The 55,851-nt window shown below is 66.1% G+C and carries 52 protein-coding genes (2 of these 52 only partly in view); 26 read left to right on the forward strand and 26 right to left on the reverse strand.

The features are described 5' to 3' along the window. On the forward strand, positions 1–2,580 hold the 3' portion of the coding sequence (locus AC07TU_RS17455; protein WP_495189194.1) for a TonB-dependent receptor domain-containing protein. The gene continues 465 nt to the left of window position 1, outside the view; only the last 2,580 of its 3,045 coding nucleotides appear in the window; the start codon falls outside the window, past its left edge; the stop codon is at positions 2,578–2,580. Between the two features lie 92 nt (positions 2,581–2,672). Next, positions 2,673–4,139, forward strand: coding sequence for a 2OG-Fe(II) oxygenase family protein (locus tag AC07TU_RS17460; protein ID WP_495189195.1), 1,467 nt, complete (start codon positions 2,673–2,675; stop codon positions 4,137–4,139). Positions 4,140–4,148: 9 nt separating this feature from the next. Here AC07TU_RS17460 and clpB read toward each other — a convergent pair whose 3' ends face one another. Beyond that, complete coding sequence (gene clpB / locus AC07TU_RS17465) at positions 4,149–6,728, reverse strand: ATP-dependent chaperone ClpB (protein WP_495189196.1); 2,580 nt, start codon at positions 6,726–6,728, stop codon at positions 4,149–4,151. Between the two features lie 264 nt (positions 6,729–6,992). Between clpB and AC07TU_RS17470 the strand changes: the two genes are divergently transcribed. Continuing rightward, positions 6,993–9,308: a TonB-dependent receptor domain-containing protein gene (locus AC07TU_RS17470; RefSeq protein ID WP_495189197.1), complete on the forward strand. Its 2,316-nt coding sequence runs from the start codon at positions 6,993–6,995 to the stop codon at positions 9,306–9,308. 21 nt (positions 9,309–9,329) lie between these two features. Here the strand turns inward: AC07TU_RS17470 and AC07TU_RS17475 are convergent, their stop codons facing one another. Further along, positions 9,330–10,979 carry a M28 family metallopeptidase gene (locus tag AC07TU_RS17475; protein ID WP_495189198.1) on the reverse strand — a complete coding sequence of 550 codons (1,650 nt, stop codon included), beginning with the start codon at positions 10,977–10,979 and terminating at the stop codon, positions 9,330–9,332. A gap of 119 nt (positions 10,980–11,098) precedes the next feature. On the opposite strand from AC07TU_RS17475, the gene AC07TU_RS17480 reads away from it, so the two are divergent. After that, entirely contained in the window at positions 11,099–13,924 is a 2,826-nt protein-coding gene (locus AC07TU_RS17480; protein WP_495189199.1) for a M16 family metallopeptidase, read from the forward strand. A 46-nt stretch (positions 13,925–13,970) separates the two neighbouring features. Then, positions 13,971–14,267 carry a hypothetical protein gene (locus AC07TU_RS17485; RefSeq protein ID WP_495189200.1) on the forward strand — a complete coding sequence of 99 codons (297 nt, stop codon included), beginning with the start codon at positions 13,971–13,973 and terminating at the stop codon, positions 14,265–14,267. 67 nt (positions 14,268–14,334) lie between these two features. Here the strand turns inward: AC07TU_RS17485 and AC07TU_RS17490 are convergent, their stop codons facing one another. Beyond that, the gene (locus tag AC07TU_RS17490) at positions 14,335–15,048 is read right to left on the reverse strand and encodes an FMN-dependent NADH-azoreductase (protein ID WP_495189201.1); all 714 of its coding nucleotides are present in this window, start codon (positions 15,046–15,048) and stop codon (positions 14,335–14,337) included. A gap of 99 nt (positions 15,049–15,147) precedes the next feature. Here AC07TU_RS17490 and AC07TU_RS17495 point away from each other — a divergent pair, with 99 nt between their 5' ends. After that, entirely contained in the window at positions 15,148–16,029 is an 882-nt protein-coding gene (locus tag AC07TU_RS17495) for a LysR substrate-binding domain-containing protein (RefSeq protein WP_495189202.1), read from the forward strand. 7 nt (positions 16,030–16,036) lie between these two features. Here AC07TU_RS17495 and AC07TU_RS17500 read toward each other — a convergent pair whose 3' ends face one another. Both AC07TU_RS17500 and purE read right to left on the reverse strand, forming a co-directional pair. After that, positions 16,037–17,104: a 5-(carboxyamino)imidazole ribonucleotide synthase gene (locus AC07TU_RS17500; protein WP_495189203.1), complete on the reverse strand. Its 1,068-nt coding sequence runs from the start codon at positions 17,102–17,104 to the stop codon at positions 16,037–16,039. A gap of 26 nt (positions 17,105–17,130) precedes the next feature. After that, positions 17,131–17,616 (reverse strand): 5-(carboxyamino)imidazole ribonucleotide mutase, encoded by a 486-nt coding sequence (purE, locus tag AC07TU_RS17505; RefSeq protein ID WP_495189204.1) that lies wholly within the window; start codon positions 17,614–17,616, stop codon positions 17,131–17,133. Positions 17,617–17,733: 117 nt separating this feature from the next. On the opposite strand from purE, the gene ada reads away from it, so the two are divergent. Together ada and AC07TU_RS17515 are read left to right on the forward strand one after the other, a co-directional pair. Continuing rightward, positions 17,734–18,768, forward strand: coding sequence for a bifunctional DNA-binding transcriptional regulator/O6-methylguanine-DNA methyltransferase Ada (ada, locus tag AC07TU_RS17510; protein ID WP_495189205.1), 1,035 nt, complete (start codon positions 17,734–17,736; stop codon positions 18,766–18,768). After that, on the forward strand, positions 18,765–19,232 hold the full coding sequence (locus AC07TU_RS17515; RefSeq protein ID WP_495189206.1) for a DUF1203 domain-containing protein: 468 nt from the start codon (positions 18,765–18,767) through the stop codon (positions 19,230–19,232). Before ada ends, AC07TU_RS17515 begins: the two co-directional genes overlap by 4 nt. A gap of 4 nt (positions 19,233–19,236) precedes the next feature. On the opposite strand, the gene AC07TU_RS17520 is transcribed toward AC07TU_RS17515, so the two are convergent. The 3 genes from AC07TU_RS17520 to AC07TU_RS17530 form a co-directional block, all read right to left on the reverse strand. Next, on the reverse strand, positions 19,237–20,766 hold the full coding sequence (locus AC07TU_RS17520; protein WP_495189207.1) for a trypsin-like peptidase domain-containing protein: 1,530 nt from the start codon (positions 20,764–20,766) through the stop codon (positions 19,237–19,239). Positions 20,767–20,836: 70 nt separating this feature from the next. Then, positions 20,837–22,390, reverse strand: a complete 1,554-nt coding sequence (locus AC07TU_RS17525; protein ID WP_495189208.1) for a tetratricopeptide repeat protein — start codon at positions 22,388–22,390, stop codon at positions 20,837–20,839. Between the two features lie 59 nt (positions 22,391–22,449). Beyond that, positions 22,450–24,615, reverse strand: coding sequence for a primosomal protein N' (locus tag AC07TU_RS17530; protein ID WP_495189209.1), 2,166 nt, complete (start codon positions 24,613–24,615; stop codon positions 22,450–22,452). 68 nt (positions 24,616–24,683) lie between these two features. Here AC07TU_RS17530 and AC07TU_RS17535 point away from each other — a divergent pair, with 68 nt between their 5' ends. Then, on the forward strand, positions 24,684–25,130 hold the full coding sequence (locus AC07TU_RS17535) for a hypothetical protein (RefSeq protein WP_495189210.1): 447 nt from the start codon (positions 24,684–24,686) through the stop codon (positions 25,128–25,130). Between the two features lie 3 nt (positions 25,131–25,133). Here the strand turns inward: AC07TU_RS17535 and AC07TU_RS17540 are convergent, their stop codons facing one another. Further along, positions 25,134–25,748 carry a DUF2490 domain-containing protein gene (locus tag AC07TU_RS17540; RefSeq protein ID WP_495189211.1) on the reverse strand — a complete coding sequence of 205 codons (615 nt, stop codon included), beginning with the start codon at positions 25,746–25,748 and terminating at the stop codon, positions 25,134–25,136. Positions 25,749–25,913: 165 nt separating this feature from the next. On the opposite strand from AC07TU_RS17540, the gene fsa reads away from it, so the two are divergent. Then, positions 25,914–26,567, forward strand: a complete 654-nt coding sequence (gene fsa / locus AC07TU_RS17545) for a fructose-6-phosphate aldolase (RefSeq protein WP_495189212.1) — start codon at positions 25,914–25,916, stop codon at positions 26,565–26,567. Positions 26,568–26,630: 63 nt separating this feature from the next. Here the strand turns inward: fsa and AC07TU_RS17550 are convergent, their stop codons facing one another. The 3 genes from AC07TU_RS17550 to AC07TU_RS17560 form a co-directional block, all read right to left on the reverse strand. Next, on the reverse strand, positions 26,631–26,834 hold the full coding sequence (locus tag AC07TU_RS17550; RefSeq protein WP_343520504.1) for a helix-turn-helix transcriptional regulator: 204 nt from the start codon (positions 26,832–26,834) through the stop codon (positions 26,631–26,633). After that, entirely contained in the window at positions 26,831–27,247 is a 417-nt protein-coding gene (locus AC07TU_RS17555) for a hypothetical protein (RefSeq protein WP_495189213.1), read from the reverse strand. The genes AC07TU_RS17550 and AC07TU_RS17555 overlap by 4 nt, the downstream gene beginning before the upstream one ends. Before the next feature lie 67 nt (positions 27,248–27,314). Next, positions 27,315–28,712, reverse strand: coding sequence for a glutamate ligase domain-containing protein (locus AC07TU_RS17560; RefSeq protein ID WP_495189214.1), 1,398 nt, complete (start codon positions 28,710–28,712; stop codon positions 27,315–27,317). Positions 28,713–28,887: 175 nt separating this feature from the next. Between AC07TU_RS17560 and AC07TU_RS17565 the strand changes: the two genes are divergently transcribed. Beyond that, positions 28,888–29,703, forward strand: coding sequence for an LD-carboxypeptidase (locus AC07TU_RS17565; protein ID WP_495189331.1), 816 nt, complete (start codon positions 28,888–28,890; stop codon positions 29,701–29,703). A 41-nt stretch (positions 29,704–29,744) separates the two neighbouring features. Here the strand turns inward: AC07TU_RS17565 and AC07TU_RS17570 are convergent, their stop codons facing one another. The 3 genes from AC07TU_RS17570 to AC07TU_RS17580 all read right to left on the reverse strand — a co-directional run bounded on the left by AC07TU_RS17570 (position 29,745) and on the right by AC07TU_RS17580 (position 32,508). Then, positions 29,745–30,551 (reverse strand): Coq4 family protein, encoded by an 807-nt coding sequence (locus AC07TU_RS17570; protein ID WP_495189215.1) that lies wholly within the window; start codon positions 30,549–30,551, stop codon positions 29,745–29,747. 64 nt (positions 30,552–30,615) lie between these two features. Continuing rightward, positions 30,616–31,719: a DNA polymerase III subunit beta gene (dnaN, locus tag AC07TU_RS17575; RefSeq protein ID WP_331029126.1), complete on the reverse strand. Its 1,104-nt coding sequence runs from the start codon at positions 31,717–31,719 to the stop codon at positions 30,616–30,618. Positions 31,720–31,911: 192 nt separating this feature from the next. Beyond that, positions 31,912–32,508 (reverse strand): outer membrane protein, encoded by a 597-nt coding sequence (locus tag AC07TU_RS17580; RefSeq protein ID WP_495189216.1) that lies wholly within the window; start codon positions 32,506–32,508, stop codon positions 31,912–31,914. Between the two features lie 179 nt (positions 32,509–32,687). Here AC07TU_RS17580 and AC07TU_RS17585 point away from each other — a divergent pair, with 179 nt between their 5' ends. Both AC07TU_RS17585 and AC07TU_RS17590 read left to right on the forward strand, forming a co-directional pair. Further along, complete coding sequence (locus AC07TU_RS17585) at positions 32,688–33,317, forward strand: histidine phosphatase family protein (protein ID WP_495189217.1); 630 nt, start codon at positions 32,688–32,690, stop codon at positions 33,315–33,317. Then, on the forward strand, positions 33,314–33,775 hold the full coding sequence (locus AC07TU_RS17590; RefSeq protein WP_495189218.1) for a hypothetical protein: 462 nt from the start codon (positions 33,314–33,316) through the stop codon (positions 33,773–33,775). Before AC07TU_RS17585 ends, AC07TU_RS17590 begins: the two co-directional genes overlap by 4 nt. Before the next feature lie 27 nt (positions 33,776–33,802). On the opposite strand, the gene AC07TU_RS17595 is transcribed toward AC07TU_RS17590, so the two are convergent. Further along, positions 33,803–34,177, reverse strand: a complete 375-nt coding sequence (locus AC07TU_RS17595; protein WP_495189219.1) for a DUF4168 domain-containing protein — start codon at positions 34,175–34,177, stop codon at positions 33,803–33,805. Positions 34,178–34,327: 150 nt separating this feature from the next. Between AC07TU_RS17595 and rlmN the strand changes: the two genes are divergently transcribed. Together rlmN and AC07TU_RS17605 are read left to right on the forward strand one after the other, a co-directional pair. Beyond that, the gene (rlmN, locus tag AC07TU_RS17600) at positions 34,328–35,536 is read left to right on the forward strand and encodes a dual-specificity RNA methyltransferase RlmN (RefSeq protein ID WP_495189220.1); all 1,209 of its coding nucleotides are present in this window, start codon (positions 34,328–34,330) and stop codon (positions 35,534–35,536) included. Continuing rightward, positions 35,533–35,955 (forward strand): GNAT family N-acetyltransferase, encoded by a 423-nt coding sequence (locus tag AC07TU_RS17605; protein ID WP_495189221.1) that lies wholly within the window; start codon positions 35,533–35,535, stop codon positions 35,953–35,955. The genes rlmN and AC07TU_RS17605 overlap by 4 nt, the downstream gene beginning before the upstream one ends. 16 nt (positions 35,956–35,971) lie before the next feature. Here the strand turns inward: AC07TU_RS17605 and AC07TU_RS17610 are convergent, their stop codons facing one another. Beyond that, entirely contained in the window at positions 35,972–36,868 is an 897-nt protein-coding gene (locus AC07TU_RS17610) for an NAD(P)/FAD-dependent oxidoreductase (protein ID WP_495189222.1), read from the reverse strand. After that, entirely contained in the window at positions 36,858–37,322 is a 465-nt protein-coding gene (locus tag AC07TU_RS17615; protein ID WP_495189223.1) for an Rrf2 family transcriptional regulator, read from the reverse strand. Before AC07TU_RS17615 ends, AC07TU_RS17610 begins: the two co-directional genes overlap by 11 nt. A 75-nt stretch (positions 37,323–37,397) precedes the next feature. Between AC07TU_RS17615 and AC07TU_RS17620 the strand changes: the two genes are divergently transcribed. Together AC07TU_RS17620 and AC07TU_RS17625 are read left to right on the forward strand one after the other, a co-directional pair. Beyond that, positions 37,398–38,156, forward strand: a complete 759-nt coding sequence (locus AC07TU_RS17620) for a sulfite exporter TauE/SafE family protein (protein ID WP_495189224.1) — start codon at positions 37,398–37,400, stop codon at positions 38,154–38,156. A 203-nt stretch (positions 38,157–38,359) separates the two neighbouring features. Further along, a complete protein-coding gene (locus AC07TU_RS17625; protein WP_495189225.1) occupies positions 38,360–38,800 on the forward strand; it encodes a DUF6386 family protein in 441 nt (146 codons plus the stop codon). A 24-nt stretch (positions 38,801–38,824) separates the two neighbouring features. Here AC07TU_RS17625 and AC07TU_RS17630 read toward each other — a convergent pair whose 3' ends face one another. Continuing rightward, complete coding sequence (locus AC07TU_RS17630) at positions 38,825–39,163, reverse strand: winged helix-turn-helix transcriptional regulator (protein WP_495189226.1); 339 nt, start codon at positions 39,161–39,163, stop codon at positions 38,825–38,827. Positions 39,164–39,276: 113 nt separating this feature from the next. On the opposite strand from AC07TU_RS17630, the gene AC07TU_RS17635 reads away from it, so the two are divergent. From AC07TU_RS17635 to AC07TU_RS17650, 4 genes are all read left to right on the forward strand, one after another. Continuing rightward, entirely contained in the window at positions 39,277–39,978 is a 702-nt protein-coding gene (locus AC07TU_RS17635) for a glutathione S-transferase family protein (RefSeq protein WP_495189227.1), read from the forward strand. 80 nt (positions 39,979–40,058) lie between these two features. Beyond that, positions 40,059–40,739, forward strand: a complete 681-nt coding sequence (locus AC07TU_RS17640; RefSeq protein ID WP_495189228.1) for a cytochrome b/b6 domain-containing protein — start codon at positions 40,059–40,061, stop codon at positions 40,737–40,739. Continuing rightward, entirely contained in the window at positions 40,736–41,485 is a 750-nt protein-coding gene (locus AC07TU_RS17645; RefSeq protein ID WP_495189229.1) for a molybdopterin-dependent oxidoreductase, read from the forward strand. Before AC07TU_RS17640 ends, AC07TU_RS17645 begins: the two co-directional genes overlap by 4 nt. 68 nt (positions 41,486–41,553) lie before the next feature. Continuing rightward, positions 41,554–42,792, forward strand: coding sequence for a class I SAM-dependent methyltransferase (locus tag AC07TU_RS17650; RefSeq protein WP_495189230.1), 1,239 nt, complete (start codon positions 41,554–41,556; stop codon positions 42,790–42,792). 19 nt (positions 42,793–42,811) lie between these two features. On the opposite strand, the gene AC07TU_RS17655 is transcribed toward AC07TU_RS17650, so the two are convergent. The 3 genes from AC07TU_RS17655 to AC07TU_RS17665 are packed head-to-tail and all read right to left on the reverse strand — an operon-like array spanning position 42,812 to position 44,523. Beyond that, a complete protein-coding gene (locus AC07TU_RS17655; RefSeq protein ID WP_495189231.1) occupies positions 42,812–43,633 on the reverse strand; it encodes an energy transducer TonB in 822 nt (273 codons plus the stop codon). A gap of 49 nt (positions 43,634–43,682) precedes the next feature. After that, positions 43,683–44,060 (reverse strand): EF-hand domain-containing protein, encoded by a 378-nt coding sequence (locus AC07TU_RS17660; protein ID WP_495189232.1) that lies wholly within the window; start codon positions 44,058–44,060, stop codon positions 43,683–43,685. A gap of 43 nt (positions 44,061–44,103) precedes the next feature. Then, positions 44,104–44,523: a DUF1801 domain-containing protein gene (locus tag AC07TU_RS17665; protein ID WP_495189233.1), complete on the reverse strand. Its 420-nt coding sequence runs from the start codon at positions 44,521–44,523 to the stop codon at positions 44,104–44,106. A 49-nt stretch (positions 44,524–44,572) separates the two neighbouring features. Between AC07TU_RS17665 and AC07TU_RS17670 the strand changes: the two genes are divergently transcribed. The 4 genes from AC07TU_RS17670 (at position 44,573) to AC07TU_RS17685 (ending at position 50,710) form a co-directional block, all read left to right on the forward strand. Next, entirely contained in the window at positions 44,573–45,910 is a 1,338-nt protein-coding gene (locus AC07TU_RS17670; RefSeq protein ID WP_495189234.1) for an MATE family efflux transporter, read from the forward strand. Between the two features lie 38 nt (positions 45,911–45,948). Next, positions 45,949–47,166, forward strand: coding sequence for an argininosuccinate synthase (locus tag AC07TU_RS17675; protein ID WP_495189235.1), 1,218 nt, complete (start codon positions 45,949–45,951; stop codon positions 47,164–47,166). 30 nt (positions 47,167–47,196) lie between these two features. Next, the gene (locus tag AC07TU_RS17680; RefSeq protein WP_495189236.1) at positions 47,197–48,894 is read left to right on the forward strand and encodes a hypothetical protein; all 1,698 of its coding nucleotides are present in this window, start codon (positions 47,197–47,199) and stop codon (positions 48,892–48,894) included. A gap of 115 nt (positions 48,895–49,009) precedes the next feature. Further along, the gene (locus AC07TU_RS17685) at positions 49,010–50,710 is read left to right on the forward strand and encodes a hypothetical protein (protein ID WP_495189237.1); all 1,701 of its coding nucleotides are present in this window, start codon (positions 49,010–49,012) and stop codon (positions 50,708–50,710) included. 13 nt (positions 50,711–50,723) lie between these two features. Here AC07TU_RS17685 and AC07TU_RS17690 read toward each other — a convergent pair whose 3' ends face one another. Further along, positions 50,724–51,854, reverse strand: a complete 1,131-nt coding sequence (locus AC07TU_RS17690; protein WP_495189238.1) for a GNAT family N-acetyltransferase — start codon at positions 51,852–51,854, stop codon at positions 50,724–50,726. Between the two features lie 90 nt (positions 51,855–51,944). Between AC07TU_RS17690 and AC07TU_RS17695 the strand changes: the two genes are divergently transcribed. Then, on the forward strand, positions 51,945–52,985 hold the full coding sequence (locus AC07TU_RS17695; RefSeq protein ID WP_495189239.1) for a hypothetical protein: 1,041 nt from the start codon (positions 51,945–51,947) through the stop codon (positions 52,983–52,985). 6 nt (positions 52,986–52,991) lie between these two features. Here AC07TU_RS17695 and AC07TU_RS17700 read toward each other — a convergent pair whose 3' ends face one another. The 3 genes in view from AC07TU_RS17700 to sseA are tightly spaced (each overlapping or abutting the next) and all read right to left on the reverse strand, a layout consistent with a single transcriptional unit that may run on beyond the window. Then, positions 52,992–54,281, reverse strand: a complete 1,290-nt coding sequence (locus tag AC07TU_RS17700) for a mechanosensitive ion channel family protein (RefSeq protein ID WP_495189240.1) — start codon at positions 54,279–54,281, stop codon at positions 52,992–52,994. Then, a complete protein-coding gene (gene metC / locus AC07TU_RS17705) occupies positions 54,278–55,513 on the reverse strand; it encodes a cystathionine beta-lyase (protein ID WP_495189241.1) in 1,236 nt (411 codons plus the stop codon). The genes AC07TU_RS17700 and metC overlap by 4 nt, the downstream gene beginning before the upstream one ends. Further along, a protein-coding gene (gene sseA / locus AC07TU_RS17710) for a 3-mercaptopyruvate sulfurtransferase (protein ID WP_495189242.1) crosses the window boundary here: on the reverse strand, positions 55,468–55,851 show its 3' portion. Its footprint extends 453 nt past the window's final position; the window shows 384 of its 837 coding nt (coding positions 454–837); its start codon lies off the right edge, out of view; its stop codon occupies positions 55,468–55,470. The genes metC and sseA overlap by 46 nt, the downstream gene beginning before the upstream one ends.

Here is a 55,851-nt window from a genome sequence, read left to right on the forward strand (position 1 = left end):
GCTTCGACCGTGTACGGCGCCGATGCCGTTGCGGGCGCGGTGAACTTCGTCACCAAGCGCGACTTCCGCGGCATCGACGCCTCGGCCTCGTACCGCATCTCCGAGCGCGGTGACGGTGCCCAGTTCCGTGCGGACGTCGTGATCGGCGCCAGCTTCGACGACGACCGCGGCAACGTGGTGCTGGGCCTCGGCTACACCGATCGCCGGCCGGTCTTCTCGACCAACCGCGAAGTGGGCCGTTTCCCCCGCTCGATCGCCAACGGCAACTTCCAGGGCGCGACCGCCGCGGTGCCGACGATCCTGCAGGGCAACGACAACGCCGCAATGGGCCTTCCGGCCAGCACCTTCGGCGCGGTCTATGACCCGGCGCTCGGTGCGTTCCGCGCTGCGCTGCAGTCGGACACCTACAACACCAACGAGTTCCAGTATATCCAGGCGCCGCTCGAGCGCTTCAACGCCTATGCCAAGGCGCGCTACGAGATCACCGACGGCGTCGAAGCCTATATGTCGGGCATGTTCACCCGGAACTCGGCGCGCATCCAGCTCGCCTCGACCGGTACGTTCAGCAACCCGTTCGCGGTGCCGCTGAGCAACGCCTATCTGACCCCTGCGGCTCGCAACCAGCTCTGCATGCTCGACTGGAATGCGGGCGTTGCCGGCGTTCAGCCGCTCAGCGCGGCCGAGTGCACCGCCGCCGCGACCGCAACCTCGGTCAATGATCCGAACTATCGCGAGAAAATCCTCTCGCCCGGCCGCCGCATGGTCGAGTTCGGCGCGCGCGGTAACCAGGTCGACACCAACATGTTCCAGGTCGATTTCGGCCTGCGCGGCGAAGCTCTGCCGGGTCTGAAGTACAATGTGTTCGCCCAGTATGGCGAAACCACGCAGAACCAGACTCGCGAGAACTGGGGTTCGAACACCCGTCTGCAGCAGGCGATCCGGTCGCGCCGCGACGGCGCTGGCAACCCGGTCTGCTATGACACGAGCAACAACTGCGTTCCGATCAACCTGTTCGGCCCGATGGGCTCGATCACGCCCGCGATGCTGAACTTCATCGACCTCGACGCGCAGATCCGCCGTACGGTGAAGCTGAGCGTGGTCGGCGGAAACATCAGCGGGGACCTGTTCGGCCTCGCGAGCCCGTTCTCGGACAGCAAGATCGCCTTCTCGGCGGGTGTCGAGCGTCGCGTGCTTTCGGCGCAGAGCCAGCCCGACAACCCGTCGCAGATCCAGGGCGAGGTGCTGGGCACCGGTGCGCGCACGCCGCCGGATCGCGGCCGCATCGAGACCAAGGAGGTCTTCGGCGAACTGATCGTGCCGCTGGTGACGGACAAGCCGTTCTTCCGCAATCTGACTGTCGAAGGCGGCATCCGCTACTCGGACTACAAGAACGAGGGCGGCACGCCGACTCCTGTCAAGACCCAGTATGACGCGGTGACCTGGAAGGCCGGTGCGACCTGGGAGATGGTCGAAGGCATCAAGCTGCGCGGCATGTATCAGGTCGCGGTGCGCTCGCCGAACATCCAGGAGCTGTTCCAGGCGCCTGTCGTGGCGTTGAACAACCTGAACCCGGATCCGTGTCAGGGTACTACGCCGGTCGGCAACGCCAACCTGACCGCGCTTTGTATCCTGACGGGCGCACCGGCAGGCACGATCGGCAGCATTCCGACGCCGACGTCGGGTCAGATCAACGTCACCACCTCGGGCAACCCGAACCTGAACGTCGAGAAGGCGCACACCTACACGCTGGGTGCCGTCCTTCAGCCGCGGTTCGTTCCCGGCCTGGCGATCACGATCGATTACTTCAACATCGTGATCAAGGATGCGATCAGCAACGCGACCGTGCAGGACGTCCTGAACGGCTGCTACGGTTCGACCGCGGCCGCACCGAGCCCGCTGTGCTCGCTCATCAAGCGCAGCCCGAACAACGGCTCGCTCAACGGTGCAGCTGAAACCCCGGGCGTCATCCTGGCGGGTTCGAACCTCGGCAAGATCGAGACCGCTGGTATCGACCTTGGCGTGACCTATCGTCTGGATCTGGACCGGATCGGCCTGGGCGATGCGGGCTCGCTCCGCTTCTCGTTCAACGGCACCTGGCTGGACTATTATCACTTCCAGGCGTCGACGCTGCCGCCGGTCTCGATCAACCGCGACTGCACGGGTTACTACAGCACGAGCTGCACCAACCCGCGTCCGGAGTGGAAGTGGAACAGCCGCGTGACCTACTCGTCGGGTCCGTTCGACATCTCGCTGGCCTGGACGCACCTGTCGGCGGTCAAGCTGGAGCCGTTCCGCGCGACGCTGACGCCGGGTGCGACGCAGCCTGGTGGTCCGAACCCCGCGGGCATCTTCGACCCGTATGAGAAGATCCCGGCCTACAACTACTTCGATCTGGCGATCGCCACGCAGGTCAACGACAATCTGTCGCTGAACTTCTCGGTCGATAACCTGTTCGACAAGGATCCGCCCGTCGTGGGTGCGACGATCGGTGGTACCGCGTTCAACAACGCGAATACCTTCCCGTCGCTCTATGACTCGGTCGGCCGGACCTTCACGGTCGCTGCCCGCCTGAAGTTCTAAGGCGAGCAGATCGAAACGACAGACCTGGGGGGCGGACTTCGGTCCGCCCCCTTTTCTTTGCGCGCTCCGCCCGGGGCTGGCAGGAAGTCGCGATGATTTCGAACAATCCCGAGCTGGCGATCGACGCAGCGATCAGGGCGCGCGATGCGGGCCGCGCGGAGGATGGCTTGCCGGTTCTCACCGCGGCACTGGCGCAGCACCGCGGCTATGCACGGCTGTGGCACGTGCTGGGGCTGATGCACCGCGAGCTGGGCAACAGCGCCGAAGCGGCACATGCGTTCGGCGAGGCGGCGCGGCTCGCCCCCAATGATCTCAAGGCCGCGCACGGGGTGGCACAAGCCAGTCTCGAAGCCGGCTACCCGGCGTACGCGCTGTTCGAGAAGGCACGCCGCCTGTCCCCCGCCGACTCCGACCTGCTGATCGGGCGAGCGGCGGCGCAGCTCGCCGAAGGTCAGGGCGGCACCGCGACGGCCGAACTCGAGCTGATTCTCTCGAGCAATCCGCTCTGGATCGCGGGCCATGCCAGTTTCGCACGGATCGCGGCGATGCTCGGCGGTGAGCCGACGACCTCACTCGAAGCAGCCGTCTCCCGGGTTCCTCAGGAAGCGGCATTGTGGAGCGCGCTGCTCAACATCCTGATCGAAGCGTCGCGGTATGAGGAAGCAGACGCGGTCCTGAAGCGTGCGGAAGCGGCGACGCGGATCGGCTTCGAGCGGTTCGACGTGGTGATCGCGTCCGAACTTGGCGACGTGGAACGGGCCGACCGGTTGTTCGCCGCACTGGCAGGGGTCGAGGATACTGCCCACGCGGTGCGCCATGTCCGGCACCTGCTGCGCACCGGGCAGGCGCAGGCGGCGGTGACGCGGATCGAGCCGTTGCTGAACCGGCCGGACGCAGACCAGATCTGGCCCTACGCCGCACTGGCCTGGCGGATGACGCGTGACGCGCGCGCGGACTGGCTTGAGGGCGACGCGCGACTGGTCGGCGTTTATGATTTGGGTGACGCGGTGGGCGATCTCGATGCGCTGGCGGCGTGCTTGCGGACGCTGCACGGGATGCAGGCGCCGCCGCTCGGCCAGTCGGTCCGCGGCGGGACGCAGACCGACGGGCCGCTGTTCGCGCGCGCCGAACCCGAAATCCGCCAGCTCCGCGCCGCGATCCTGGATGCAGTCGCGACGCATGCCGCGCAGCTCCCGCCGCTGGACCCGCGGCACCCGACGCTCCGCTACCGGCCGGACCGGTTCCGCTTCGCGGGCGCGTGGTCAGTGCGGCTGACGGGCAGCGGCGGCGGGCGGCACAGCAATCATATCCACCCGCAAGGCTGGCTGAGCTCGGCCTTCTACGTCGCGGTCCCGCCCGAAGCCGAGCGCGGCGCGGCGCCGGCCGGCTGGCTGTCGCTGGGTGAGGCGCCGCACGAACTGGGCATCGACCTGCCGCCGCTGCGGCAGATCGAACCCAGGCCTGGCCGGCTGGTGCTGTTCCCTTCGCTCATGTGGCACGGCACGCTCCCGTTCGGTGCGGGCGAGCGCCTGACGGTCGCGTTCGACATCGCACGCTGATCCCGCGCGTTACGCGGGGGTCAGCACCAGCGCGCCATCGCCTTCGCCGACCCTGACCGTACTGCCGTCCTTGACGTCGCCGCGCAGGATTGCATCGGCGAGCGGATCCTGCAGATAGCGCTGGACCGCACGCTTGAGCGGCCGCGCGCCATAGACCGGATCATAGCCGACGCGGCCGAGCCAGTCGCGTGCCTCGGGTGTGAGGTCGAGCTTGATCTTGCGATCGGCGAGCAGCTTGCCGAGCCGGGCGACCTGGATGTCGACGATCGGCGCCATTTCGCTGCGGCCGAGGCGGTGGAACAGCACGATCTCGTCCAGCCGGTTGAGGAATTCGGGCCGGAAATGCGCGCGGACCACTTCCATCACCTGCGGTTCGACCGAGGCGACGTCCTGCCCCTCGTCGAGCTGGGTCAGGAACTGGCTGCCGAGGTTCGAGGTCAGCACGATGATCGTGTTGGTGAAGTCGACCGTGCGGCCCTGCCCGTCGGTCAGGCGGCCGTCGTCGAGCACCTGGAGCAGGATGTTGAAGACGTCGCCATGTGCCTTCTCCACCTCGTCGAACAACACGACCTGATAGGGGCGGCGGCGGACGGCTTCGGTGAGCACGCCGCCTTCCTCATAACCGACATAGCCGGGAGGCGCGCCGATCAGGCGGGCGACCGAGTGCTTCTCCATGAACTCGCTCATGTCGATGCGCACCATTGCGTGCGGATCGTCGAACAGGAATTCGGCGAGAGCCTTGGTCAGCTCGGTCTTGCCGACACCGGTCGGGCCGAGGAACAGGAAAGAGCCTAGCGGACGGTTGGGATCCTGAAGCCCGGCGCGTGAACGGCGCACCGCGGTGGAGACGGCCTTCACCGCCGCCTGCTGGCCGATCACGCGCTTGCCGAGCGTTTCCTCCATGGCGAGCAGCTTCTCGCGCTCCCCCTCGAGCATGCGGTCGACGGGGATGCCCGTCCACCGGCTGACCACTGCGGCGATATCGTCGGCGGTGACTTCCTCGCGCAGCATCGCCGGGCCGGTGGTCGCCTGCGCCTCTTCGAGCTGTTTGGTCAGCGCGGGAATGGTGCCGTAATTGAGCTCGGCCATCTTGGCGAGGTCGCCGCTACGCTGCGCCTGGTCGAGTTCGAGCTTGGCCTGCTCCAGCTGTTCCTTGATCTTCGCTTCGCCCGCGATCTTGTCCTTCTCGGCCTGCCAGCGCTGCGTCAGCTCGGCCGATTGCTGCTCGAGATTGGCGAGTTCGGCCTCGAGGGTGGCGAGCCGGTCCTTCGACGCCTGATCGCTCTCCTTGCGGAGGGCCTCGCGCTCGATCTGGAGCTGCATGATGCGGCGATCGAGGGTCTCGATCTCCTCGGGCTTGCTCTCCACCTCCATGCGGATGCGCGAGGCGGCTTCGTCCATCAGGTCGATCGCCTTGTCGGGCAGGAAGCGGTCGGTGATGTAGCGGTTGCTGAGCGTCGCGGCGGACACCAATGCGCCGTCGGTGATGCGCACGCCATGGTGCAGCTCATACTTCTCCTTGAGCCCGCGCAGGATCGAGATCGTGTCCTCGACCGTGGGCTCGCCGACGAAGACGGGCTGAAACCGCCGCTGGAGCGCGGGATCCTTCTCGACATGCTTGCGATACTCGTCGAGCGTGGTCGCGCCGATGCAATGCAGCTCGCCGCGGGCCAGCGCAGGCTTGAGCAGATTGCCGGCGTCCATCGCGCCTTCGCCCTTGCCCGCACCGATCAGCGTGTGCATCTCGTCGATGAACAGGATGATGTGGCCATCGGCGCCCTTCACCTCGTCGAGCACGCCCTTCAAGCGTTCCTCGAACTCGCCGCGATATTTGGCGCCGGCGATCAGGCTGCCCATGTCGAGCGACATCAGCGCACGGCCCTTTAGGGTGTCTGGCACATCGCCATTGGCGATGCGCAGCGCGAGACCCTCGGCGATCGCGGTCTTGCCGACGCCGGGGTCGCCGATCAGCACCGGATTGTTCTTGGTGCGGCGGGCGAGGATCTGGATGGTGCGGCGGATCTCCTCGTCGCGGCCGATGACGGGGTCGAGCTTGCCGTCCTTGGCAGCCTGGGTGAGATCGCGCGCGAATTTCTTGAGCGCGTCGTACCGGTCTTCCGCGCCCGCGGTATCGGCGGCGCGGCCGCCGGTGAGCTGGTTGATCGCGGCGTTGAGGGCGTCGGGCTTCACGCCCGCAGCGGCGAGTGCGCGTCCGGCATTGGTGGTGGTGGCGAGGAGCAGCGCCTGCAGCATGCGCTGCACGCTGACGAAGCTGTCGCCGGCCTTGGTTGCGATCTGCTCGGCGGAATCGAGCAGGCGGACGCTGTCATTGTCCAGCCCGGGCGCCTGCTGCGCGCCGCCGCCGGTGACGGCGGGGATGCGGGAGAGGGCGGCATCGATGTCGCTTGCGGCGCGCCTGGCGTCGCCGCCCGCGGCCTGGATAAGGCCCGCGGCCATGCCCTGCTCGTCCTCAAGCAGCGCCTTCAGAACATGTTCGGGTGTGATCCGCTGGTGGTTGTTGCGGATCGCGACGGTCTGCGCCGACTGGAGGAAGCCCTTGGCGCGATCGGTGAATTTCTCGAGGTTCATGCGTGTCCCTGTTCAGCGTGTCCAAGAGATGGTGTTGTATTTTTGTCACGCAAGGGGCGATTTCTCGCCGCATCGCACCTTAAGGGCGAGGCGGCCGGAATAGCAAACCCCCGGGCGCACTAGCGTTATCCGGCGCATGTCGTGGCGCTGCCACGGAAGCGACGCGGAACTGTCACCCGCGATACCCGATGCCGCAACGCATCCCGCCTAGCCGCACCGCCACATGGGCGCTGGGCCCATGCCGATCTTTCGGAGACATAGACGATGCGCGACATTGCAGCCCTGCTGTTGGCCGGCACCTCCATCCTCATGCCCGGTGCCGCCTTCGCGCGCGACGTGGCGCTGCCGGCGGAAACGCCCGCGGCCGAGACGCCCGCGGCCGATACCGGGGATCAGGGCGAGATCGTCGTGATCGGCCGGGGCGAGACGCGCCAGGTCCAGCAGATCGGCTTCGAGGATATCGGCGTACTCGCCGCAGGCACCAGCCCGCTCAAGGCGATCGAGAAGCTGCCCAGCGTCAACTTCCAGTCGGCGGACCCGTTCGGCAACTATGAATGGGCGCAGCGCATCGCGATCCGCGGGTTCAACCAGAACCAGCTCGGTTTCACGCTCGACGGCATTCCGCTGGGCGACGCCAGCTACGGCAACGTCAACGGCCTGCACATCAGCCGTGCGATCACCAGCGAGAATATCGGCGAGGTGCGCGTGTCGCAGGGCGCCGGGTCGCTCGGGACGCAGGCGACCAACAATCTGGGCGGGACGCTCGAATTCTTCTCGCGCGATCCTTCGAGCACGTTCGGCGTGCGCGGCGAGGGCACCTATGGCAGCGAGAACACGGTGCGCCTGTTCGGCCGGATCGACACCGGCGATCTGGGCGGCGGGGTCGCGGCCTATGTCTCCTATGTCTATTCGGACATGGACAAGTGGAAGGGGTGGGGCTCGCAGCGCACCAGCCAGGTCAATGCCAAGCTGGTCGCGCCGATCGGCGGCGTCCGCATCGCCGGTACGCTCAGCTATTCGGATCGCCGCGAGAACGACTATCAGGACCTGTCGCTCGGCATGATCAGCCGGCTCGGCTATGGCTGGGACAATATCTCGAACGACTATGCGCTGGCGGTGCGGATCGCGGATATCGCCAATAATCGCGGTGACACCGGCGCGCCGGTGAGCAATCCCGCGGCGGGTACCGTCTATCCGGCGCCGTTTGCCACCGTCGACGACGCCTATTTTGACGCGGCGGGCCTGCGCCGCGACTGGCTCGCCTCGCTCGGCATCGAGAGCGACGAGGGCAGCGCGGTGCGCTTCAGCCTCAAGGGCTATTACCACAACAACCACGGCCAGGGCCTTTGGTACACGCCGTATGTGCCGAGCCCCGGAGCGGGCAACTCGCCGATCTCGATCCGCACCACCGAATATGACATCGAGCGAAAGGGCGTGTTCGGCAATGTCGGCGCCAAGCTGGGCTTCAACGACCTCACCATCGGCTTCTGGTACGAGCGCAACGATTTCCAGCAGGCGCGCCGCTTCTACGCGCTGAGCGGCCGGACCACGCCGACCCGCAACAGCCGGGATTTCCAGTCGAACCCGTTCGCGACGCAGTGGGATTACGACTACACCACCGACACGATCCAATATCATGTCCAGGACCGGCTGACCTTTGGCGACCTGACGATCAATCTCGGCTGGAAGGGCTTCGACGTCCGCAATACCGCCGAGCCGAACGTCGCGGGCACGCTCGCCCGGGGCAAGATCAAGGTCACCGACTGGTTCCAGCCGAGCGCGGGCTTCAACTACCGGCTGGGCGCCGGCGCAGAACTGTTCGGCGGCTTCACCCAGGTGACGCGCGCCTTCACTTCCTCGGCCACCACTGGGCCGTTCGCGACGACGCAGGCGGGTTTCAACGCGCTGCTCTCCGGATCGACCAAGCTCAAGCCCGAACAGTCGGACACCTATGAGCTGGGCGGCCGCTTCCGTTCCGGGCCGTTCACCGGCTCGCTCGCGGGCTATTACGTCAATTTCCGCAACCGGCTGCTCGCGGTGACGACGGGTGCGGGCATTGTCGGCAACCCGCCGATCCTGCAGAATGTGGGCGACGTCCGCTCGGTCGGGTTCGAGGCGACCGGCGCGTTCAAGCTGCCCGCCGGTTTCGGGCTGTTCGCGTCGTACAGCTACAACGACTCCACCTATCGCGATAACGTGGTCAACGCAGCGGGCGCGCTGCTCGCTGCGACCAAGGGCAAGACCGTGGTCGATGCCCCCCGCCACCTGCTCAAGGCCGAAGCGACGTTCGAGCAGTCGGGCTTCTCGGCGCGGGTCGGTGCAAACTATATGAGCAAGCGCTACTTCACCTATACCAACGACCGCTCGGTCGACGGGCGCGTGGTGGTGGACGCGACGCTCGGCTACAAGTTCGACCTGGCCGGCCACAGCCTGGAAATCCAGGGCAACGCCACCAACCTGTTCGACAAGAAGTACGTCTCGACGATCGGCACTAACGGCTTCGGCAATTCGGGCGACAATCAGACGCTGATGGTCGGCGCGCCGCAGCAGTTCTTCGTGACGCTCAAGGCCGGGTTCTGAGGAAGGGACGGGCGCGCGGGGCTATTTCCGCGCGCCTGTGCCTGCCGGTTTCGGCGCCTTCTGCTGCTCCGGGGCGAAGGTGTCGCCGAAGAAATTGCCCGCATACCAGCGCGGCGCTTCCGCCCCGTCGGCAATCTCGCGCGCGATCAGATAGTTGATCCGCGCGAATTTGGCGCCGGCCTGCCAGTTGAAACCCTGGCTGAGATCGTCGTTGGGGCGGTGATAGGTCTTGCTGAGGAAGTTCATGAACTTCTCGCGCCCTTCGCCCGCAAAGCCGGTGGCGAGCATGATCGACGGCACACCCTCGACCACGAAGCTGTAATGGTCGGAGCGGGTGAAGATGCCCTGTTCGGGCATGGGGTCGGGGGCGACCTTGATCCCGGCCTTTGCCACCGCACGGTCGGCGATCGGGCCGAGCGTCGAATGTTCGCCGCCGAACGCGATCACGTCGCTGAAGTCGTAGGTCAGTACCGGCATGTCGAGATTGACCACGCCGGCAACGCGCCCGCCCGCAGGAACGATCGGATGCTTGGCAAGATATTGCGAGCCGAGCAGTCCGTCCTCCTCCGCGGTGACCGCCGCGAACATCACGGTGCGTTTCGGCTTGTCCTTGCCCTCGGCAAAGGCGCGCGCGACCTCCAGCATCGTCGCGATACCGGCGGCATTGTCCATCGCGCCATTGTAGATCTTGTCGCCTTCCGCCTTGGGATCGACGCCGTCATGGTCGAGATGTGCGGTGATCATCACCACTTGCTTCGCCAATTCCGGATCGGAACCCGGGATGACGCCGATGACGTTCGGGCTCGAGATTTTTTCGACGACGCTGTGGCGTTCGATGCGCACCGGCGCCTTGAGCGCGAAGCCACGCGGCATCGCACCCTTGCGGGCGGCGGCGTCGAGAACGCGCTTGAGGTTCATCCGCGCGCCCGCGAACAGCGCCTCCGCCGCTGGGCCATGGGCATAGGCAGTGGCGCGGATTTCGGGCGCCGCCGACCAGGGCTTGCCGTCCTTGCCGATCCACACATAGCGGGACGAGGCAGCATAGCCCGCCAGCCGTTTCCACGGCGTGCTGACGAGGAAAGCGCGGGTAGGGACGGTGACGACTCCGACCGCCCCCCGGCGTTCGGCCATGCGGGCCTTTTCCGAACTGAGATGCGCTGCGATTTCGCTCGACGTGCGGCCCTCGGGGACGCCTGAGAGCAGCACGACGATCTTTCCGCGCACGTCGATCCCCGAATAGTCGTCGAAGCCGTGCGCGGGGGAATCGAGGCCATAGCCGACGAACACGGTGTCGGCCACGAGCAGCTGATCCGGCTCACGCGCATTTGCGGTCATCATCACGTCGACGCCGTTCTTGAAGGCGGTACCGCCGATCGTGATCGTCGCGGGCGCATCCTTGCTGAACCTGGCACGCGCGAAGTCGATCGGCTGATACCAGCCCTTGGGTCCGCCGGGCTTCAACCCGAGCGCGTCGAAGCGGCTGGCGACGTAGAGCGCGGCGATGTCATAGCCGCGGGTGCCGGCATCGCGTCCCTCAAGCAGATCGTCGGCGAGAAACTCGACATGCGCACGCATCTGGTCGGGTGAGAAGGCAGGTTCGTCGGTGGCGGTCTGGGCGACAAGCGGCGAAGCAGCCGCGAGCAACGCGGCGGCGCAGAGTTTCCGGATCATATATTCCCCTATGATCGGGGCAGCCTAGCCGAAGCGGAACCGCTTACAAGTCCGTTGCGCGCAGGCAGGGTCCGGTTATGCTGTTTCTATCGTAACCAATTCCGGAAAGTCCGACGCCCATGAAGCCAGCCTTTGCAAGCCTGACCGCGGTCGCGGTCGTCCTCGGCGCGCCCGCTTATGCCCAGCAGGCGCCTGCCCCGGTCGCCGTCGCCGATCTCGTGAAGCGGGTGGACATCCCGTACGAGGAGTTCCGGCTGGCCAATGGCCTGCGCGTGGTCGTCCATACCGACCGCAAGGCGCCGGTGGTGGGCGTCGCGGTCTGGTACAATGTCGGATCGAAGCACGAGCCCAAGGGCAAGACCGGTTTTGCGCATCTGTTCGAGCATCTGATGTTCAACGGATCGGAAAACTCGCCGGGCGAGTTCTTCGAACCGCTCAAGGAAGTCGGTGCGACCGACTATAACGGCACCACCAACATGGACCGCACCAACTACTTCCAGACCGTGCCGCGCGCGGCGCTGGATCGTGCGCTGTTCCTCGAGAGCGACCGGATGGGATATCTGCTCGGTGCGGTGACGCAGGGCAAGCTCGACGAGCAGCGCGGCGTCGTCCAGAATGAGAAGCGCCAGGGCGACACCCAGCCCTACGGCCTGTTCCGCTACAAGATGCTCGAAGGGTTGTTCCCCGTGGGGCACCCCTATTACCATTCGACGATCGGATCGATGACCGATCTCGACGCCGCCAGCCTCGACGACGTCAAGAACTGGTTCCGCCAATATTATGGTCCGAACAATGCGGTGCTGGTGCTGGCAGGCGATATCGACGCGGCCACCGCCAAGCCGCTGGTCGAGAAATATTTCGGCGCGATTCCCAAGAGCGCCGAGATATCCGACCCGAAGGTCGACGTGCCGACGCTGGCCGCGGCCAAGGCGGAAGTGATGAAGGACCGCGTTGCCGTCACCCGCATCTATCGCTTGTGGGCGGTGCCGGGGATGCGCGACAAGGATTCGACCGTGCTCGACGTCGCGACCGGTGTGCTCGGCGGCCTTGCCAGCTCGCGGCTCGACAATGCACTGGTCAAGAAGGAGAAGCTCGCGGTCAGCGTCGGCGCGTCCAACCAGAGCATGGCGCAGGCAGGCATGGTGCTGATCTCCGCCGATGTGCGCCCCGGGGTCGATCCGGCGGTGGTCGAGAAGCGGCTCGACGAACTGATTGCCGACTATCTCAAGAACGGCCCGACCAACGAGGAGCTGGAGCGCTACAAGACCCGTACCGCGTCATCGCGCATCCGCGGGCTGGAATCGGTCGGCGGCTTTGGCGGCAAGGCGGTGACGCTGGCTTCGGGTGCGCTCTACATGAATGATCCGGGCTTCTATAAGAAGCAGCTCGCCGATCTGGCTGCGGTGACCCCGGCGCAGGCGCGCGCGGTTGCGGCCAAGTGGCTGTCGCGCCCCGCCTATACGCTGACGATCGAGCCGGGCGCGCGCGAGGCCTATGCCGAGGCGGCCGCGGTGCCGAAGAAGCCGGCGGTGGCCGAAGCTCCCTTCAAGGGCACGCGCGGCGCGCTGCCCGCGGTGGCCGAGGTCAAGGACATCGACTTCCCGGCGGTGACCCGCACCAGGCTCTCCAACGGGATCGAGCTGGTCTATGCCCAGCGCGACGCGGTGCCGGTGACCCAGGCGGTGATGAGCTTCGATGCGGGCGTCGCATCGGACGTTCCAACTGCGCTCGGCACCGAGAGCATGACGCTGGCGTTGCTGGAGGAAGGCACCGCGACCCGCGATTCGATCGCGCTCGCCGAGGCGCAGGAACGGCTGGGCGCGGGTGTGAGCTCGGGCAGCAGCGCCGACCGGGCCTATATCTCGTTGTTCACGCCGAGCCCCAATCTGGCCGGTTCGCTCGAACTGATGGCCGATATCGCCCGCAAGCCGGCTTTCCCGGCAGCGGAGATCGAACGGGTGCGCGGGCAGATGCTGGCCGGGATCAAGCAGATCAAGTCGAACCCGGCGGGTCTTGCGCAGATGGCCATGCCGCCTTTGCTCTATGGCAAGGATTCGCCCTACGCGAAGATGGCCGCGCTCGGCGGCGATGAGAATGCGGTCAGGAAGCTGACCCGCGACGATCTGGTCAACTATTACAAGGCATGGATCCGCCCGGAGAAGGCGAAGATCTTCGTGGTTTCCGACCGTCCGCTCGCCGAAGTGAAGGCGGCGTTCGAGAGCCGCTTCGGCGACTGGAAGGGCGAGGGGGCGCCGGGGACCAAGGTGTTCGCGGCCAAGGCGGCGCAGACTGCGCCCAAGATCCTGCTGATCGATCGTCCGGATTCGCCCCAGTCGTTGATCGTCGCCGCGCAGATGACGCCGGTCGATCCGTTCGCGGACGCGATCGCACTCGGCACCGCGAGCGAGGTGCTGGGCGGCGACTTCCTGTCGCGCATCAACATGAACCTTCGCGAGGACAAGAGCTGGTCCTATGGCGTGCGTGGCGCCATCGCGCGGATGGAGCACGCGGTACCCTTCACCATCTCTGCGCCCGTTCAGGCCGACAAGACCGGGCCGTCGATTGTCGAGATCCAGAAGGAGGTCGGCGATTATCTGGGCAGCAAGGGCATCACCAGCACCGAGTTCGACCGTTCGGTGATCAGCAGCGTGCGCAAGATGGCGGGTCAGTATGAGACCGCGGGTGCGGTGCTGGGGGCGATGCAGTCGAACGACTTCATGCGCCGTCCGGATGATTATCAGGACGGGCTCGCGAAAAAATATCGCGCGCTCACCATCCCGCAGGTTGACGCTGCGGCACGCGGGGCGATCGACCCCAAGCGCTTCATCTGGGTGGTCGTCGGCGACGCAGCGAAGGTTCGCGGGCAGCTTGACAGCCTTGGCCTGCCTGTTGAGGTGGTGAAGCCCGAGTCCGTCGGCGCTGCCGCCAAGGCCGCCGCGAACTAGGGCCGAACCTTTTTTTGACCCGACCCGAATGACAGGAGAGACGAGCATGGCGAATGTCGATGGCACCTGGGATACCGTCACCCACTCGCCGATGGGCGACCAGAAGGCGACGCTCGCGGTGGTGAGCGCGGGCGACACCTTTACCGGCACCTATTCGGGCGCGCTCGGCACCACCGCGGTGAGCGGCAAGGTCGATGGCGACAAGCTGAGCTGGACCGTCGACATCACCGTGCCGATGCCGATGACGCTGAGCATCGACGCGACCGTGAATGGCGACGCGCTGACCGGCACCGTCACCGCCGGCGCGTTCGGCAGCTTCCCGATGGAGGGCGTTCGCGCCTGACATCGCGGATGATCCGCTGAGAAGAAGAGGCCCGCTTCCCGGCTGGGAGGCGGGCCTTTTTCGTACCTCACGCGGCCCGGGCGGTGGTCGATATCGCTGCTGCGAGACGCGCGGCGAGCGCATCGGTCCGGGCTTCTGCTCCGGCAATCGATGCGGCCAGCCGCTCGTCGGCGAACTCGTCATATTCGATCGCGACACCCTCATGGCGATCGATCCCGATATAGCCCAGCGGAACGGTGAGACTTGCCTCGACCAGGTTGATGCCGGCGAGCCTGCCGCCCGGATCATAGCCATGGTCGCCGCGCGAGCTGAGGATCACGAGCTGCTTGCCGCCGGTCAGCATCGGCCAGTAAGGGACATCGCCGCGGGCGCGGTCGAAGCCGAAGGTCATGCCGACCCGGACGACATTGTCGATCCATGCCTTGAGTGGTGCCGGTACGCCGAAATTGTACATTGGCGCGCCGATCACGATGAGGTCGGCGGCGATGAGTTCGGTGACGAGCACGTCGCTTTCGGCCAGCGTCGCGTGCTGACCGGCGTCGCGGCGATCCGGCTTGGTGAAGGCCGCGGCGACCCAGTCTCCGGTAACCGGGGCGGGCGGATTGGCGCCGATGTCGCGGTAGACGATCGCATCCTGTGGTCGCGCAGCCTGCCAGCGCTCGACGAAGCGCGCGGTCAGCCTGCGCGTATGCGAGCCGCGCGGATCGGTGCCGGAGCGACCCGGTCGGGCGCTTGAATCGATCCACAAAAGGCTGCGCGGGGCGAAATCGGTCGGGTTCATGATACTATCCTGCTCATCTGATTGAGCTGGATAACTGGGGCTTGATCTACGGCGCGGCCAATGCGAATTGCTCAGCCTATGGATGAGCATGATTCATCTATGTTCAGGCCGCGGCGATTGCCGCCGCTCGCCGCGCTTCGTGCGTTCGAGGCAGCGGCGCGGCATCTGAGCTTTCGCGCGGCGGCGGCCGAGCTCGCGGTGACGCCGACTGCGATCAGTCATCAGATCCGTCTGCTCGAGGCAACGTTGGGGCTGCCGCTATTCGTCCGGCGCACGCGCCGGGTTGCGCTGACCGAGGCGGGGCAGCGGCTGTTTCCGACGGTGCGGGACGGGTTTGACGGGTTCGCGCGCGTGATCGGCGAGTTGAAGCCGAAACGGCAAAGCGTCACCCTCAGTGCGACCACCCAATTCACCTCCCGCCGCCTGCTGCCCGCGGTTCCGGCGTTCAACGCGCGATACCCCGATATCGATCTGCGCCTGAACGCAAACGAAGCACCGGTCGATATCGCCGCGGGGGCGGCGGATATTGCGGTGCGCTATGGCGGCGAGATCGGGGCCGGGCTGCAATCGGAGCCGCTGCTGGCCGAGCGGTTCGGTGTGTTGTGCAGCCCGATGCTTGGCCTGACCGCGCCTGACGATCTGCGCCGGGTTCCGTTGTTGCACACCGACTGGCTGCGCGACACCACGCCCGACTGGCGCCGCTGGGCGAAACAGGCGGGCGTCACCGGGCTGGCGGTCGATCGGGGCGCGCGGTTCACCAATGGCGACCATGCCATTCAGGCAGCGATCGCAGGACAGGGAGCAATCGTCGCCAGCCTGATTCTCGCCGAGGAAGAGATCCGCGCCGGATTGCTCGTCCAGCCGTTCGGGCCGGTGATCGAGGGCATCTACTATCAGCTCGTCACCCGAGCGCAGCCGCTTAGCCGGGAAGTGGCGGCCGTGATGACCTGGCTTCGCGACGAAGTCGCGCGGCCGCGTTGAATTCGCGCTAGCGCCGCACCCGCGTGACATGCCCCATCTTGCGGCCGGGGCGGGCTTCGTTCTTGCCGTAGAGATGGAGATGGGCGTCGCCCTCTGCGAGCAGTGCAGGCCAGGTGTCGGCTTCGTCGCCGATCAGGTTCTGCATTTCCACCGAGGCGCCGGTCAGCGCGGTCGAGCCGAGCGGCAGGCCGCAGATGGCGCGGATATGGTTCTCGAACTGCGAGGTGACCGCACCCTCGATCGTCCAATGGCCGCTATTGTGGACGCGCGGGGCCATTTCGTTGAACACCGGACCATCGGCGGTCGCGAAGAATTCGCAGGTCAGCACGCCGACATAGTCGAGGGCGTTGGCGAGCCTGATGGCAAGTGCCACCGCCGCGTCGACCTGTGCCTGTACCGCCTCCGGGGCGGGGGCGGTCGAGATGGCGAGGATGCCGTCGCGATGGACGTTGTGCGGTGCCGGATAATGGACCGTGGACCCGTCGATCCCGCGCACCAGCATGATCGAGAATTCATGCGTGAACGTGACGAAGCCTTCGAGGATCGAGGGCTGGCCGGCGACCGTCTCCCACGCCTCGGCCACGTCGCCGGAGGATTTCAGGCGCGCCTGACCCTTGCCGTCATAACCGAACATCGAGGTCTTGAGGATCGACGGTACGCCGACCTCGGCGACTGCCGCTTCCAGCTCGGCGAGGCTGGTCGCCTCGCGGAACGGCGCGGTGGTGCCACCCTGTTCGCGGACGAAGTTCTTCTCGTTCGGACGCGCGCGCGAGATATCGAGCGCGCGGCTCCCCGGACGGACCGGTGCGATCGGCGTCAGGTGCGCGATGCACTGCGGATCGACATTCTCGAACTCGTAGGTGATCACATCGACGGCGTCGGCGAAGCTGGTCAGCGCCACCGCGTCGTCATAGGCGCCTTGCGTGAACGCCGCTGCGACATCGCAGGCAGGGCCGCTTTCCGGTGCGTAGATGTGGCAGCGATAGCCGAGCTGCGCCGCCGCGACTGCGAGCATCCGGCCGAGCTGGCCGCTGCCGAGGATGCCGATGGTGCTGCCGGGTGGGATCGCGGTCATTGTGCCTTTGGTTGTTCGGGCCGGAATTATTCGGGTTCGTTGGCGACGTTGTCGGTCTGACGTGCGCGCCATGCCTTCAGGCGTTCGGCGAGCGCAGCGTCGGACGTCGCAAGGATCGCGGCGGCGAGCAGTCCTGCGTTGATCGCGCCTGCCTTGCCGATCGCGAGCGTGCCGACAGGGATGCCGCCAGGCATCTGGGCGATCGAGAGCAGGCTGTCCATGCCCTTGAGCGCCTTGGATTCGACGGGCACGCCGAGCACGGGAAGATGGGTCATCGATGCGGCCATGCCGGGCAGATGCGCCGCACCGCCGGCACCCGCGATCACGACCTTGAGCCCGCGGTCCGCCGCGCCGGTCGCGTAATCATAGAGCCGCTGCGGCGTACGGTGGGCGGAGACGACCTTCGTCTCATGCGGCACGCCGAGTTCGGTGAGAATGTCCGCAGCATGGCGCATCGTCTCCCAATCGGAGGTGCTGCCCATGATGATGCCGACCAGAGGTGTGTCCGCCATTCCTTGCCCCTGCGTTGCGGGAAAGCGTCCCCCTAAAGAGCCATATAGGTTTTGCCAATCATGTTTGGGCGCAAGTGCCGGGAAGCGAGGCTTGCGCGGCGGACCTATATCGGCACCATGAGCAAGATGATCTCCGACGAGGAAGCCTGGGAAGCGTTCCAGCGCCGCGACCGCGCCTATGACGGGCGGGTGATCGCCGGCGTGCTGACCACCGGTATCTATTGCAAGCCGAGCTGCGCGGCGCGGCATCCCAAACGCGAGAATGTGGTGTTCTTCCCCGATGTGGACGCCGCCCGCGCAACGGGCTTGCGCGCCTGCCTGCGCTGCAAGCCCGACGAGATCGGGCGCGAGCGGATCGCAGTCGCAAAGGCCGTAGCGCTGCTGGAATGCGCCGAGGATCCGGTGACGCTCGACGAGCTGGCGGTTCATGTCGGCTATGCGCCGCATCATTTCCAGCGGCTGTTCAAGCGTGCGACGGGGGTGACCCCCGCGGCCTATGCCCGGTCGCTTCGCGCCCGGCGTGCGGCCGATGCGCTGACCGCCGAGGACAATGTGACCAGCGCGATCTACGAGGCGGGCTATTCGGCGCCGAGCCGCTTCTACGAGACGAGCAACGCCCGGCTGGGGATGACGCCGAGCGCCTGGCGCAACGGCGGTGCGGGGGTGACCATCCGCTGGACGGTGGCGGATACCAGCCTTGGCGCGCTGCTGATCGCGGCGACCGACAAGGGGCTGTGCCGGGTCGCGTTCGACGAGGACAGCCTGAGCCTCGCCACGCGCTTCCCCCGGGCCGAGATCGTGCCGGGCGGGGCTGCGCTGGCGGCGCTTGCCGCGCAGGTCGTGGCCGAGGTCGAGCAGCCGGGCCGCCACGCAGATCTGCCGCTGGACGTGCGCGGCACCGCCTTTCAGGAGGCGGTGTGGCAGGCCCTGCGCGCCGTTCCCCCCGGTGAGACGGTGAGCTATGCCCAGCTCGCGGTCGCGGCGGGCAGCCCCGGTGCGGTGCGTGCGGCGGGCACGGCTTGCGGCGCCAACAATGTCGCGGTGGTCATCCCCTGTCACCGCGCCCAGCGCAGCGACGGGAGCATGGGCGGCTATGCCTATGGCGTCGATCGCAAGAAGGTGCTTCGCCGGCGCGAGGGGGTGGCGGAATGAGCTATGTCATTCGCGGCCTCGATCCGGCGCCGTTCGCCCATCTCTATGGTCTCTCCGACAGCGAGCTGGCGGCGCAGGGTGCGGTGCGAATGATCGCCGACGCCAAACCCGGCTATCCGTGCCGCGTGACGCTGGAGGATGTCGAGCCGGGCGCGGCAGTGCTGCTGGTCAATCACGAGCATCTGCCGGTCGATACGCCCTATCGCTCGCGCCATGCGATCTTCGTCGCGGAAGGTGCGGAAGCTCCGGTGCGCTATGAATCCGCGATTCCAGAGCAGCTGCGCGTACGCCTGCTGTCGGTTCGCGCATTCGATGCGGACGGCATGATGATCGATGCCGAGGTGCTCGACGGCACGGGACTGGAGGTCGAGATCGCGCGGATGTTCGCGGACCCCCGCACGGCCTATCTTCACGTCCATAATGCGCGCCGCGGCTGCTTCGCCGCGCGGGTCGATCGGTCCTGAGCCGTCAGCCCGCAGGCTTGCAGCTATAGACCAGCCGTTCGTTGAACACCTGCGGCAGCGCCGTGCGGACTGCCTGCTGCTTGGCGGCGAGGTCGGCGCGGCCCGCCGGGTCGGTCGAGCATGCCTTGATCTTCACGCCGGTCCGCAGCCGGCGCGCATCGGCCATCTGGCTGGCGGTGAGCAGGTAGCGCGTGGTGGAGTAGCTGCGCGTCGCCGGCGCATATTCGAGCACCGAAACGGTCTGCTCCTCGTCGGGCACCAGAATGCGCTGCCAGTTCTGCTGGCCGGTCTCGGCATATTGGGTGCGGCCGTTGACGCAGCCGTCGGAGTTGATGTCGATATTGATATCCTGCGTGCTCGACACGGTGACTCGTGAGCGGGCGGGATCGATCGTGCAGATCATCTTGCCGAGCCCGCCCGTCTGAACCACCGGTGGCGGGACGGTGACGCGCGCCGCACTCGCGATCGCCGAGGGGTCGAAAGCGGGGCGGACGAAGAAGAGGACGAACGCGGCCAGCACCAGCACGCCGCCGCCGCTGGCCGTCCAGATCGTCTCGCGCCGCTTGCCTTGCGTGTGGAAGAAGCCCGCCGCGCCCAGGCTCGTCACCCCCAGCACCAGCAGCAGGCCGGCACCCGCGATGAAGTTCTCGCGCATCGTGAAATTGGCGATCAGCGCCTTGTCGAGCGCGCTCTCGCGGTCGGCGGCGTTGCGCGCCGCATCCTCGCGCGCCTTTGCCTCGTCGGCGGCCTTGGCACGTTCGGCTTCGCTGCGATCCTGCGCCAGGCGGTCGGCGATGCTGGTGCAGGCGACGCCGTTTACCGGCATCTGCTGGCCCGCCGCGCGCAGGAAGGCCGCGACCTCGTCATTGCCAACCGCGAAGCCGAAGCTGGCGTCGCCCTCTTCGCTGCGGGTCACGGCGGCGTTGACGCCGAGCACGCGCCCGCATGGATCGAGCAGCGGCCCGCCCGAATTGCCGCGTGCGATCCCCGCGGTGTGGAGCAGCACGTTGACGCCCTGCAGATTGCGGCGGCCCGAAAACACGCCCTGCGATCGGATCGGCGAGAGTGGGGTGATGAAGTCCATTGCCGAGCGGGCGGTGGCGAGATCGACATTGCCCGGATAGCCGAGCGCGATCATCGCATCGCCTTCGCTCACCGGGCCGTTGTAGAAAGTGAGCGGGGGCAGACGGATGCCGCCGAACTCGACCAGCGCGAGATCGCGGTCGGAATCGATCGCGATCAGCCGGCCCTGATAGGATTTGTCGCCCTCCGAGGGGACGATGCCGATCATCACATTGCCGGGATAGCGTTCCGCAGCCTCGACGACATGGGCGTTGGTGAGCACGCGGTTGGGGGCGACCGCAAAGCCGCTGCCATGGCCGAAGCCGACCACTTCGCCCTCCGCCGTCGCGATGGTGACGATCCGCACCACCCCGCGCCCGGCAGCCGATATGTCATCCGCGCGTGCCGGGCCGGTGAGGCCCAGCATCATCAGCAGGCCGGTCAGGAACAGCAGCAAGCGGCCCGTGGTCACACAAATATCCTGTCGATCGGGTTACGGCCCCGGCTGTCGGGGAAAATCGCCGCGGGTTCAAGGCTGCGCGCTACTTCTTGTCGTCCTTGTCCTTCCCCTTGTCCCCGTCTTCCTCGTCGGCCGGCTGTCCTTCGAGCCGCTGGAGGGCTTCGGCAGCCTTGCCGGCATCGATCGCGGCGATCAGTTCGGCGGCGACCTTGGCCATGCCGCGGCTGTGCGGATCATAGGCCAGCGGCTTCAGCAGCTCCCGCGCCATCGGCCCGTTGCTCTCCTGAAGATAGGAAGCGGCGGCGTTCATCCGCAGCGAGCGGTCCTGCGGGGCGAGCTCGAATGCGCGATAGAGCCCCAGGCGCGCATTCTGGGTCGGCGCCTGACCGGACTCGGCAAAGCTGCGATAGAACAGCATCAGCGGTTCGGGGTCATTGGGGTCGAGGCGATTGGCGGTCGCGATGATCTTGCGGATCGCCGACCAGGTTTCCTTGCTCTGGTCGTTCGCCTTTGCGGCGACGGCCATCCGCGCCATCGCCTTGTAGACGAATGCATCGATCGCCTTGGGATCGGCTGCGATCGCGCGATCGGCTGCCGCTTCGGCCCCGGCATAATCGTCGGCGTCATAGGCCGTCTCGGCAAGCACGATCTGGGCGCCGGGATCGTTCGGGAAGGGGGCCGCCGCCTTCCTGGCATCGGCGTAGACGCCGGGCGCGGTCTTGTCGTTCACGCCGTTCTTGGAAACGATGCGGACGTCCATCGTTGCGGCCTCGCCCGGCGTAAGCTTGCGGATCCTGACCGGCCCGACGGTGAAGTAGCTCGCGGGAACAGTCCGCCCCTGGAACGTGCCATGCTTGTAGCGTTCGAGCTCGCGATCGAGCGTCTTGAGGTCGCCGAACGCTCCCGTTGCGGCTTCAAGCGGCGGCTTGCCGCTGTTGATCGCGTCCAGATAGGTCACGAGCTGCTTGGGGCGGTTGCCGCCAAAGGTCAGGAAATGGGTCAGCAACCACCCCCGCCCGTACAGACCGTCGCGCTGCTCATCGTTCAGCTTGCGGCCTTCGGCGGTCAGGAGCTGCGCGGCAGGAAGCGCATTGCCGGCGAGCAGACCGTAGCCGCGATATTGCGGGGCCAGTCCGAACGCCACCGCGCCATCCTTCTCGAACCGGGCGGTGGCATGAAATTCGGCATAGCCTTCGACGAACCAGCTCGGAAAGGCTGCGTGCGGCCAGAGGCTCAGCATCAGATGGTGCGTATATTCATGCAACAGGATCGCCTGCGCGCTGAGATCGAGTTCCCCTGATCCGGCGTAGCGCGGCACCACTGCCATCGATCCGCCCGCGCGGCCGCGATAGAAGCCCGCGACGTCGTCCTGTCCGGCGAGCCGGGCAACGGTACCCATCCTCGGGACGACATAGACGGTGACACGATTCGCTTCGCCGACGGGTTCGTCGGGCAGCCTGCGCATGGCCCGGAGCGCCTTGTCGAACCGTTCGAGCTGGGTCGCGAACTTCTCCAGCCGTTCGGGACTGTCGTCCGAATAGACGACGAAGTGGTCGGTGCTGGCTTCATGCCAGTCGGCATGGGCCGCGCCCGGCGCCAGCAATGCGAGTGCCGACAGGACAATGCGTCGAATCATCGTGAAACCCCCGTTTCAGAGAAGCGAAGCTAAACGGACGATGACCAAGGTTTCAAGGTTTACAGGAAGTTATACGGGTCCACATCGACCACCACGCGCACCTTGGCGGACCATTCGGCGGCGCCCAGCCAGTCGCGGATCACGTCCTGCACATCGAGCGCGCGGCGGGCATGGACGAGCAGGCGGAAGCGGTGGCGGCCGCGCAGCATCGCGAGCGGGGCAGGGGCGGGACCGAACACCTGCATCGCCTCGACCTGCGGCGCGGTGCGGCCGATCAGCCTGGCGGTTTCGAGCGCGGCGTCCTTGTCCTCGCTCGACACGATGATTGCGGCGAAACGGCCGAAGGGCGGCGCGCCCGCCTCGCGCCGGGCCTCGGTCTCGGCGGCATAGAAGCTTTCGGCGTCGCCGCTCACCAGCGCGCGCATCACCGGTGCCTTGGGGCTGTGGGTCTGGATGAGGACGGTGCCCGGCTTCTCGCCGCGTCCAGCGCGCCCGGCGACCTGCATGATCTGCTGGAAGCTGCGCTCGGCCGCGCGGAGGTCGCCGCCCTCGAGGCCCAGATCGGCATCGACCACGCCGACGAGCGTCAGGTTGGGGAAGTGATAGCCCTTGGTCACCAGCTGGGTGCCGACGACGATGTCGATATCGCCCGCCTCCATCCGGTTGACGAACTCCGCGGCCTTGGCGGGGGACCAGATGGTGTCGGAGGTGACGATCGCGGTCTTGGCATCGGGGAACAGCGCCGCGACCTCGTCCGCGATGCGCTCGACGCCGGGGCCGCAGGCGACCAGGCTGTCCTCGGTATCGCATTCGGGACAGGCGCGCGGGGTCGGGATGGTGTGGCCGCAATGATGGCAGGCGAGGCGGCTGATCAGCCGGTGCTCGACCATCCAGGCGGTGCAATTGGGGCATTGGAAGCGATGCCCGCAGGTGCGGCACAGGGTGAGCGGCGCATAGCCGCGGCGGTTGAGGAACAGCAAGGCCTGTTCCTTGCGCTCCAGCGCTGCGTCGATCGCCTGGACCAGGCGAGGGGCGAGCCAGCGGCCCCGGGGCGGCTGTTCGGCGAGCAGGTCGATCGCCTCGATATCGGGCATTTCCGCGGCGCCGTAGCGGCCGGGGAGCTTGACCTCGGCATAGCGGCCGAGCGCGACCTGCTGGCGCGTCTCGATCGCCGGGGTGGCACTGGCGAGGACGACCGGGCAGCGCTCGAAATGCCCGCGCATCACCGCGACGTCGCGCGCGTGATAATGGACCCCCTCTTCCTGCTTGAAGCTGGTTTCGTGCGCCTCGTCCACGACGATCACGCCGAGATTGGGATAGGGCAGGAACAGCGAGGATCGCGCACCCACCGTCACCAATGCCTCGCCGCTGGCGATCGCACGCCAGGCGCGGCGGCGCTGCGACTGGCGCAGACCCGAGTGCCACGCGACCGGCTCGACCCCGAAACGGGCGTGGAAGCGCTTGAGGAAGGGTTCGGTCAGCGCGATTTCGGGAAGGAGGACAAGGCTCTGCTTGCCCGCCTCGATCGCGGCGGCAACGGCTTCGAAATAGACTTCGGTCTTGCCCGAGCCCGTCACGCCGTCGAGCAGGAAGGGCTGGAATGCCTCCGCGGTGATCGCCCCGCGCAACGTGGCCGCGGCCTCCGCCTGCTCGGCGGACAGCGCGGGCGGGGCGAAATCGGGATCGGGCATCGGGTAGGGCGTGTCGAGATCGACCGTGACCCCTTCGATCGCGCCGATCTTTACGAGGCCGCGGATCACGCCTTCGGACACATCGGCGATGGTCGCGAGCTCGCGGATCAGTCCCTGACGGTCGCCGATCCGCTCAAGCGCCTGTTCGCGTTGCGCGGTCATCCGCTCGGGTATCTCGCCGGTCGCGCGATATTCGATGATCGTCCGGCCGCCCTCGAGTGCCGAAGTGGAGCTGAGCGCCATCCGCAGCACCGAGGCGAGCGGGGCGAGATAATAGTCGGCGGTCCATTCGATCAGCCGCCGCAGCGGCGCGGGCACGGGCGGGGCGTCGGCGACCGCGATCAGGTTGCGCAGGCGGTTGTCGCTGATCTCCTCGACCGGGAGCCGTTCGGCCTCCCACACCACGCCGACCAGCTGACGCGGGCCGAGCGGCGCGACGACGATCGACCCCGGCTCGATCGCCATGCCGTGCGGCACGCGATAGTCGAGGGGGCCGAGCGCGGAGTTGAGAACGATGACGCGAGCGCGGGACATTGATGGTCATATCGTCATTCCGGCGCAGGTAGGAAAGCGCTATCGAACGACACGAAGGAGACTCGCCGATGCTGCTCGCCGCCCTGTTGCTGCTTCAGGCCGCGCCCGCCGCGCCTCAATGCCCCGCCGCCGATGTGGTGCTGCCCAGCACGCTTTCCGGCTGGGGTGTGCCCGGAGCCGAATTCGGGGTGAACAAGGCGGTGATCTTGCAGGCAGGCGATCTCGCGAAGCTGGCGGATGTTCCGGCAGGCACCAAGCCCGGCGGGGCGGTGATGATCGGGTTCAGGATCGACAAGGCCGGCCGTTACGGCATCGCACTCGATCAGCGCGGCTGGATCGACGTGGTGCCGGGTGTCGCAGGGGGCGAGGCGCTCAAGTCGGTGGTGCACGGCCACGGCCCGCAATGCTCGACGATCCGCAAGATCGTGCGCTTCGACCTTCAGCCCGGCACCTATCGTCTCTACCTCACCGGCCTCGACAAGCCGGCGGCGAAGACGATGCTAGTCGCGGAGTGACGGCTAGAAGTTCATCCCGAGGCTGAACGTCAGCGCGTGATCCATCACGTCCCGCCGGATATCGCGGCCGAAATTATACTGGTTGAGGTAGCCTGCCTCGACCGCGACGGTCTTGTTGAGCTTCCACGAGACGCCTGCGAAGTTGCGCATCCGCTCATAGCCCGCGATCTGGCCCCAGTCGGTGTCGTTGAGCAGGATGAAGCTTTCATGGTGGCCGACCAGGCTGAACGGGCCGCCGACCGGAAGCACTGCCTTGATCTGGGGCCGCAGGCGGAAGCCTTCGTCGTCGCCGTCCGAACGCATCCGGTATTCGAGCCGCACCCGGCCCGACAGCTTCACCTTGCCGAGCGCCCCCGCCATGCCGACTTGCGCGCGCAGCCGGTCTTCGGTGCGGGTGACGTTGCCATGTGAATAGCTGATCGCACGGGTATAGCCGCCGCCGACGGAGAAGCCGTCACCGACCTCCTGCAGGAGCATGGCGTTGATCTCGACCTCGTACAGCCCGCCCGGATCGTTGCCGAAGCGTGCGACGACATCGCCCTCAAACTTCGACTTTTCCGCCAGCTTGATCGTTGCGGCGGTGGTCAGCCAGAGTTCCTGATCTTCCTCCTGCGCCATCGCGGCGGCAGGTAGAAGCAACGGGAAAACACAAATCAGAAGGCGTGACATCAGTGCATCCAGGCTATGCGTTGGCCGCCTTCCGGTGATAGAGGCAGCGCGAACGGGCGCGCGCCTAGCACGCCGTCACACGACTGTCACACATTTGAACAGAAGGCTGCCGTCATGAAGTTTTTTGCCGATACCGCCGATACCAACGACATTCGCGAGCTGGCGGATGCGGGGCTGCTTGACGGCGTCACCACCAACCCGTCGCTGATCCACAAGGCGGGCCGTGACTTTCTCGAGGTGGTTGCCGAAATCTGCAAGATCGTCGACGGCCCGGTCTCGGCCGAGGTCGTCGCGCTCGACCATGAAGGCATGATGCGCGAAGCCGAAGTGGTGCGGAAGATCGCCGACAATGTCGCGGTCAAGGTGCCGCTGACGATCGACGGCCTCAAGACGTGCAAGGCGCTGACCGACGACGGCACGATGGTCAATGTCACGCTCTGCTTCTCCGCCAATCAGGCGCTGCTCGCCGCCAAGGCCGGTGCGACCTTCGTCTCGCCCTTCGTCGGCCGCCATGACGATGTCGGCTTCGACGGCATGCAGCTGATCAGCGATATCCGCCTGATCTATGACAATTACGACTTCGGGACCGAGATCCTCGTCGCATCGGTGCGTCACCCCATCCACATTCTGGAGTCCGCCAAGCTCGGCGCCGATGTCATGACCGCGCCGCCGGCGGTGATCCGCCAGCTGGTCAAGCATCCGCTGACCGACAAGGGGATCGAGGGCTTCCTCGCCGACTGGGCGAAGACCGGCCAGAAGATCGGCTGATCGGGCGAAAAAGAAGGCCATCCCGGCCGCAACCGGGATGGCCTGTCCTGCGGGCCGTAGGGGTCAGCCCGCGGTGGATGGGTTTTCAAAGACTTCCTCGATCACCAGGCCGAACAGGTCGGCGATCTTGAAGGCGAGCGGCAGCGAGGGGTCGTAGCGGCCGGTCTCGATCGCATTGACGCTTTGGCGCGAGACCTGGAGCCGTTCGGCCAGGTCCTGCTGGCTCCAGCCGCGCTCGGCGCGCAACACACGCAGGCGGTTCTTCACGCTGCGTCCCCCGCCCGGCGATGGTCGCGAATCGCCATTGAGCATTGGGTAATGCTCCACAGCACGCACCAGGCGGGAAAGACCCAGAGCAGATCGACGGTGCCGATCAGGTTGCGCTGCTGCAAAAATCCGAGCGCAGTCGACAGCGTGAGCAGGATGCCGATGCTGACCAGCATCGCCACGGCCTGACGCCTGCGCACATATTCGTCGGTTTCCTCGACCAGATACAGGCCGATGACGATCAGTGAGGCGGCAATCGCGATCGCCGGCAGGATCGACAGCGCGATGAGCCCGGCCGGGGACGGATCGAAGTTCCTCGCCACCCAGGTCGCGCCGGTGATCAGCACGCCGTAGACGAGCGTCGCGCCGATGAAGCGCCACAGGAAACGCACCGAAGCGGGGGAGATTTCCATGTCAAGCTTCCTTTCTAACTAGACAAGGAGGCTTTACGTCAATGACGCTTTACATGTCAAGTATGCTTTACTTGTCCTGCAACTGCGCGATCATCTCCCGCGCGAGCAGGCTGAGCGTGTCGTCACGGGCGCCCATGATGACGATGCGGTCGCCGCGCCGTGCTTCGGCCACGAGATGCGCGGCGGCGGCGGCGCGGTCGGGGATATGGCGCGCGTCGCGGCCGGTGGCTGCAATGTCCGCGATGATATCCGCGCTCGTCACTTCGCGGGTGACGGTACCGCCCTGGTAGACGGGGTCGGGAAGGACGAGCTGGTCGCCGGGAGCGAGCCTGTTGACGAACATTTCGACCAGTTCGCGCCGCATCACCTTGAGCGGACCGTAGCCGTGCGGCTGGAACAGCGCGAGGACGCGGCCGGGAAAGGCGTGCAGCGTGTCGAGCGTGGCGGCGATCTTGTCGGGGTTGTGCCCGAAATCGTCGATCACCGCGACGCCCTTCGCCTCACCGACCAGCTCGAACCGGCGGCGCAGGCCGGTAAAGCCTTCGATCGCGCGCACTGCGTCCGACAGTGCAATCCCCGCGGCTGCCGCGGCACCGATCGCGGCAAGCGCGTTGGCGACATTATGGCGGCCCGGCACGGCTAGGCGGACGGGCAGGGCGGCATCCCTAGTCACCAGATCGAAACGGACCGCAAAGGCCTCAAGCACAAGGTTGCGGGCCGACAGGTCGGCATCGCCCTCGACCGCGAAGGTCGTCGTGCGCCCGCGGTCGAGCGCCATCGCGAGGGCTGCGCTTTCGGCATCGCCGACATTGACGATCGTGGTGCGCGCCTTGGCGGCGAAGTCGCCGAACAGCGCGCGCAGTTCCTCGAGCGACTTGTGGTCGAGGCTGACATTGTTCAGCACCGCGATGTGCGGCGTGTAGAGCGCGATCGATCCGTCGCTCTCATCGACCTCGCTAACGTAGAAATCGGCGCTGCCGACCAGCGCGCTGGCGAAGGGCGTGTCGGGACGGACGAAATTCTTCATCACCGCGCCGTTCATCACCGTCGGGTCGCGGCCGAGCATATGCAGGATCCACGCGATCATGCCGGTGACGGTCGACTTGCCGCTGGTGCCCGCGACGCCGATCGAGGTGCCGGCGGCGTTGAACAGGGCGGCGTTGAGCTCGGCGCGGGTCATGCGCGGACAGCCCAGCTCGGTCGCGCGGATCATGTCGGGGACATTGTCCTCGACCGCCGCGGAGGCGATCACCGTCTGCTCAGCGGAGACGATACCGCTGCCATCCTGCGGGAACAGATCGATGCCGAGCGCGCGCAACGCGTCGAACTTGGCGGGCAGGCGCCCGGAATCGAGGCTGCGGTCCGAACCGGCGATCTTCGCGCCTTGCCCGGCCAGGATCATCGCCAGCGGCATCATGCCGCTGCCCCCGATCCCGACGAAAAAACAGGATTTGCCGTTATGCATTGCGGAGGGCTATCGCTGGTTCCGAGGAGTGGGGCAAGGCGTAGCCAGCCCCCTCCCGTCATCCTGAACTTGTTTCAGGATCCATCTCTCCACGGGCGACTGAGTCGCTTGTGGCACGGTGGATGCTGAAACAAGTTCAGCATGACGGCGGTAATTTATGGGGACCTCTTCGAGTATGCGGATCGGCGTCGTCGCACCGGCACGGACAGTTACCGAGGAATCGGCGGTGCGGATGAAGGCGTTCATGGCGCTGACCTATCCCCGGCACGAGATCGTGTTCCACCCGCAATGCTTCGTGACCGAAGGCCATTTCGCCGGACCGGACGAATATCGCGCCGCGGCGTTTCTGGAATTCGCCAACGACCCTGCGTTCGACGCGATCTGGTTCGCGCGCGGCGGCTATGGATCGAACCGCATTCTCCACAGCATGATGCCGCAACTCGGCCCGGCGGCGCGCAACAAGACCTATATCGGCTATTCCGACATGGGGTTCATGCTCGGCGCGCTCTATGCCCGGCGGATCGGCCGGCAGGCGCATGGGTCGATGGCGAGCGCCATGGGCCGCGACGACAAGGGCGTGGATGCGGGCTGGGTGCTCGGCTGGCTGATCGACGGCGACCGCCGCGGGCTCGAGCCGACGCTCGACGGCCGGCCGGCGGCGGCGTTCAACCTTGCGATCCTGACCGCGATGATCGGCACGCCCTGGCTGCCCGACCTGACCGATCATGTGCTGCACATCGAAGAGGTGGGCGAGCCGATGTACCGGATCGACCGGATGCTGTTTCAGATGGCGCATTCGACCCAGCTTCAGGGCATTGCCGGGGTGCGGCTGGGTGCGGTGACCGATGTGGTCGACAATGACGTACCGTTCGGCGAATCGATCGAGCAGATGATCGTGCGTTGGTGCCGCGAGATGGGCGTGCCCTATCTCGGGCGATCGGGCATCGGGCACATCGCGCTCAACCGCGTCGTGCCGTTCGGGGTGGCGTAGGAGACGCGCCTGATCCTCCCCGCCGGGGAGGATGGTCGCGGCTAGAGCCCGACCAGCCCCGCAGCCTGCAACTCGGCCTGTGCCTGGCGGTAGATCTGCGGCTCGGCGATCCCCAGTCGCTTGCGGGCCGCGTCGAGTGGCTCGTACATCAGCGCCTCATAGTCCTCGCCCGACAGCCATTTGGCGCGCTTGCCGTGGCGGCGGCCTTCCAGCACGGCCTTGGCGAAGGCACGCTTGCCGGTGATCTTGAGGCTCTTGAGCGCCGCGCCTGCACCGATGAACGCCCAGCCGAGCCCGCCGGTCTGTGCATAGGAAAAGGCGACGAGGCACGCTTCGCCCAGCGGTTCGTCGGCCTGGTAGCCGGTCAGGATATGCCAGATATCATGGATGTCGCGCTCGCGCCGGCCGAACCAGGCGTGCGGATGCTCGACGTTGCGCTCGACCTCGGCATCGGCATAGCTCACGTCCGCAAGGCCCTGGGCCGAATAGCCGGTACGATCGAGGAAGTCGCGATAGGCGCTGCCGACGCTGCCTTCGGGCAGCGAATCGATCCAGGCGCGATCCGAGAGGCGCTCCGACAGTTCGATGCGCTGATAGGCGAGGCGGCCGCCCTGCTGAGTCGTCAGCAGCTTGCGATAATTCTTCGCTGCGGTGTCGCCGTTGAGCGCACGCATGATGCGGAACACCTGTACCGTATCGTCCGCATTGCCGAGCAGCTTGATCAGCGCGCGCAGCGCCGTGCCCCATTCGCGCCTGCGCGGCTGGCTCCAGTCGATCGCCTGCGGCGCAGGCGCCTGCGAAACGGGTGCCTGCTTGGAGGACGGCTGCATCTGCGCTTGCGTGGCCATGATCGCTTATCCTTACTGACAAGCGTGTTAATAAGCCATTATTGCGCGCTGTTCAAGACCCCGGTCAGACTCGCATCGGCATCAGGACGTACAGTGCCGGCGACTTGTCGTTTTCGCGGATCAGCGTCGGCGCGGCGGCGTCGGCCAGATGCACCTCGACCAGATCGCCTTCGACCTGTCCGAGAATGTCCATCAGATAGCGCGAGTTGAAGCCGATCTCGAACGGCTGGGCGGCATAGTCGCCGGGCACGTCCTCGGCCGCGGTGCCGTTGTCGGGGCTGGTGACCGACAGGGTGATCCGGTCGCGGTCGAGCGCCATCTTCACTGCGCGAGTCTTTTCGGTCGCGATGGTCGAGACGCGGTCGACGCCTTCCATGAAGCTCTTGGGATCGATCTTCAGGATCTTGTCGTTGCCGGTCGGGATCACGCGGCTGTAGTCGGGGAAGGTGCCGTCGATCAGCTTCGAGGTCAGGATCGCGGCGCCGAGGTCAAAGCGGATCTTCGAGCCTGAGAGCGACACACCGACCGAACCGTCGACCTCGTCGAGCAGCTTGCGCAGCTCGGCGACGCACTTCCGGGGGACGATCACGTCGGGCATCGATTCGGCGCCGTCGGGACGTGCCACGGTGACGCGGGCGAGGCGGTGGCCGTCGGTGGCCGCGGCCTTCAGCGTATCGTCGGCGACATGCAGGAAGATGCCGTTGAGATAATAGCGCGTCTCTTCGGTCGAGATCGCGAAGCGGGTCTTGTCGATGATCTGCTTGAGGATCTCGGCCGACAGCTCGAACACCGTCGGCAGCTCACCTTCGGCAATCACCGGGAAATCATCGCGCGGCAGCGTGCCAAGCTCGAACTTGGCGCGGCCGGCGTTGATCTTGATCTTGCCCTCTGCTGCGGTCAGCTCGACCTGCGAGCCTTCGGGCAGCTTGCGGGCGATGTCGAACAGCGTGTGCGCGGACACCGTGGTGGCGCCGGCCTGATCGACCGCAGCGGGCACGGTCTCGTCGATCTGCAGGTCGAGATCGGTTGCCATCAACCGCAGCGATCCTTCGGCCGAAGCCTCGATCAGCACGTTGGACAGGATCGGAATCGTGTTGCGCCGCTCCACGACCGACTGGACGTGGCTCAGGCCCCTCAACAGCGTTGCGCGTTCGATCGTCGCTTTCATGTGTATTCAAACCCCCGGCCGGGCGGCCTCAAGAACTGTCGCCTGTCAGACGGCGCACGGATAGCCGTCGGAAGTTCGAGATATCCTTAACGTGAAAAAGGGCCGGAGCAAGCGCCCCGGCCCTTCGTATCGCATCATTTTGGGCATCATCTGTGGACGATGCCGAGTCGTGTCCGTTCGAAGGCGGCTGCCTTAGAAGCGGATACCGACGCCAGCGACCACCTGATGACGGTCGATGTCGATGTCGTAGCCGTCGATCTTGCCGTAGTTCGAGTAGCGATACTCGCCCTTCAGATACATGTTGCTCGACAGCTTGAACTCGGCACCGGCGCCAATCCGGAAGCCTTCCATGTTGTCGCTGATCTCGGTTTTGGTGTTGCCGGTCGTATAGGTCGTGTTGACCTTGGCGTTGGTGTAGCCGCCCTTGGCATAGAGCAGGGTGGTCGGGGTGATGGCGACGCCGGCGCGTGCGCCGACATAGATGTCGCGGCCCATGTCGGCCACCAGACGGTCGCCCGCGACGAGCAGGCTGTCGGCACGCGTGTCGACGCTCGAACCGGTCAGCTCGGCTTCGGCGCCGATCACCGCGCCGCCGATCTGGAAATCATAGCCGATCGCGCCGCCATAGGTGACGCCGTCGCTCGAGCCGGCGTCCTGACCGGTGCCGTCCTTGGCGGTGTCATAGCCGACCAGCGCCTCGATACGGGGGCCGGTGAAGGTCGCGTCCTGCGCGAATGCCGGGGTCGCCATTGCGCTCGCAGCCAGGGCGGCCAGAACCAGTTTACGCATAAATACTCCTGTACAAATACACACCCGCTTGGGCAGGTTCCGGCTCAATGCGCCAAATCATGCTGCGTTGCATGAACGCCCGATAAACGCGGAAAACCGTTGCTTTTTGGCCACAGCGGGCCTTAGATTCGCTTTGTAGAACGCGACCGCAGCATCGGCGCGACGGGGAGGCGGTGCAGATGGCGAGACTCGGCCGCGACTTCATCGCCCGACATGGCGAGACGGTGTTCAACGCCGCGCGCAGGCTGCAGGGCGAGCATGCGCATACCCCGCTTACGCGTGCGGGATTCGCACAAGCCGAAGAGATGGGGCGGACCTTGCGCGCGCATCTGGGCGTGGAGCCGAAACTCACCCTTTGGGCCTCGAACACCGGCCGCGCACTCCAAACGCTGGCGGTGATCGCCGAGCATCTGGAACTCGACTGGCATGGCGCGCGGCAGGATCCGCGGCTGACCGAGATCGGCATGGGTCTGTGGGGCGGGCGCTACTATGCCGAGCTGACCTTTGAATATGGCGAACTGGTCGCCCCCGGCGGGTTGTTGCGGGTCGCGCCGGAGGGCGAATCCTATCCGGCAATCGCCGACCGAGTCGGCGCATGGCTCGCCGAAACCGATGACGATCCGGGGGACCGGCTGGTGATCATGCACGGCATCTCAAGCCGCGTGCTGCGCGGGGTGATGACCGGGCTGCCGCCGCATTCCGAGTTCGAGGCGCCGGTCGCAACGGTGCTACCGCAAGGGTCGATGGTGATGATCGAGGGCGGGGTCGAGACGGTGATCCACACCGGCACCGGGCACGCCCCGGCATGATCGCCGCGCTGATGGTCCTCGCCGCCTTGCAAGCCCAAGGCCGCGAATCGCTCGGCGTGTTCGACAGCTGGGGCGCGTTCCGCGACTCGGCGCCTCAGCGTTGCTATGCGATCAGCCGGCCGCCGCAGAATGCGCGGGACGCGTTCGCGAGCGTGGCCAACTGGCCGCGAGCCGGTGCACGCAACCAGCTGCACATCCGGTTGAGCCGCTCGCGCGATCCGCGTGCGAAGGTGACCTTGTCGGTAGGGGAGCGCCGCTTCGAGCTGATGGCTGGTCCCGACGATGCATGGGCGCCCGATTCGCGCACCGATGCAGCGATCGTCTCGGCGATGCGGTCGAGCCGCAGCATGAGTGTGGAAAGCATGGCGAGAGGCGGCGGCGCCTTCGCCGATACCTACGCCCTCAAGGGTGCAGCCACCGCGATCGACGCCGCCGCCATGGGCTGCGCGCGGCGTTAGCCGGTCCGCGCAACCCAGGGGGGACGATTACTGAGTCGGAGTCGCCTGCTGTTCGGCGACGATTGCCGCCTGAACCTTCTGCTGCAGCGCCGGATCGGCCTGCGAAGCCTGGGCGATCTCATTGAACCGCGCCGGCGGCAGGCCACTTCCGGAAACGGCTTCGGCCATCTTCTTCTGCTTGTCGGCGGCGGGGACGGCGGCGTCCTTGCTTACCTTGTCGACCGCGAGCGCGGCCTTGGCGAACTGCTTGAGCTCGGCATCGCTCACGGGCGCGGGAGCGGCGGTCGAGGCCGGCGGGGCGGCCTCCTGTGCCGGAGCGGCGGGTGCGGCGGTGTCCTGAGCCAATGCAGGGGTCGCGATCAGCGTGGCGCCGGCCAGCATCAGGGCGTGACGAAACTTCATAACAAACTCTCCAGTTGCAAAACTCGGGTTTCCCCGTGCCAATGGTTTCAGGGCGAAACGGGTTGCCGCAACCACGCTTCGACACGGCGAGCCGTGGGCGCGGCGAGGCGGGGAGTGGATTTTCGGCCAATTTTCTCCTATGTGCGCCGGATGCAGACAGCCTCGGCCGCCCCCATGCCCATCCCCGGGCACATCGATCCCGTGCCCGTTCCGCGTGCGCTGAAGCCGCGCGCCGACGGGCGAATCGACCTGCTCGGCCTGTCCAAGCACGATTTGCGCATGGCGCTCGAGACCTCGCAGCTTGAGCCGAAGCAGGCCAAATTGCGCGCCAAGCAGCTGTGGCACTGGATCTACAATCGCGGCGTCACCGACTTTTCGCTGATGACCGACATCTCGAAGACGATGCAGCCCTGGCTGGCACAGCGCTTCGTGATCTCGCGCCCCGAAGTGATCGAGGCGCAGGTCTCGACCGACGGCACGCGCAAATGGCTGCTCCGCTCGGATGACGGCCAGGATTACGAGATGGTGTTCATCCCCGACGCCGATCGTGGAACCCTGTGCGTGTCGAGCCAGGTCGGCTGCACGCTCAACTGCCGCTTCTGCCATACCGGCACGATGCGCCTCGTCCGCAACCTTGAGCCCGGCGAGATCGTCGGCCAGGTGATGCTGGCGCGCGACGCGCTCGGCGAATGGCCGAGCCAGCCCGACGGGCGCATGCTCACCAACATCGTGATGATGGGCATGGGCGAGCCGCTCTACAATTTCGACAATGTCCGTGACGCGCTCAGGATCGTGATGGACGGCGACGGCCTTGCGCTTTCCAAGCGCCGCATCACGCTCTCCACCAGCGGCGTGGTGCCGATGATGGAGCGCGCCGGCGAAGAGATCGGGGTCAACCTCGCAGTCTCGCTTCATGCGGTTACGAAGGAAGTGCGCGACGAGATCGTGCCCTTGAACCGCAAGTTCGGCATCGAGGAATTGCTGCAAGCCTGCGCCGACTATCCCGGCGCGAACAACGCGCGGCGCATCACCTTCGAATATGTGATGCTCAAGGACAAGAACGACAGCGACGACGATGCGCGCGAGCTGGTCCGGCTGATCAAGCAGTACAAGCTGCCCGCGAAGGTCAATCTGATTCCGTTCAATCCCTGGCCCGGCGCGCCCTATGAATGCTCCACGCCCGAGCGCATCCGCGCGTTCCAGGAGATCGTGTTCGGCGCCGGCATCTCGGCGCCCGCGCGCACCCCGCGCGGCCGCGATATCGACGCCGCCTGCGGTCAGCTCAAGACCGCGGCGGAGAAGAAGTCGCGCGCCGAGCTCGACCGGTTGGCCGAAGAGAAGCAGGCCGCGCTCGGTTGAGCTCCGGCGTCCTGATCGAACGGGTCGCGACGCTCGATCCGGTGATGGTCGCGCATTGCGATTTCAGCTTCGATCCGACGGGCGGCGCCTATCCGTTCGACAGCGCGCTCGTCGTTCCCCGGTCGGGACGGATGATCGCGGTCGCGCGCGCCGATGGGCGTGTCGCGGGCTATATCGCCTGCCTGTCCGATGGCGCTTCGGCGGAGGTGCGCCGCATCGAGATCGATCGTGGTTATCGGGGGCAGGGGCTTGGGCGGCGCCTGATCGACGAAGCAACGGACTGGGCCCGCGTGACGGGTCTGCCCGTGCTTCGGCTCGAGACGCTGGCGGATAATCCGGCCGCGGGGCGCTTCTTCGCCCGATACGGCTTTGCCCCGGACGGCGAGGGCGACGTGCTGCACTGGAGGATGCCGCTCTGAATCCCGGCAGGGGACTTCAGCCGAACACGAGCGCCCGGTGCGCGGCGGTGCCTGCGGTGACACCGTCCGCAACCGCCCAGCTCACGCTGTGCGGCATCCGCGCGACATCACCCGCGGCATAGACGCCGGGCACGCTGGTCAGCTTCATCGCGTCGGTGCGGATGACATGGCCCGCCGGGGTCTGTTCGAGCGCGCAGCCGAGCTGGTGCGCGAGCGGGCTGCCGAACTCCATCTCCGGCGCGACATAGAACGCCTCGATCGCGACCTGCCGGCCATCGGCGAGCGCGACATGGCTGAGTGACTTGCCCGGACCTGCCAGCGCGGCGACCGGCGCCGGCTCGAGCGCGATGCCGTGCGCGGCGAGTTCTGCCGAGCCCTCGGGATCGGGCATAGGGGCGCCGTTGAGGAATAGCGTGACCGGCCCCCATTCGGCGATCAGCGGCGCATGGTGGAACGACATGGGGGACGAATAGAGAATGCCGAGCGGTCGGTCGGCAAACTCATAGCCATGGCAATAGGGGCAGTGGATCACGCTGTGCCCCCAGCGTTCGGCGAGCCCGTCGATCAATGGCAGCCGGTCGCGGATGCCAAAGGCGAGGATCAGCTTTTGCGCGGTGCGCTCGCTCCCGTCCGCCAGCGTGACCGCAAAGCCGTCGCCCTCACGGCGTGCCTGCGCGACGCGGCCCTGAGTCAGGCTTGCGCTGGGATAGGCGGCGAGCTGTGTGCGGGCGCTGGCCAGGATCGCGCGCGGATCGCTGCCGTCATGGCCCAGAAAGCCGTGCGAGGCGGCGGCGAAGCGGTTGCGCGGCTCGTCCGCATCGATCACCGCGACGTCGCGGCGGGCGCGGGCGAGATAGGTTGCCGCGGCAAGGCCTGCGAAGCTGCCGCCGATCACGATCACGTCATGCTGCATGGGCATCCTCCAGCCGGTGCGGACCGCGATGCGCGGCGAGGCGTTCATGGAAATCGGCGCTGAGCGTGGCGAGAGTGACGTCGCCGAGCCGCGCGAGCAGCAGCGCCTCGGCCTCGCCGAACGCCTGTTCGAGGGCGGCATTGACCGCCTGTTCGACCAGGCAGCCCGGGGATTCGGTGCGGTTGCCGAGCGCGAACAGGCCGGGCGCGCCGAGCGCGTCATAGATGTTGCGCAGGGTGAGCGTCTCGAGATCGCGGGCGATGGTCCAGCCGCCGCCATGCCCCTTCTCGGCACGGACATAGCCCTGATCGCGCAGACCCGCCATGATCCGCCGGATGACGACCGGGTTGGTCTGCATCGCGCGCGCGAGTGCTTCGGAGGTCACCGGACCGTCCATCTCGGCCATGTGCAACAGGACGTGGAGCACGCCCGACAAGCGACTGTCTCTTTTCATGTAACATTACATGTTGCGTGTTAGCGGGCGTGTCAAGGCTCGACTTTGGCGGCGGCTTGGGCTCTAGCCCCGGCCATGGTCGATCTCGCCTCCTTCGCGCTTGCCGCTGCTGCGGGTGTTGTCGGTGGCGCGATGAACGGGCTGGCGGGTGGCGGATCGTTCGCGACCCTGCCCGCGCTGATTGCGCTGGGCCTGCCCGCAAACATCGCGAACGCGACCTCCAACGTCGCGCTGCTGCCCGGTGCGGCTGCGAGCGCCTGGGGGTTTCGCGACGAATTGGGGCCGGTGGCGGGCCTGTCGGTGGTGGTGCTGGCCACGATCACCTTCATCGGCGGGATCGCGGGCAGCCTGTTGCTGGTGCTGACGCCGAGCGACACGTTCGACATCATCGTCCCGTGGCTGCTGCTGTTCGCCTTCGTCGTGATGTTGTTCGGGCGGAGCGCGGCGGACTGGCTGCATGCGCGCGTCACGATCGGCAGGCCGACACTGGTCGGCGCGCAATCGGTGCTGGGCGTCTATGGCGGCTATTTCGGCGGCGGGGTCGGGCTGATCACTACCGCGGTCTATGGCCTGCTCGCCAATATCCAGCCGCGCGAGCTGTTCGCGATCCGCACGCTGATGCTGTCGGTCGCCAACCTCGCCGCCGCGATCGTGTTCACCGTCTTCGCGATGGTGTGGTGGTGGGCGTGCCTGCCGATGCTGTTGGGATCGATCGTCGGGGGCTGGGCCGGCGCGGCAATCGGCAAGAAGCTGTCGGCGCGCGCGGTGCGGGTGTGGACGCTGCTGGTGACGGCATCGACGACGGTGATCTTCTTCGTGCGGGCGTACGGCTAGGGTGCGGGCGTAGCCGTCATCCCGGCCTTGTGCCGGGATCCACGATGCCCAGAACGATACGATAGCGCCTCTTGCTCCCCGCCTGCCTCCCGGTGGATCCCGGCACAAGGCCGGGATGACGGTAACGAGCTAACGACCCGATTGCGGACATTGAGAGCTGGCAGAGATCGAGCTACCGTTCTTCCTTAGACGGAGGAGGGAAGATGGCCGACGATGCGATGGCGATAGCCACAGACACAGCGACCATCTGCATTTTCGACACGGCAGCGATGACCCATCGCAAAGATGATGTAGGTGACTGGTGGTCGATCCCGGCAAACGAATTGGCGGAGGCTAGGAGCGCGAACGCGCTGTTTCTCAATTTAGCAGAGGACGGAGACTACGCCGTTGAAGTTTCTTGCCTAATTGATCCAGCAATGCCCGGTTATTGTCTTAAATCTCCCACTGGCAGAGTATTTGTCGGCCCTGGTGAAGAGATGTCCGGCGGCGGCTTCGAGCCGACAGGGGCGTGGGGCGGCTTTTTCGTGACGGTGCCGCAAGGGTATCAGAAAGTGAGCGTAGTTCGTGCGGAGCGCGCGCTTACAATCAATTTCCAGCCAACCGAGCCGTTCGTGAACGATCTGGCAGATTTGATACGACTATGAGAACGACTGACAGCAGCTCATACCTTATGCCGCGTCCCTGCATTCCCTCCGGCGCGGGAAGGAGACCGCCCACCAATCGCCGAGCGCGTCGATCAGCGGCATCAGCTCGGCGCCCGGTGCGCTGAGGCTGTATTCGACGCGGAGGGGAAAGCCCTCATAGGCGGTGCGCGCGACCAGGCCGGCATCCTCGAGCTTGCGCAGCTCCAGTGTCAGGATGCGGTGCGAAATGCTGGGATTGTCGCGCTGGAGCTCGCTGAAGCGCTTGGGGCCGTCCTTGAGATAGTAGAGCAGCAACGTCGCCCAGCGGCCGCTCAGCACGCGCATCGCATCCTCGATCGGGCAGTTCGACACCACGTCCTGCATTTTTTCGGCTCCACTCCAGAAGTGACATTTTTGTGCGTAATTTACTTGGGCGCGCGCGTCCCTAAATGCCAGTCACACCGCGCGGTGATCCCCCAAAGATCACGGAGACTATCATGGAACCGACCCTGCTTTATGGCTTCCCGCTGGGGAGCTCGATGGGGCTTGTCGCCTCGCTCGAATGGCTCGGCCAGCCCTATCGGCTGTCCCGCGTCGACATGCTGAGCGAGATGAAGGCGCCCGAATATCTGCGCCTCAACCCGCGCGGCGAGACCCCGGTGTTCATCACGCCGGATGGCCGCGTGGTGACCGAGACGATGGCGATCGCCCATTGGATCGAAGCGCGCGACCATGAGCGCCGCGTCAGCTTCGACCCCGGCACGGCGGAAGCCGACCGGATGCACCAGCTGATCGGCTTCATCAACACGGGCTTCACCGGGTCCTTCATGCCCTATTGGGTGACGCTTGAGATGGAAGGCGGCGATCCGGACTATAAGGCGGCGCTGCGCCAGTTCGCGCGCGGGCTGGTCAACGACCGGCATGCACGGCTGGAGGAGCTGATCGGCGACGGGCCCTATCTGCTCGGCGATCGTCCGACCTTGGCCGATGGCGTGTTCATCGGCGTGGCCCGCTGGGGTGAATTCCACCAGGCGGTCGAGCCCGGCGCCTATCCGAAGATCGAGGCGCTGATCGCGCGGCTGATGGTCGATCCCGTGGTTGCCTTTGCCCAGGCGCGGGAGATCGGCGAAACCCCGCCGGGAAGCGGTGCGATGCTGGGCGAGATCCCGCTCGCCGAGATCCTGCGCACGCATGCCTGATTCCCTTGCCGCTGGCGCTTCCCCGGCGCCGGCGGCATAAGGTGTAAGTGGCCAGTGAACCGACAGTCTATCGCCACCGCTTGCCGACCCGGCTCTGGCACTGGGTGACGGCGGTCAGCGTGATCGTGCTGCTCGGCAGCGGCCTGATGATCCTCAATGCGCATGGCCAGCTCTACTGGGGCCAGTACGGCGCGAACTACGACCAGCCCTGGTTCCGCGTGGCGTGGGTCTTCGAGGGCGGGCGCGTGCCGGGCTGGCTGACCATCCCTTCGGCCTATAATCTCGCATTGGCGCGGCGCTGGCACCTGTTCTTCGCGCTGGTGCTCGCCTTCGCGCTGCTCGGGTTCATGGTCGTGAGCCTGCTCAATCGCCATTTCCAGCGCGACCTGCGCGTGCGGGCGAAGGAACTGACCCCCGCGCATCTTGCCGCCGAGGTGAAGGCGCATGCTGCGCTCCGCTTCCACGATCCCGAAAATCCGCGCGCCTATAACGGGCTGCAGAAGCTCAGTTATGTCGCGGTGATCTTCGTGCTGCTGCCGCTGGTGATCTTCACAGGGCTGGCGATGTCGCCGGGGATGAACGCGGCTTGGCCGTGGCTGGTCGACATCTTCGGCGGGCGGCAAAGCGCGCGGTCGATCCATTTCATCGTCGCGATGCTGCTGGCGGGATTCATCATCGTCCACCTCGCGCTGGTCATCCTGGCGGGGGCGTGGAACGAAATTCGGTCGATGATCACCGGCTGGTGGAAGCTGCCCGAATGAGCCTGATCACGCGCCGTTCGCTGCTGATCGCCGGGGCCGGGGGACTGGTTGCCGGATGCGACGCCGTCGGCAAGAGCGAGGCGGGCCGCGACCTGTTGTTCAAGGCAGAGGCGGTGCACAAGAGCCTGCAGCGCGCGATCACCGACCGAAACGCACTGGCCCGCGAGTTTTCGGAGGCGGACATGTCGCCGCGTTTCCGTGCCAATGGATCGCTGTTCCCGGCCGACCCGGCCTATCGCGCGCTGATGCGGGGCAATTTCGGCGACTGGCGGTTGCGCGTGGACGGGCTGGTGGCGCGGCCACTCAGCCTGTCGCTCGCCGATATCCGGTCGCTGCCGCAGCGCGTGCAGATCACGCGGCACGATTGCGTCGAGGGGTGGAGCGCGATCGGGAAATGGCATGGGCCGAAGCTCTCAACGGTCCTTGACCTTGCCGGTCTGAAAGACAGCGCGCGGTTCCTGGTCTTCCACTGCGCCGATACGCTCTATGGCCGGCCCTATTATGAATCGATCGACCTGATCGACGCGTTCCACCCGCAGACGATCCTCGCCTGGGCGATGAACAACCGCACGCTTCCGGTCGAACATGGCGCCCCGCTGCGCCTGCGGGTCGAACGGCAACTGGGCTACAAGCACGCCAAATATGTGATGCGGATCGAGGCGGTGGCATCGATCGATGCCATTCATGGCGGCAAGGGCGGGCTATGGGAGGATATCGCTGACTATGAATGGTATGCGGGGATCTGAAGGCAATTATTTCAGACGCCTGTGTTTTCCGCACTTGCGAACAGGGTTTGGCCCGCTAGCCTAGCGCCATGGCCCTGATCGACCATTTCTTCGCCCGCGCCATCAAGCGCGGGGAGTTCACCGTGATCCATGCCGACGGAACGGCGCGCAGCTTCGGCGCACCCGACCCCGAGATCACACCCGTCACCATCCGCTTCACCGACCCGTCCGTGCCGCGGCGGATCCTGACCGACCCGTCGCTCGGCGCTGCCGAGGCGTTCATGGACGGATCGCTGGTGATCGAGCAGGGCGACATCCTCGCGCTGCTCAACCTGTTCACCGCCAACAACAAATGGGAAGCGGGAACCAGCAACCTCAATCCCGGGCCGTTGAAGCGCGGCTTCGACAATGTCCGCTTCCGGCTCGACCGGATCAACATGGCGCGGCGGTCGAAGCGCAACGTCGCGCATCACTATGACCTGTCGGCGACGCTCTACGACCATTTCCTCGACGCCGACCGCCAATATTCGATGGCCTATTACACCGATCCGTCGAACAGCCTGGAACAGGCGCAGGCGGACAAGAAGGCGCATATCGCCGCCAAGCTCGCGATTCAGCCCGGCATGAAGGTGCTCGACATCGGCTGCGGCTGGGGCGGCATGGCGCTCTACCTGCACGCCAAGACCGGGGCCGAGGTGCTGGGCGTCACCTTGTCCGAAGAGCAGCTCAAGATCGCGCGCGAGCGGGCGGAGAAGGCCGGCGTCGCGGACAAGGTGAAGTTCGAGCTGATCGATTATCGCCACGTGACGCCTGAAAAATTCGGGGGTCAGTTCGACCGCATCGTGTCGGTCGGCATGTTCGAGCATGTCGGGACGGCGCACTACCGCACCTTCTTCCGCAAGTGCCGCGAGCTGCTGAATGAGGAGGGCGTGATGCTGCTCCACACGATCGGCCGCGCGGGCGGACCGGGCGTGACCGACGCGTTCACCGCAAAGTACATCTTCCCCGGCGGCTATATCCCGGCGCTGTCGGAGATCGTGCGCGGGCATGAGGGAATGCGGCTGTTCCTCACCGATGTCGAAGTGCTGCGGCTGCACTACGCCTATACGCTTCAGGCCTGGTACGATCGTGCGACCGCGGCGAAGGCAGAGATCGTCGCGCTGTATGACGAGAGCTTCTTCCGCATGTGGACCTTCTACCTCGCCGGATCGCTGTGCGCGTTCCGCAATGGCGGGCTGGTCAACTACCAGCTGCAATATTCGCGCTCGCGCACGGCGCTGCCGATCACGCGAGATTATATGGCGGAGGCGGAAGCGACGCTGCGGTAGGGCGCCCGGTGAGGCGCCCTTATTCCCAAGTGTCCCATGCCAGCCAGCGGAAGCTCAGGAACGAGATCGAGGATGCGGTATTGCCGTCACCGGTCCGGGCTGGTGTGAAGCGCGCGCGCTTCATGAGCCCAGCGCAGGTCGCCTCGTCGAGCGCCGGGATCAGGCTGGAGGCGATGATCGCGCATTGTGTCGTCTGCCCGGTTGCCGCGATATCCAGCCGGACCAGAACCTGGCCGCTTCTTCCCGCCCTGAGCGTGTTGGCGGGGTAGTCGTTCGCTGACATCCAATTCGCCGGATTCTCAACGGGTAGGGGAGGTGTCGTGATCTTCCTATACTCGGCCAGGTTCACGCCCCAGCTGGTGAGCAGATCATCCTCACAGGTGCGGACCGCGGCCAATGCGCCCTTCAGATTCACGCCGGTGAGCTTCAGGGTCTGGCGGCGATAGCTGAAGGTCAGCGTGTCTGCGCTCTCCATCGCCGCAACGTCTTCCGCGCGCAGCCCGCCGAGCGTGAGGTTGGTTCCGGCCTTCACCGATCCGTTCCGGCCTGCCACCGTGATCGGCTTTCCCGGCGCAGGTGTGATCACAAGGTCGCCCTTGCGGAAGCTGGGAGGCCCGTCGCGATTTTCCTCGATGAGCAATTGCGTGTTGGCGCGGCCCGGCAATAGCCGCAGCCACAATTTCACTTCCCGGCCGGAAGCGCCGAATGACTTGCCGATGTTGCAGGAATTATCGGCGTACTCGACGGTCCATTTGCTGGAAGCGGCGAGCGGCTGGACGGGTTCGGCCTGTGAGACCGCCGATGCGGACGCGGCGAGAAGAAGCGCAGGGCTCGACGGCATTCCGGGATGCTAACTCCGGCCGCTCGCCAGTCAAATGATTTGATATGCCCTATTTAATACCAATCTGTTCGGCATCTGCACCCAGATAGCGGGTGAGTTCTTCGCGGGTGATCTTCCCGTTCTTGTCGGTATCGACCGCGTCGAACCAGGCGTCGGCCTGGGCGAAGGGCGGCTGACGGGAGTCGATCGCGGGTCGCGGGTCGCCGGCCTTCTTCGCCTTTTGCGCGGCGGTATAGGTCGCGTTGACGGTTGCCTCGAAATCGAAGCGGGCGCGGACCTCATCGCGCTCGACTACGCCATCCTCGCTGAGGTCGAGATCGGCGAAACGCTCGGCGACGCGGCGTTCGGCCTCAGCCTTGGGTAGCGGGCCGGGGGCGACGCTGACGGGCGGAGTCTGGGCGGCGGCGAGGGCGAAGAGAATCAGCATGGGCAGAGCCATAGCACGAAGCGCCTGACCGGGGCTTGAACCGTCAGGCGGGGTATTTCGTGTTCATCCAGGCAAGCGCGCCGCGGGTCACCTCTTCGAGGGCGGCCATATCCACATCGGCGAGCTTGTTGATGTAGAGGCACGACTTGCCGGTCTTGTGCTTGCCGAGCTTTGCCAGAAGTTCCGGCTGCCGCGGGTCCGCCGTCACGACATAGAGTACGAGCTGCGCCTTGCGCGGCGAGAAGCCAAGGCGGCACATCGTTCCTTCATGGCCGCTGTCATATTTGTAGTGGTAGCTGCCGAAGCCGATGATCGATGGCCCCCACATCATGGGCGGTTCGCCGGTGATGCGTTCCATCATCGCGCAGACCGTCTCCGCTTCATCGCGGCGGACGGGATTGTCGACCGCCGCGATGAAGTCGGCGACGGTCACCTCGGTCGGTTTGGTCTTGATCTCGGCCATCGGACGGCTCCGCTGGATTTCGGTTCGAGCATATGCGCATGGGGACGCCATGCAAGCGGCCCAGCCCCTCGTCCTTACCCGCCGGTCGATCTTCGCGCAGGCGTGGCCGATCATGCTCGGCCAGACGACCGTGCCGCTGGTGGGGTTGGTCGACACCGCGGTGATCGGCTGGACGGGTGAAGCGGCGGCGCTGGCGGGCGTGGCGCTGGGCGTCGCGATCATCAATTTCATTTTCTGGGCGTTCGGTTTCCTGCGCATGGGGATGACCGGGATGACTGCGCAGGCGCATGGCCGCGGCGAAGCCGCCGAAGTCAATGCGCTGCTCGCGCGCGGGGTGGCTGCCGGGCTGGCGATCGGCGCGGTGCTGGTCGCGCTGCAACTGCTGATCGTGCCGCTCGCGCTCAGCCTGCTGGCCGGCGGCGAGACGCTGACCGCCGCCGCGCATGAATTCGTGACCGCTCGGTTCCTCGGCGCGCCGGCGGCGTTGGGCTTCTACGCGATCAACGGCTGGCTCTATGGCCTGGGCCGGACGCGCGACACGCTGTTGCTCCAGATCGCGATGAACGCGGTCAATGTCGCGCTCGACGTGCTGTTCGTGTGGCATTTCGGGATGGGCGCGCGGGGTGTCGGTCTCGGCACCGCGCTGGCCGAGTGGGTCGCGCTGGCGTTCGGCATCGTCATGGTGCTGCGGATCGCCGGGCCGGGCGCCTTGATGCGTCAGCGCGCAGGGTTCTTCGACCCCGTCGCATGGAAGCGGCTGTTCGCGGTGAATGGCGACATCATGATCCGCACCATCGCGCTGCTCGCGATGTTCCTGTGGCTCGCCAATGCCGGGGCGCGGCTGGGAACGGTGCAGCTTGCGGCCAACCATGTACTGCTGCAGCTGGTTGGGATCTTCGCCTTTGTGCTCGACGGCTTCGCCTTCACCGCCGAATCGCGCGTCGGCATCGCGATCGGAGCGGGGGCGAAAGCGGATTTGCGCCGCGCGATCCGGCTCACGGGCGAGTTCTCGCTTGGTTTCGGTCTGATCGCGAGTGCGATCGCTGCGGCGTTCGGCTGGCTGCTGGTCGACCTGCTGACCACCAATGCGGAGGTGCGTGCGGCCGCCTATGCCATGCTGCCCTTCGCTGCGCTGACCGCGACGCTCGGCGTTCCTGCCTGGCTGCTCGACGGGGTGTTCATCGGCGCGACGCAGGGACGGGCGCTGCGCAACGCGGCGATCCTGGCGACGCTGCTATATATCGGCAGCGACCTGTTGCTGCGGCCGTTCGGGGCGACGGGGCTGTGGCTCGCCTTCCTCGCCAGCTATTTCTTCCGGGCGGGGGCGTTGGCGGTCTATCTGCCCCGATTGTTCGCCAGTGTTGCGGAAGTGCCCCCACGGGCCTAGAGGCGCACGCGACCTTTTTCCTCTGGAGCGACGACAAGATGGCCGACAAGATCAATCGCGTGGTGCTCGCCTATTCGGGCGGCCTCGACACCAGCGTGATCCTGAAATGGCTCCAGCAGGAATATCAGTGCGAGGTGGTGACCTTCACCGCCGATCTCGGCCAAGGTGAAGAGCTGGAGCCTGCGCGCCAGAAGGCGCTCAACGCCGGGGTGAAGCCCGAGCATATCTTCATCGACGACCTGCGCGAGGAATTCGTCCGGGACTTCGTCTTCCCGATGATGCGCGCCAACGCGCTCTATGAGGGGCTGTACCTGCTCGGCACCTCGATCGCGCGACCGCTGATCTCCAAGCGCCTGATCGAGATCGCCAAGGAAGTGAATGCCGATGCGGTCAGCCATGGCGCGACCGGCAAGGGTAACGACCAGGTCCGCTTCGAGCTGTCGGCCTATGCGCTCAACCCCGACATCAAGGTGATCGCGCCGTGGCGTGAGTGGGATCTGACCAGCCGCACCAAGCTGATCGAGTTCGCCGAGAAGCACCAGATCCAGGTCGCCAAGGACAAGCGCGGCGAGGCGCCGTTCTCGACCGACGCCAACCTTCTCCACACCAGCTCCGAGGGCAAGGTGCTCGAGGACCCGTGGGAGGAAGTGCCCGATTACGTCTTCTCGCGCACGGTGAACCCGGAAGATGCGCCCGACACGCCCGAGTACATCACGATCGATTTCGAAAGGGGTGACGGCGTCGCGCTGAACGGCGAGGCGATGTCGCCGGCGACGCTGCTGGCGGCGCTCAACGATCTCGGCCGCAAGCATGGCATCGGCCGGCTCGACCTGGTCGAGAACCGCTTCGTCGGCATGAAGTCGCGCGGCATGTACGAGACGCCGGGCGGCACCATCTATCACCTCGCGCATCGTGGAATCGAAAGCATCACGCTCGACCGCGGTGCCGCGCACCTCAAGGACGAGCTGGCGCCGCGCTATGCCGAGCTGATCTACAACGGCTTCTGGTTCGCGCCCGAGCGCGAGATGCTGCAGGCGGCGATCGACCACAGCCAGCAGAACGTCAACGGCACCGTCCGCCTCAAGCTCTACAAGGGCGGGGTCTATGTCGTCGGCCGCAAGTCGCCCAATTCGCTCTACAGCGAGAAGGTCGTGACCTTCGAGGACGATCAGGGCGCCTACGACCAGCGCGACGCGGCGGGCTTCATCAAGCTCAACGCGCTCCGGCTTCGCCTGCTCGGGCGGCGCGACGGCTGAAAATTAACCATATCGGGCTAGCGCGGTCGCATGGATTCCGCGCGACCCCGGATATGGCGTGACGCGGCGCTGGCGGCTGCTATCGCGCTGCTGCTCAGCGCCGTCTGGGCGATGCGTGACTGGGCGGCGCTGTCGGCGCTGCATCTGCCCGATACCGACGATGTCGTCCGGCTCCAGCAGATCCGCGACTGGCTGGGCGGGCAGGCGTTCGCTGATCTCGCCCAGCACCGGCTGGGAATCGGCGGGGTCGAGATGCACTGGTCGCGGTTGCCCGACCTCGTGCCCGCGGCAATCATCGCGCTGCTGACTCCGCTGACCGGAGGGCACGGCGCCGAGCTGGCGGCGGTGATCGTCTGGCCGGCCTTGTTGTTCGTCGCCGCGCTGATCCTGACCGGATCGATCGCGCGGGCGCTGGGCGTGAGCGCGCCGGTGGCGATCGTCGTCGGGGCGCTGGCCTATCCCGGGAACGCGTTGTTCCTGCCCGGGCGGATCGATCATCACGGGTTGCAGATGGTGCTTCTGCTCCTGCTGGTGCGGGCACTTCTCGGCCGCGGATCGTGGCTCAAGGGCATTGCAGCGGGGATTGCGAGTGCCGCCAGCCTCATCATCGGGATGGAGACCGCGCCGTTGCTCGCGGCGGGCGGCGCGGTGCTGACGATCCGCTGGATCGCGGCGCGCCCGGGCGAAGCCGCGCGCATGGCCGGTTTTGGCGTAGCGCTGTCGGCTGCATTGGCCGCTGCCGCGCTGCTGCTGCGGACGAGCGGATGGGACTATCCTGCGTGCGACGGCTTTGCCGCGCCGGCGTGGCGCGCCGCGCAGACCGGCGCGCTGGCGCCGCTGGCATTGGCGGCCTTGAGTCCCTTCCTCACCGTCCTGCGGGTTCGTCTCGCCGTGGCGGGACTGGTCTGCACCGGAGCCGTGGTGGCGGCACTGGCGCTCTCGCCTGCCTGCCTGCGGCCCTATGGCGGCGTCGATCCGGTGCTGGCGCGACTCTGGCTCGCCAATGTCGCGGAGGCACAGCCGCTGTTCGTTGCACCGCTCGCGCATGCGATCGGTTACGCGGGACTGCTGCTGGCGGGGCTGGGTGCGACGCTCTGGATGGCGCGGCGATCGGGCAAGGCGGAGTGGCTCGTCCTCGCCGGTTTTCAGCTGATGTCACTGCTGATCGCACTGGTGCAGCTGCGCGGCGCCTATGCCGGCGCGATCCTTGCCGCCCCTGCTTTGGCCGGCTTGATCGCAATGGCGCGGGGGCAGGGGACTCTGGCGCTCGCAGCCGTGTGGATCGCTTCGGCCGGGCTCGTCTATCCCATCGCAGGAGCGGCCTTGTCGCCCGAAAGCGAGGCGGAAACCACAGCGGGGTGCGACGCGGGAACGGTCCTCTCCGCGCTCGGACCACTTCCACGCGGAACGGTGGCGATGCCGATGGACCTTGGCGCCTATGCACTGGCAGCGACGCCGCACAGCGTGCTGGCTGGGCCCTATCACCGCAACACCGCGGGCAATCGCGCACTCTACCGGCTGCTGCTGTCGAAGCCGGAGGCGGCATCCAGACAGGCGGAACGGCTCGGTCTCGGCTATCTGGTCGATTGCACCGGTGCCTATCCCGAGCTGGGAACCCCGCCACCGGGCTCGCTGCTGGCGGCACTGCGCGGCGGGAGTGCCCCCCTCTGGCTGCGCCCGCTGCCCGGCGGCAGCGGCGGCGCGCGCATCTACACGATCGCGCGATAACGGCCTCTGCGCCGCATCCAAACCGCTCTGGTAACGCGGTGATTTGGTGTTTTATCCGGTGGATCGCCCTTCAAGCGGCTTGCCGCGGGGTGCTGCGGCGCAGTAAGTGCGGCCGATGCAAGGGGGTTTCGAGGCGCCGCGCTGGTGGCAGACGCGCTGGTTCGTGCTGTTCGCGGCGATCGCGGCGGCAATCCCTTTGCTGTGGCCGGATATCCCGCCTCAGGTCGACTTGCCCGGCCATATGGCGCGCTATCGCGTCCAGCTCGCCCATGGCGAAGTGCCCTGGCTCAACGACTGGTACAAGTTCGAGTGGAGCCTTATCGGCAATCTCGGGCTCGACCTGCTGATCATCCCGCTCGAGCCGATCTTCGGGCTCGAGCTGGCGGTGAAGCTGATCGTCATCACCATCCCCGTGCTCACCGTCACCGGCTTGCTGTGGATCGCGCGGGAGGTGCACGGGCGTATCCCCGCGACCGCGTTGTTCGCATTGCCGCTGGCCTATAACTACGCTTTCCATTTCGGGTTCGCGAACTTTGCGCTGTCGATGGCGCTGGCGCTCAACGCCTTTGCGTTGTGGCTGCGGCTGGCGCGGCTCGGCCATATCCGGTTGCGCGCGATCCTGTTCGTGCCGATCGGCCTCGTCATCTGGGTCACCCACACCTTCGGCTGGGGCACGCTGGGCGTGCTCTGCTTTGCCGCGGAGCTGATCCGCCAGCACGACAAGCGCGGACCGCGCGAGGGCCCCTGGCACGCCGATTTCGTGCAGAGCTGGGTGGTGCCGTGGATCTGGGCGGGCATCCACTGCCTGGTTCTCGCTCCGCCGGCGCTGCTGATGCTGATGTGGCGCAGCGGCGGGCATGTCAGCGGCCAGACGGGCGACTGGTTCAACTGGCGCGCCAAGGTCTGGTGGACGCTGATGGTGATGCGCGATCGCTGGCAGCTGTTCGACATCGCCTGCCTCGGCGTGCTCTACCTGATTCTGTTCAAGGGCGTGCGCGATCCCAACATCCAGTATTCGCGGCACCTCGGCATCTCGGCGCTGTTCCTGATCGCGGTGTTCCTGCTGCTGCCGCGCGTGGTGTTCGGATCGGCCTATGCCGATATGCGGCTCGCGCCGTACATGCTGGCGATCGCGCTGATCGCGCTGCGGCCGAAGCCCGGGATGACGATGCGCGGCGCCAACACGCTCGCGCTCGCGGGCCTTGCCTTCTTCCTCGTCCGCATGGGGGCGACGACGTGGAGCAACGTCCTCTACGACAAATCCTATGACCGCGAGCTCGCCGCGCTCGAGCATGTTCCCGAGGGCGCGAAGCTGCTGAGCTTCGTGGGTGAGACCTGCTACAACGAATGGACGATGACGCGCCTCCAGCACCTGCCGGGCATGGCGATGGTGCGCAAGCTGGCCTATACCAACGATCAATGGTCGATGGCCGGCGGTCAGCTGCTGACGGTGCGGTACAAGCAGGCGCGCGGATTCAGCCACGACCCCTCGCAGATTGTCACCGACACCAAATGCCCGCGCGAATGGTGGCGCCCCGTCGCGGTCAGCCTCGCGCGCTTCCCGCGCCATGCCTATGACTATCTGTGGGTGATCAACCCGCCGCCGTACGACAAGCGGCTCGAAGCGGGGCTGATCCCGGTCTGGCGCGACGGCAACAGCGCACTGTTCAAGATCGATCACGGCCAGCCCGCCGCGGTGCTCAACCCGATCGACCTTGGCCCCTATCACGATCAGATCGAGAAGATCCGCGACTTCCTGAAGCGCGACAAGCAGAAGCAGATGGAAGCCTGGAGCGCGGCTCAGAAGAAGGTCTAGCCGTCCCCGTGCGCTAGGCGCGGCGGAAGGGCGTGAGTTCGCCGAGAAATTCCTGCTCATGGACCACGGCGGCACGCTCGCGCTCCAGATAGCCGGCGACCGCGCGGCGGAAACCGGGGTCGGGCAGGTAATGTGCCGACCAGGTGGTGACCGGGGCATAGCCGCGCGCGAGCTTGTGTTCACCCTGCGCACCGGCTTCGACCCGGGCGAGGCCGCGTTCGATCGCCGCCTCGATCGCCTGATAATAGCAGAGCTCGAAATGGAGGAAGGGGACTTCCTCGGTACAGCCCCAATAGCGGCCGTAGAGCGCGTCACCGCCGATCAGGTTGAGCGCGCCTGCGATCGGGCGTCCGTCGCGCTCGGCGAGCATCAACAGCACCTTGCCGCCCATCGCCTCGCCCAGCATCGAGAAGAAGGGGCGGGTGAGATAGGGCTGGCCCCATTTGCGGCTGCCGGTGTCCTGATAGAAGGTCCAGAAGGCATCCCAATGCGCTTCGGTGATTTCGGCACCGGCGAGGTGGCGGACGGTCAGCCCTTCCAGCGCGCGCTCGCGCTCCTTGCGGATTGCCTTGCGCTTGCGGGAAGAGAGCGCGGCGAGGAAATCGTCGAAACAGCGATAGCCGTCATTGTGCCAGTGGAACTGCGTGCCTGCGCGGATCAGCCAGCCTGCCTGCTCGAACAAGGGCAATTGTGCCTCGTCGAGGAAGGTGACGTGCGCGGAGGAGAGGCGGTTCTGATCGGTCACCGCTTCGAGCCCGGCGATCAGCCCCGGCGCCAGCGCAGCGTCGCGCAGCAGCAGGCGCGGGCCGGGGACGGGGGTGAAGGGCACTGCCGCCTGCAATTTGGGGTAATAGCGGCCGCCCGCGCGCTCCCAGGCATCCGCCCAGGCATGGTCGAAGACATATTCGCCCTGGCTGTGGCTCTTGGCATAGGCGGGGACGATCGCCGCGGGCGTGCCGCACGGGCCGTCGATCACGATCGGCAGCGGCTGCCAGCCGGTCTCTGCCGTCGCCGAGCCGGAGCGCTCGAGCGCGGAGAGGAAGGCGTGGGAGACGAAGGGATTGGCGTCACCCGCACACGCATCCCAATGCGCCGCCGGGATCGACGTCACTCCATCGGCGATGCGGGCTGTAATGGAAAGCACGAAGGCAACTTAGGTAGGGGGCTGCGCGACTGCCAGTCGGTTTGCCGATGTTAGTTTGCGGATCGATGCCAGCGCGCTAGCTTTCTAAACATGACTCGCGCAGACACGGCCCCATTGCTTGGTATTCGATACGTTGCGCAATTCTGGAGAAGTCATTTCTCGAATTCAAAGGCGTATCAGGCGTTGGAGAACGAATTGTGCGCGAATGTGCACAACCGAATCTTTGATATTCGCGAGCTTCGGCCGGATAGTCCAATTATAAGTGTCCGCTCCATCATCAGGGATATTGAAGAGCAAGAGGCGGCTATAAATGGAAGAAATTTTGCAAGTAGGCTATTCAATGTAGTCGAATTTCAGATAGTGTCATATGACAATGACATTGTTTCGCGTTGGTTGGAAGAAAATTCTGACTTTTCAAAGGGCAGAAGCTCTGATCGCTCTGTTGCAGAAGTGCTGGGACTGCATCTTCAGCCAGTAGCGGATATTTTGCTTTTTCTATGCGCGGTCACTTTTGGTGGTGCGATATCGACTGAACACCATCGGTGTTACCTTGATGAGGAATGGCTCTGCGCAGGGGAGGCGATCAAGGGATTTGAGCGAACCGGAGAAGGTCAGTTGTTTCGCCTGCCTGAGAAATCGCCATTTACGCTCGATCAGGTGATTGATTGGAGCAAGACGTGCGGGGGAATATGGCACGGTGAATCTCGGTCCGGCCTTGAGAAAGGAGTAAGCTGCCTTTCGCATTCATTCTATCGCGATTACCATAGTGCGTCGATGAACAAGCTCGTCTGGTCGACTGCTGGGCTGGAATCGATTTTTTGTGAAAGCAATTCCGCCATCAGCGAAAAACTTCGCAGGCGGATGCCATTGGTATGCGACATGATCGAATTTGAAAACGCGGATCGATCGGTTCGCGACGCTTATCATTTTCGGTCAAGAATACTTCACGGCGATAAGCCCATCATGAATTTGTACAGCCCAAATGACGTGGACTGGACACCGAAGCGATATGATGCGGAACTCGAAATCTACGGATCGCTCCTGCAGGCGCTCTTGCTCGCTTCCATTTGGAAGGCGATCTCTCGCGGATCTACGGACTTGGTATTCGTTGAGCGGGTCGATTTCCGCTGAGAGATTCTAGGAGCTCTTCGGCCAGCTTTTCACCATGATCTCGCGCCGCGGCACCGGGATTTCGATGCCGTTCTCCTTGAACAGCACCCATAGGCGGTTGAGCACGTCCGACTTCACATTGCCGACGCCGCCTTCGGGATCGCTGATCCAGGCGAGGATCTCGTGCTCCACGGCATAGTCGCCGAAGCTGGTGAGCCAGACATTGGGCGGTGGGTTCTTGAGGACGCGGGGGCTGTCCGTCGCGGCCTGGAGCATCAGTTCCTGCGCGTGCTTGAGGTCGGTCTCATAACCCACCCCGACGGGGATCCGGACGCGGACGTTGCGGTCGGAGAAGGACCAGTTCTCCACCTCCTGAGTCATCAGGATCTCGTTCGGGATCAGATGCTCCTTGCCGTCGCGGGTGATGACGCTGACCGCGCGCACGCCGATCTTGTTCACCCAGCCGAAGCTGTCGCCGACCACGATCACGTCGCCGGGCTTGATCGACCGGTCCATCAGCAGGATGATCCCGGCGATCAGATTGCCGATGGTCTTCTGGAGCCCGAAGCCGATCGCGAGGCCGAATGCGCCCGAGAAGATCGCGAAGCTGGTGAGGTCGATGCCCAGCAGGTCGATCCCGAAGAAGAAGGCGACCACCACCACGACGATGCTCGCGATCTTCTGGAACAGCAGCTTCTGGGTCGGGTCCAGCCCGCGTGCCTGTGCGATCGAATGGCCTAGGATGCGGTTGGCCAGCCGGACGCCCGCATAGAGCGCCACCACGGTGACGATCAGCGTGGCGAGCGCGAGCAGCGACAGGCGGCGGCGGCCGAAATCGACGCCGATCCGGTCGAGCGTGGTGGTGATGACATCGAACCCGCCGATCGCATGGCTGAGGATCGCGACGAACACGATGGCGGCGGTGAGCCAGGCGACCCAGCGCGGCGTATGCAGGCCGCGCAGGAAGGAGAGCGTGAGTGCCGCGGTCGCCGCGCCCAGCGCGATGCCGAGCAGCAGCGCGGCGAACCCGCCCCAGGGCACGGCATTGGCAAGGATGGCGAGCAACAGTGCGGCAACACCGTGGCGCACGATCGTGTGCATGCGGTGCGCCAGCCCCTCGACATGGTTGCCGACGCGCTCCTGCCACAGCGAAGCGAGTTTGGGCCCCAGCCGCCTGCCTGCAAGCCAGCCGGCGCCAAGTGCGAGGATCGCGAGGCCGCCTGCGACCGCGCCTTCGATCAGCTCGGCATTGCTTGGCAGATCCACCCCGTTTGCGATGAGCCAGTTGGCGAGCGCGGACGGGATGGCCGGCTTCATGCCGCGGCCCGGAACCGGTCGAGCCCGGCGGCGAGATCGGCGATCAGGTCGGCGGGATCCTCGAGCCCGATCTGGAGCCGCACTGCGGGGCCTTCGGCCTGCCAGGGCACGACGGTGCGGATGCGGTCGGGATCGATGGGGATGGCGAGGCTTTCGAAGCCGCCCCAGCTATAGCCGATCCCGAACAAGTCGAGCCCGTCGATCAGCGCCGCGCGCGCTGCCTCGTTGCCGCCGCGCAGGACGAAGCTGAACAGGCCGGCCGGTCCCTTGAAGTCGCGCACGAAGAGGTCGTGGCCGGGGCATGAGGGCAGGGCGGGGTGGAGCACGCGTGCGACTTCGGGCCGGGTCTCCAGCCAGCGTGCGATCTCCAGCGCCGCCTCACCATGCTGCTTCAGGCGAAGCGCCATCGTGCGCAGGCCGCGTGAACCGAGCCAGGCATCGTCGGGGCTGGCGGTCTGGCCGAGCGCGAAGCTGGTGGCGCGCAGCTGCTGCCAATGTTCGGCGGTCGCGGTGACGCTGCCCAGCATCACGTCCGAATGGCCCACGACATATTTGGTGCAGGCGAGGATCGAGAGGTCGATGCCCTTCTCGATCGCCGGGAACAGCAAGGGCGTCGCCCAGGTATTGTCGAGCAACGTCATCACGCCGCGCGCCCTGGCCGCGGCGACGATCGCGGGGACGTCCTGCACCTCGAAGGTCAGGCTGCCCGGCGTTTCCATGAAGATCGCGCGAGTCCTGTCGGTGATCAGCTCCGCGATGCCGCCGCCGATCATCGGATCGTAGAAGCGGGTGGTGACGCCGAAGCGCTTGAGGAAGCCCGTCGCGAAGCTGCGCGTCGGATCATAGACGCTGTCGGCCAGCAACAATTCATCCCCCGGCGAAAGCACCGAAAGCAAGGCGGCCGAAACCGCCGCGACGCCCGACGGGTAGAGAAAAGTCGCCTCGGCGCCCGGCTCAAGCTCGGTCAGCGCTTCGGCGAGGCTCCACTGGGTCGGCGTACCGCGGCGGCCATAGAACAGGCGGTGATGCGTATCACGGCCTGCGCCGGCGCGCAGATCGGCGACGGTGTCGTAGAGGATGGTCGAGGCGCGCCACACCGGCGGGTTGACGATCCCCTGCGTCCATTCGGGCCGGCGGCCTGCGCCGACGACTCGCGTGCCGTCCCCCTTCTTGCTGTCTGAAGCACTCACGCCGCACCCGTCGCCTTGGGGGTGGAGGGATCGGCGCCCCATTGCGTCCAGCTGCCGTCATAGAGCGCGGCGGGATGGCCGAGCAGGTGGAGCGCGAACACCACCACCGCAGCGCTGATCCCTGAGCCGCAGGTGGCGATCACCGGGCGTTCGACCTCGATCCCCTCATCCTCGAACACCAGGCGCAGCGTGGGAACGTGCTTCCAGGTCCCGTCGGGATTGAAGAAGGAGGAATAGGGGATGTTGGCGCTGCCCGGGATATGGCCGCTGGCGAGCCCGGGGCGGGTCTCCGCTTCCTGACCCGTGAAGCGCACCGCCGAGCGGGCATCGACCAGCTGTTCGGCATGGCTGGTGAGGTTGGCGCGCACCTGATCGAGCGT

Source organism: Sphingomonas sp. GW821-FHT03E12 (assembly GCF_059420685.1).

Excerpts from the sequence above, each read along its gene's own strand:
- AC07TU_RS17460 (WP_495189195.1), top strand. The coding sequence starts at position 2,673 with ATGATTTCGAACAATCCCGAGCTGGCGATCGACGCAGCGATCAGGGCG.
- clpB (WP_495189196.1), bottom strand. The coding sequence starts at position 6,728 with ATGAACCTCGAGAAATTCACCGATCGCGCCAAGGGCTTCCTCCAGTCG.
- AC07TU_RS17470 (WP_495189197.1), top strand. The coding sequence starts at position 6,993 with ATGCGCGACATTGCAGCCCTGCTGTTGGCCGGCACCTCCATCCTCATG.
- AC07TU_RS17475 (WP_495189198.1), bottom strand. The coding sequence starts at position 10,979 with ATGATCCGGAAACTCTGCGCCGCCGCGTTGCTCGCGGCTGCTTCGCCG.
- AC07TU_RS17480 (WP_495189199.1), top strand. The coding sequence starts at position 11,099 with ATGAAGCCAGCCTTTGCAAGCCTGACCGCGGTCGCGGTCGTCCTCGGC.
- AC07TU_RS17485 (WP_495189200.1), top strand. The coding sequence starts at position 13,971 with ATGGCGAATGTCGATGGCACCTGGGATACCGTCACCCACTCGCCGATG.
- AC07TU_RS17490 (WP_495189201.1), bottom strand. The coding sequence starts at position 15,048 with ATGAACCCGACCGATTTCGCCCCGCGCAGCCTTTTGTGGATCGATTCA.
- AC07TU_RS17495 (WP_495189202.1), top strand. The coding sequence starts at position 15,148 with ATGTTCAGGCCGCGGCGATTGCCGCCGCTCGCCGCGCTTCGTGCGTTC.
- AC07TU_RS17500 (WP_495189203.1), bottom strand. The coding sequence starts at position 17,104 with ATGACCGCGATCCCACCCGGCAGCACCATCGGCATCCTCGGCAGCGGC.
- purE (WP_495189204.1), bottom strand. The coding sequence starts at position 17,616 with ATGGCGGACACACCTCTGGTCGGCATCATCATGGGCAGCACCTCCGAT.
- ada (WP_495189205.1), top strand. The coding sequence starts at position 17,734 with ATGAGCAAGATGATCTCCGACGAGGAAGCCTGGGAAGCGTTCCAGCGC.
- AC07TU_RS17515 (WP_495189206.1), top strand. The coding sequence starts at position 18,765 with ATGAGCTATGTCATTCGCGGCCTCGATCCGGCGCCGTTCGCCCATCTC.
- AC07TU_RS17525 (WP_495189208.1), bottom strand. The coding sequence starts at position 22,390 with ATGATTCGACGCATTGTCCTGTCGGCACTCGCATTGCTGGCGCCGGGC.
- AC07TU_RS17530 (WP_495189209.1), bottom strand. The coding sequence starts at position 24,615 with ATGTCCCGCGCTCGCGTCATCGTTCTCAACTCCGCGCTCGGCCCCCTC.
- AC07TU_RS17535 (WP_495189210.1), top strand. The coding sequence starts at position 24,684 with ATGCTGCTCGCCGCCCTGTTGCTGCTTCAGGCCGCGCCCGCCGCGCCT.
- AC07TU_RS17540 (WP_495189211.1), bottom strand. The coding sequence starts at position 25,748 with ATGGCGCAGGAGGAAGATCAGGAACTCTGGCTGACCACCGCCGCAACG.
- fsa (WP_495189212.1), top strand. The coding sequence starts at position 25,914 with ATGAAGTTTTTTGCCGATACCGCCGATACCAACGACATTCGCGAGCTG.
- AC07TU_RS17555 (WP_495189213.1), bottom strand. The coding sequence starts at position 27,247 with ATGGAAATCTCCCCCGCTTCGGTGCGTTTCCTGTGGCGCTTCATCGGC.
- AC07TU_RS17560 (WP_495189214.1), bottom strand. The coding sequence starts at position 28,712 with ATGCATAACGGCAAATCCTGTTTTTTCGTCGGGATCGGGGGCAGCGGC.
- AC07TU_RS17565 (WP_495189331.1), top strand. The coding sequence starts at position 28,888 with ATGCGGATCGGCGTCGTCGCACCGGCACGGACAGTTACCGAGGAATCG.
- AC07TU_RS17570 (WP_495189215.1), bottom strand. The coding sequence starts at position 30,551 with ATGGCCACGCAAGCGCAGATGCAGCCGTCCTCCAAGCAGGCACCCGTT.
- dnaN (WP_331029126.1), bottom strand. The coding sequence starts at position 31,719 with ATGAAAGCGACGATCGAACGCGCAACGCTGTTGAGGGGCCTGAGCCAC.
- AC07TU_RS17580 (WP_495189216.1), bottom strand. The coding sequence starts at position 32,508 with ATGCGTAAACTGGTTCTGGCCGCCCTGGCTGCGAGCGCAATGGCGACC.
- AC07TU_RS17585 (WP_495189217.1), top strand. The coding sequence starts at position 32,688 with ATGGCGAGACTCGGCCGCGACTTCATCGCCCGACATGGCGAGACGGTG.
- AC07TU_RS17590 (WP_495189218.1), top strand. The coding sequence starts at position 33,314 with ATGATCGCCGCGCTGATGGTCCTCGCCGCCTTGCAAGCCCAAGGCCGC.
- AC07TU_RS17595 (WP_495189219.1), bottom strand. The coding sequence starts at position 34,177 with ATGAAGTTTCGTCACGCCCTGATGCTGGCCGGCGCCACGCTGATCGCG.
- rlmN (WP_495189220.1), top strand. The coding sequence starts at position 34,328 with ATGCAGACAGCCTCGGCCGCCCCCATGCCCATCCCCGGGCACATCGAT.
- AC07TU_RS17610 (WP_495189222.1), bottom strand. The coding sequence starts at position 36,868 with ATGCAGCATGACGTGATCGTGATCGGCGGCAGCTTCGCAGGCCTTGCC.
- AC07TU_RS17615 (WP_495189223.1), bottom strand. The coding sequence starts at position 37,322 with ATGAAAAGAGACAGTCGCTTGTCGGGCGTGCTCCACGTCCTGTTGCAC.
- AC07TU_RS17620 (WP_495189224.1), top strand. The coding sequence starts at position 37,398 with ATGGTCGATCTCGCCTCCTTCGCGCTTGCCGCTGCTGCGGGTGTTGTC.
- AC07TU_RS17625 (WP_495189225.1), top strand. The coding sequence starts at position 38,360 with ATGGCCGACGATGCGATGGCGATAGCCACAGACACAGCGACCATCTGC.
- AC07TU_RS17630 (WP_495189226.1), bottom strand. The coding sequence starts at position 39,163 with ATGCAGGACGTGGTGTCGAACTGCCCGATCGAGGATGCGATGCGCGTG.
- AC07TU_RS17635 (WP_495189227.1), top strand. The coding sequence starts at position 39,277 with ATGGAACCGACCCTGCTTTATGGCTTCCCGCTGGGGAGCTCGATGGGG.
- AC07TU_RS17645 (WP_495189229.1), top strand. The coding sequence starts at position 40,736 with ATGAGCCTGATCACGCGCCGTTCGCTGCTGATCGCCGGGGCCGGGGGA.
- AC07TU_RS17650 (WP_495189230.1), top strand. The coding sequence starts at position 41,554 with ATGGCCCTGATCGACCATTTCTTCGCCCGCGCCATCAAGCGCGGGGAG.
- AC07TU_RS17655 (WP_495189231.1), bottom strand. The coding sequence starts at position 43,633 with ATGCCGTCGAGCCCTGCGCTTCTTCTCGCCGCGTCCGCATCGGCGGTC.
- AC07TU_RS17660 (WP_495189232.1), bottom strand. The coding sequence starts at position 44,060 with ATGCTGATTCTCTTCGCCCTCGCCGCCGCCCAGACTCCGCCCGTCAGC.
- AC07TU_RS17665 (WP_495189233.1), bottom strand. The coding sequence starts at position 44,523 with ATGGCCGAGATCAAGACCAAACCGACCGAGGTGACCGTCGCCGACTTC.
- AC07TU_RS17670 (WP_495189234.1), top strand. The coding sequence starts at position 44,573 with ATGCAAGCGGCCCAGCCCCTCGTCCTTACCCGCCGGTCGATCTTCGCG.
- AC07TU_RS17675 (WP_495189235.1), top strand. The coding sequence starts at position 45,949 with ATGGCCGACAAGATCAATCGCGTGGTGCTCGCCTATTCGGGCGGCCTC.
- AC07TU_RS17680 (WP_495189236.1), top strand. The coding sequence starts at position 47,197 with ATGGATTCCGCGCGACCCCGGATATGGCGTGACGCGGCGCTGGCGGCT.
- AC07TU_RS17685 (WP_495189237.1), top strand. The coding sequence starts at position 49,010 with ATGCAAGGGGGTTTCGAGGCGCCGCGCTGGTGGCAGACGCGCTGGTTC.
- AC07TU_RS17695 (WP_495189239.1), top strand. The coding sequence starts at position 51,945 with ATGACTCGCGCAGACACGGCCCCATTGCTTGGTATTCGATACGTTGCG.
- AC07TU_RS17700 (WP_495189240.1), bottom strand. The coding sequence starts at position 54,281 with ATGAAGCCGGCCATCCCGTCCGCGCTCGCCAACTGGCTCATCGCAAAC.
- metC (WP_495189241.1), bottom strand. The coding sequence starts at position 55,513 with ATGGGGCGCCGATCCCTCCACCCCCAAGGCGACGGGTGCGGCGTGAGT.